The following is a 50,502-nucleotide window of genomic DNA, read 5'->3' on the forward strand; positions in this document are numbered from 1 at the left end:
TCTCCCGGTCCAGCCAGCGCGGTGCGCGGTCCCCGTCGCCGCTCCCCCACGGGGCGTCGTCGGGGCCGGCGGGGTACGCGGCCGGGGACGGCGTGCCGTACGGGCCGGGGCCCGCGTCGTACCCGGTGCGGTCCCGGTCGTCGTACCGGTCGCCGTCCCGGTCGTCGTACCGGTCGGCCTCGTGATCGCCGGTCCGGTCCGGGGTGTTGTCCCAGGCGTAGGCGGCGGCCCAGTCGCCGTCGTCCGCGCCCCCGTCGCCGGTGTCGGACTCCGGGGTCTCCAGCGCGGAGGGCGCGGAGAGCCAGTCGTCGTCCTCGTAGGGACCGGCACCGCCCGTCCCGGCCGGGGCCAGGGGCTCCGGCGCGGCCTGGGCGTCGGCGGCGGCAGCGGTCGCCCGCAGCATCCCGGCGACCGAACGCGCGGCGTCCGCGCAGTACAGCCGCTCCTCCGCCGCCCAGTGTTCACGGACTAGCTCCGCCAGCAGCCCGTCCAGCCCGTCCAGCGCGTCGCGCAGCGCCGTCGTGCCGCGCCCGGCGGCCCAGGAGTCGGCGGCGTCCCGCCACAGCCGGCGCACCGCCTCGGCCGTGAGCCCGAGCCCCACCAGCAGCCCGGTCCCGCCGAGCCAGAGCGGCGGATCGACGGCGTACGCGACCGCCGCCCCGACCGCCGCCCCGGCGACGGCGGCGACCCGGGGGCCCACCGGCCACCGGGCGGTACGCCGGTCCGTGCGCAGCCGGTTCGCGCCGAGCAGCGCGACGACCACGAACAGCACCGGCACCAGCAGCGCCGCCAGGACGGCGGGCCACTGCCACAGGCCGCCCAGCAGCCCCGCCGCGCCCGCCATCAGCAGCACCGTGCCCGGGGTGCGGGGCGGGGCGGCGTACTCGGTGGCGGAGCCGCGGGTCACCGACTCCTCGGAGTGGTCGGCGAGCCGGTGCAGCAGGGCGGTGCCCGGCACCGGCTCGACCCGCCCGGCCAGCGCGGTGAAGTGCTGCGCCACCGAACGCAGCGCGAGCCCGCTGCCGAGGAGCCTGCCCGCCAGCTCGCGGAGCCCCTCGCCGACGCGTTCTCCCGCACGGTCGGCCGGCGGCACCCGCAGCCCGAGCGCGCCGAGCCGGGCGGCGGTCTCCGCGGTGGGCGCCGCCGCGCCTCCGCCGCCCTGGAGGGCCCGTTCCACCAGGGCGCGGAACCCGCCCAGGTCCTCGCGGGCCTGGAGCAGATCCGCCTCCAGGGCGTCGCGCCTGGCCGGGTGCAGGAGGCCGGGGAAGGACCGCAGCGCGACGAGGTCCTCGTCGGCCCGGTCCAGGGACTCCGCGCACGTGCGGTGCGCGAGGTTCGCCGGGCCGTCCGGCCGCCGGTGCCCGGGGCCCCGGCCGTCCCGCCCCGTCAGGAGCGCGCGCAGGGGGTCGGGCAACTGGGCGTCCGGGACGGTGTCGACCGGGTCGCCCGCCCCGCTGTCCTCGCCCGCGAACCGGGTCAGCGCGTCCCGCCAGGCCCGGTCCCTGACCTCGGTCGGCAGGTCCTGCTCCAGCAGCCGGACCCCGGGGGCGGCGACGGAGTCGGGCAGCTTCCGCAGCCCCTCCAGGACCCGGACGAAGACGTCCGGGACCGACAGGAGGTCCACCAGGACGGCCAGCGCCGCGGGGTCGTCCGGCTCCGGCCGGTCCAGGGCGGTGCGGGCGGAACGCAGATCACCGGCCCACACCAGGCCGGTCGTGGCGGCCCGCAGCGTCGTGGGCCGCACCAGCCGCCGGTCGGGGAGGTACGCCTCCTCCCCGTCGGCGTACGAACCGGGGGAGCTGCCCACCAGCAGCACCAGGATCCGGACCTCGCCCACCGCCCGGTAGCCGGAGATCAGTTCGTACGGGAGCTGGTGGTCGGTCAGCCCGGCCGGGGTGTCGGTGACCAGGAACAACGGGTAGTCCGGTTCCGGCAGTCCGGCCCGGCCCAGCTGCTCGGCCACCCGGTCGCGCACTGCCTGCGGGGTCGCCAGGGCCGCGGCCCCGGCGCGCAGGTCGAGACGGACCACGGCGGTCGTGTCCTCGGGAGAGGTCACTGCGGGCCCCCGTTCCGGGAGCGCCCCGCGCCACCCTCGTCGGTGCCCCAGCCGTCGCCGTCCCGGCCGCCCGCGGCCGTACGGCGGACCGGAGGCCTGTCCTGCTCGCCGAACCCGTCGGGGCCGCCGCCGTCGTCCCTGGCACCGCCGCCCCTGCCGCCGACCGGCTCGTTCCCGCCGAACCGGTCGTCGTCGGGCCGGGCGTCGGTGTAGCGGTCGTCGTCGGGCCTGGAGTCGGTGTACCGGTTGTCGTACGTCCCGGTGCCGGTGTGGCGGTCGTCGTCGGATCGGGAGTCGGTGTACCGGTCGTCGTCCCGTGGCCGGTCGTTGGCGGTCCTGGAGCCGGTGCGCCGGCTGCCGTACGTCCCGGCTTCCGTCTGCCGGTCGCCGTAAGCCGCCGAGTCGGTGTGCCGGTCGCCGTCGGGACCGGGGCCGGCGTACCGGCCGTCCCCGGAGTACCGGCCGTTCGGGGACCGGGGATCGCCGTACCGGTCGTCGCCGGTGAACCGGCCGTCTCCGGCGAACCGGTCGTCGCCGGGCCTGGAGTCGGTGTACCGCTCGTCCTCCCCGGACCGGTCGGCTCCCGACCGGGTGCCCGCGAACCGGTCGTCCCCGCCGAACCGGTCGTCGCCGGGGGAGTCGCCGAACCGGGCGTCGGCGGCCCGCGACCCCGGGTACGCGTTACCGGACCGTTCGTCACCGGACCGTTCGTCGCGGGGCCGCTCGTCGCGGGGCCGCTCGTCCGCGTACCCGGCCTCCCCGCGCCCCTCGCCCCGGGGCGGCCGGTCGTCGCGCGAGGGAGCCGGCCCGTACCGCTCCTCCGCGTACCGGGCGGAGCCCGTGCGGCGGGCGTCCGTGTGCCGGTCCGCGCCGGCGTACCGCTCCTCGGCGTCGTACGGGGCCGAGCGCGGACCGGGCAGGGTGTCGTCCCGGAGCCGTTCGTCGGTGCTCGGGGCGGAGGTGCCCCAGTCCTCGTCGTCCGCCACGACGCGCCGGCGCTCCGGCGCGGGCCGGGACGGGGGCGGCTTCGGGACGCCGCCGCGCACGTGTTCCAGCAGGGTCCGCAGCGTCGGCTGGATCGCGCGCTGGTCGCCGAACTCCATGTCCAGGGCCGCGGGCAGGGTCTCCGCCCAGAACTCCCACAGCGGCCGGATCCAGCCGTCCACCCGCTGGCCGCCGAGCTCCCGGCGCTCCTCCAGGAGCTCCAGCTGACGCGGGGCGACGCGCTCGACGAGCTCGACGAACATCGGGTGCGGCTCGGTGCCCGCCCGGGCGAGGCCGAGAGGCTGCGCCCCCATCAGCTTGCTGCAGTAGTCCTCCACGGTCCGCTCGTCGTCCAGCACCGTCCAGCGTTCGTAGGAGCGCAGCAGCTCCGACCAGCTGGAGATGCCGCCGGGGAAGTCGCCGAGCCGCAGCCGTACGCCCGGAACGCTCGCCCCCTTCTCCGGGAACAGCCGCAGCCGCACCCGGGAGGGCGAGGCGGTCCCGCCGTCCAGGACGTCGACCTGGCCGTTCCACATGCAGCACAGCAGACGGTGCAGGATGGTGCGCCGGTCCTCCTCGCTGCTGACCATCCAGTCGTCCTCGAAGCCCAGGCGCTGGCGCCAGCGCAGCACGTCGTGGGCCTGCTCGTCGTCCTTGGCCCGGGCCCACTGGCGCAGCACCTTGCGGGCCTCGGGCACCTGGGTGAGGCTCATCTCGCTGCGGAAGAGGACCACGGTGATCGAGTCGCTCTCCACGCCCCGGTACTCGACGGAGTTCTTCGCGTCGGACGGCAGTCGCAGCGCCTTGGCGAGGTACTCCTGCACCTCGTCCCCCGCCTGGACCCGCGGGTGGGTGACCAGGACCCGCAGCGGTCCGGTGCCCTCCGGGGTGAAGCCGACCGGCAGCAGTCCGGTGAGCTTGCGGCTGAACAGGTCGAGCGCTTCCTTGCTGACCTGGTCGGTGGCGTCCGTGTCACCGGCGGCGGCTGCCAGCAGGGTGCTCATCGACGGCAGCAGCGGGTGCTCCTCCAACTGTGCGCCGCTCTCGGCGAAAAGCCGGGTGATCCGCCCCTCCAGCCGGGCCTTGACGGCACCGACCGCCCCGTCGGGGTCACGGTGGCTCCGGGCGTGCACCTCCCGCCACGTGTCCCCGTCGATGAGCCGCAGAAGCAGCGACGCCTCGTCGTCGCTCTCGCGGAGACCCTCGCCGCGGACGAGCCGGGCCACCACGTCCTCGTAGAAGTGGTTGAGGCTGCGCTGCGGCGGCAGGAGGTACGAGATGCCCGTGCGCTCCGCGTACAGCTCCAGCCCCTTCTGCTCGGCGGACTTGCGCTCCTGGTCGGCGTGTTTGCGGAAGGCGTTCACCAGCCGGACCAGGTCGGTGCCCGCCGTGTCCGCCTGCGACTGCCAGCGCTGCTGCTGCTCCCGCCAGGCCTCGTGCCACACGGCCCGGCACCGCCAGCGGTACCAGCTGTCCTGGGCCTGGAGGGCGGCCCGCACGTCGTCGTCGCCCCACCGGGCCGGGGACATCCCGGCGATGCGGCCCTTGATCCTGGGGGTCTTCGGGGGCTGGTCCGTGACGCCCGGGGGACGCTTCGGGGAGCGGGCGCGGGCGGAGAGCATGCCGAGGAAGCCGAGCCGGGTGATCTCGTCCTCGCTGTCCGGGACGCCCCTGACGAGACGTTCGGCGAGGAACGGGTCGACGCTCTGGAGGAGCTTCTCGATGGCCGGCCGGGGGCTGAACCGGGCCGCCATCGCGGCGGCCTGCCGGTCGGCGATGGACTGGAGCTCGGACAGCAGGCGCTGCATGTCCCCGATCCGGTTGCTGAGCGCCTCCTCGATCGCCTTGCCGCCGCGCGGCAGCGGCTGCGGGTCCTCCACCGGCAACTGCTTGCGCTCCCACAACTCCTCCAGCTGGGAGTCGGCGAACAGCTGGCGGACCAGCGGCACGGTGTCGTCCTTGGCCGGGTTGCGCGGCCGTTCCACCAGTTCGGTGACCGCGACCCGCAGCAGCCGTCCCGCCACCAGGTCGGCCAGCTGGTCCATGGGCGCGGTCATCGAGGCGACCAGGCTGGTCGACACCCCCTGCCGGCCGATGCCGGTGGGGGACAGGGCGCTGCGCTGCACGCCCCGGTTGATGAAGCTCGCGGCGAAGGTCTGGAAGTCGTCGTCGCCGGCCATCGCCCGGCCCTGGGCCCGGCTGTCGCCCAGCTCGGTGCCGATCAGCGACATCACCAGCGAGACGATGGAGCGCCGCAGGTCGTCCTGGCGGATGCCCGCGGTGGGGCTGAAGAGGAACGCGGTGGGCAGGATCCCGGTGCGCAGCCGGACCGGGGTGACGCCCGGGTAGCGGATGCCGAGGCCGGTCTCCTGGTCGAGGTCGCCGAGCTCCGCCCCGGCGGTCGGCGCGTTCTGCCCGTCGACCAGCCGGAACAGATCCACGAGCGAGCGGGCGGCGTTCAGTTCGGCCTCGCGCCCGCCGCCGGTCGCGGCGGGGAACGAGGACGGCATGACGACCAGCGGGTAGATCTTCACGCCGTTGAAGCGGCGCATCTTGAACGCCTGGTTGATCAGGTGCAGGTAGTCCAGGAAGATCCCGGCGCCGGTGCCGCCGGCCACGGAGAACGCCACGAAGACGTCGCAGCCGGTGACCCGGCCGCCGCCCAGCTCGCTCAGTTCCCCCGCCGACTTGGCGATGGCGTCGATCGCCTGGAGGAGGGGTTCGAGCACCGGCTGGAGGGAGTGCCGCAGCGTGGCGAAGAGCGCGGCGCGGCCCACCGTGGGGAGCTGGCCGGCGCCGTTGTGCAGCGGGGTGACGCGCGGCTCGCCGTCGCGCGAGGGCAGCCAGCCCGCGACCTCCTCGCGCAGGCTGGCGCGCAGCATCTGCGTCACCTCCGGCGAACTGTCGAAGTTCGGCAGGAGGTTGTGGGTGGCCCGCGAGGTGCGGGCGTACGCCGCGCGCAGCGAGGAGTCCACATTGAACTGGGGCAGTCGCTGGAGGTCGGACTCGCTGAAGTCCGCGTACACGAACTGCAGGCAGTCGGGCAGTTGGTAGGGGGCGAGGCCGCCGATGTGCTGGAGGGCGGTGCCGTCGGGGCCGCACAGGTCCACACGCAGCTTGCGTTCCAGTTCGGCGCCGACGAGGCCGCCGGTGCCGCCCAGGCCGACGAAGAGCATCGGCTGGAAGATCTTCATGGGTTCCTCCCGCTTCCGGCCGGGGTGGGGCCGGTTCGTCCATGGGCGTCACCGCACGGCCACGGGGCTCGCAGCCGTGCGGTGACGCCGGGTCCTGCGGCGCCGCCCGCCGGGTGGCGGACGGCGCGCGCGCCTCACAGGTAGTCGTCGCTCCCGCCGGTCGTGGTCACCGGGTCGGGCCGGTCGGGTGCGGTGGCGCGTACGGAGTCCTCGCCGAGGGCGAGGCTCAGCCGGTCGGTGAGACCGACCCGCCCGGTCGCCGTGAGCCGCTCCCGGGTGCGACCGCCGTTCTTGCGCAGCACCGCCCCGCCCTCGGGGCTGCGCTGCACGGCGTACCGGCCGCTGGTGCGCCGTTCGATGCGCGGGTTGCTGTGCGCCTCGGCGATGTCGAACGCGTACCACTGCTTGTGGCCGGGCCCGGCCGTGTGCACCCCGAGCACGTCGCCGTCCTCGGAGAGCAGGTGGAGCGTCAGCCCGCGCGGGTCGCGGCGGGCCCGCCGCTGCCGGAGCCAGGCCAGCGCCACCAGGACGCCGACGACGATCAGCGCGACCGCGCCGACCAGCACCCACCAGTACCGGTCCAACAGGCCGGGTTCGGGCGTGACCTGGACGGACAGCGGGGTGCGCACCAGGGTGCGGTCGCCGTCGGTGGCGTCCTGGACGGTGACGGTGCCGCCGATGCCGAGGGCGCCGTCGTCGAGCCGCCCGTCGAAGGACTCCTCCGGTCCGATCCGGAGCTTGATCTCGTGGGTGGAGGAGGCGCCGGGCTTCACCACGATCTCGGCGGGACTCACGGTGAGGAGCCCCGCCCGGACGTCCGCGAGGGACAGCTTCAGGGTGTGCGGGGCATCGGTGGTGTTGGTGACGGAGAGGTTCGCGGTGACCGTGCCCCCGGGGTGGCCGTCGCCGCGGACCGGGCCGAGCGCCGTGGTGACGGGCAGCGCCCCGGGGGCGACCTGGCCGCCCTCGCTGCGGGTGTCGGCGCTGAGTCCGGAGGCGGTGAGGGTGCCGCTGACCTTCAGGGCGCCGTCGGCACTCTTCGGGACGGTGACCGTCCCGCTGAAGGAGCCGTCGCTCCTGGTGGGGTCGGCGCCCTTGCCGTCGTCGGTGAGCCGCAGCGGCAGCGGGGCGAAGCCGTCGCCGGTGAGGCTGCTGCTGACCTTCAGACCGGCGTAGTCGGCCGGGTCCTTGATCTCGTAGCCCTCGCGGGTCTGGAGCCGCATGGTGACGGTCGCCTTCTGCCCGGCCTGCGGGGAGGGCGGGTCCATCGTGATGGAGCCGCGCAGCTCCCCCTGCCACAGGACGCTGACGCCGACGGGCAGGGAGCGGTGGCCCTCGGGTGCCTTCACGTCGACCTTCCACCGGCCGGGCACCGGGTCGACGATCTTCAGCGCCTCCACGGTGCCGCCGCCGCCCGCGAGTTCGAAGGTGGAGTCCTTGAACTTCCCGGTGGTGGGCACCTTGTTGCCGAGCGGGTCGGTGTAGGTGACGGTCACCTCGGGGGTGCCCTTGTCGACGACGATGCTGCCCACGGTCGCCAGCGGCGAGATGGTGATGGGCAGGGTGGCGGGCGGACGCTTGCTCGGTCCCGCCTCGTAGCGCAGGCAGTGCGCGGCGGCGAAGATCTTCTCCAGCACCGGCCCGACGTCCTTGGCCCCGGAGACCTTGCGGGCGGTGGGCCGGGCGGACGGCAGGTCCACGCAGCCCTTCTGGAAGCCGCCGGCGGCGATCCTGTCGAGCTGCTCCTTGTCCGGGTCGGGACCGAAGCCGAGTGGCCAGATCTGTACGTTCTTGGCGGCGGCGTTCTTCAGCTCCAGCTCCAGCTGCCGCTTCCCCTCGGCCTCGCGGTGCGCCGGGTCGCCGTACTGGGGGCTGCCGGTGACGTCCATCTCCCCGTCGGTGAGCAGGAACAGCACCCGGGGGACCGACGGGTCGGTGCCCGAGCTCAGTTCGTGCACGCCCTGGCGTATCGCGCTGGGGAAGTCCGTTCCCGTGCCCTCGTCCTTCTCGCGGCTGCGCAGCTTCTCCACACAGCCCCCGACCGACTCCCGTCCAGCGGCGTCCAGCCGGGTGCGGGGGCAGACGGGGTCCACCGCCCGCTGGTCGGCGGACTCGGCGGCGGCGAAGCCGAACACGCTGATGTGCGAGGTGGCCGAGACGTCGCCGAGCGCGATGCGGGCCGCGGCGGCCTTCTCCGCCTTGATGTCCGCGGGCGCGAGGCTCGCCGACTGGTCGACGGCCACCGCGTAGTTGACGGAGGCGAAGGCGGGCGCGGCGGCCGCGGCGGGCTCCGGGTCGGCGGCGGCCGGTGCCGTCAGGGAGGTGAGCAGGGCCGCACCGGCCAGGACGGCCAGCGCCGCCCGCCCGGCCCGGCCGCGGCCGGCCGGGCCTCTTCTTCGGTCATTTCGCACGACCGTCCCCTTTTACTGTCGTTGCCGTGTCTGCGTGGTGTCGTGGTCTGCGTGGTGCCGTGGGTCCGCGTGGTGCGGCGGCCCGCGTGGTGCCGTGGAGCGCTCGATCGGTCACTCTGGGTAGTCGTCGGTGGTGTGCCCTGGACGCGGCACACCCGTGCGGGCCGGTCAGCGCGCGGTCAGGCTCCAGGCGAGGGCCAGCGCGGCGGCCGGGGCGATCGTGGCGACCGCCCAGCGGATCGCCCGGTACTTGGCGGAGAGGATGGCGCTGACGTCCACGGCCTGGACGAGCAGCCAGCCGACCGGGTCCCGGCCGGCCTCGTTGATACGGGCGGTCAGCACGTCGTAGTCGAACGGGGCCAGCAGGTCCCCGAAGTAGGTCACCCCCTCCCGGTCGCGGACCGTGCCCGTACGCGGCAGGAGCGCGCGGACCAGGGCGGCGACCGCGACCACCCACAGCGCGCCCGCGGCGACCAGCGCCAGGTCACCCGGGCCCCGCCAGTCGGGCGAGCCGTGCCGCCCGATGAGGAAGGCGGGCAGGGCGAGCGCCCCCGAGAGCAGCACGGCCGCCTTGGAATCGGCCCTGCCGAGGTCCTCCCGGACGGTGACCAGGAGCCGTTCCGCGATGCGTTCCCCCGCCCTGTCCGGCCCGTGCTGACCCCCGTCCGGCACCGGCGCGGTCGGGGCGGGGGAAGTCCGTGTGGTTCCGTCGGCGCTCATCCGTCGCCCTCCGCCCAGCCCCAGCCGTCGTCGCGGTTGCGGTCGCGCGGCGCGGGCGGCTCCGGTTCGGCGTCCCGGACGTGCGGGCGGGACGGCCGCACGGGAGGCTCGTCCGCCACCCAGTCGGGAGTGAACGGCTCGTCGCGGGCGGGCGCCAGCTCCCGGGGGGCGCGGCGGGCGGGCCGGGTGCCGATGGCGCCCTGGACGCCGAGGTGCTGCCTGCTGAGGTCGTCGAGGACCCGGGTCTCGATCTCGTCGGAGTGGATCAGGCCGTCGGCGATCATGGAGAAAAGCCGGTCGACCCGCTCCTTCTCGTCCTGCCTGCCCTCCTGGCGGATCTTCTCCAGGAAGCTGTTGGCCGCCTGGGGGTCCGCGGCCAGCATGTGGCTGAGCTGCTCCAGCTCACCGCCCCGCAGCATCCGGAGGTAGTTCTCCTGCCGCATCCGCGCCAGTTCGGCCTCGCTCCGCTGGCTGCGGACCTTCTCCTCGTGGCCGATCGTCCGGTCGTCCACCCGCAGCCGCACGAACAGCCGCACCCGCAGCCCGAGGTCGGTGCCGAGGTCGTTCCACCGGCCGGAGACGCACGCGCGGGTGATGTCGGCGTTGGCCTGCTCCGCCTGGTGGACCGGGTACTGGGCGGAGATCTCCCACAGCCGCTCCAGGGTCGGCGCGGTGAGCCGCTCGGCGATGTCGGTGACCACCTGCACCGCCACCAGGTGCGGGTCCTCCACGGTCCACTGGATGTCCACCTCGGCCTTGAAGAACGTCGCGCCCCCGGACGCGGGCAGCTCCATCTTCAGGGTGGTGACGAAGGTGCCGGTGGCGATCTCGCAGATGGTGTGCGGCCGCCAGGCCAGCGGCGGCCTGTCGTAGTGCTCGATGCCGGAGACACCGGCCACGCTGTAGCCCTTCCGGTAGAACAGCACCGACGTGGTGCGGGCGCCGCCCTGCCGGAACGGGCCCGTCGGCGTGTACTCCCGCAGGAACGGGCCCGCGGGCCGCGAGGGGTCCACCGCCCCGTTCTCCGCCCCGCCGTTCTCCTCAGCCATGACTTTCCTCCTCTTCGGACCGCCGCTGCCGCGCGGGCACGGCGAGCCTCCACAGCGCGCGCGCCCGTTCCTCGGCGAGCGGACGGTCCTGATCCCTCATCATTCGGCGCAGCAGCCAGTCCAGCCGCCGCCGGTCCTGCTCCTCGGCGGTCAGGGCGGGCAGCAGCGCGGCCAGCCCCTCCCGCGTCCACGCGCGGCCGTCCTTGCGCGAGGCGGACCGCAACAGGGTCTCCAGGGCGTCCAGCGCGACGTCCCGGGACCGCGCGGTGTTGAGCGCCGTCCAGAACAGATCGGCCAGCTTCCCGGTCAGTTCGGGCCGGGTCGCGGCCAGCGCGAGCAGCAGCGGCCAGTCGCCCCGGTCGCCCAGCGGGGTGCCGGGCTCGTCGTCGAGGACCTCGTCCACATCGGTCAGCGCCAGCCGGACGATGCTCACCAGCGCGAGGTCCTGGTACTCCTCGCGGCGGTGCCCGGTCCACGCCGCCAGCCGGCGCAGCACGGTGGCGCACTCGGGGAGCGTCAGCAGCCGGACCACGTTCAGCGAGGCCACGGCCAACTGCTCCCCGTCGTCGCGGACCCCGATCTCGGCCAGCGTGTCCAGGGTGTCGTCCATCGAGTCGGCGCAGCGGCCGTAGCCCAGCGCCATGGCGGCCGTCCAGCGCTGGGCCGGTGTGCCGTGCAGCGACCAGTTGTCGACCACCTTGCGCACCGCCCGGCGGTGCGAGGCGTGGCCGGCCGCCTGGTCCAGCGCGGTGGCGGCGAAGATCCGGCGGCGGGGCGTGGGTGCTTCGGCGAGCGGCCGGATCAGCTCCGCGTACCCGTGCTCGAAGTCCCGTACGGACAGCTCCCCGGCGGCCACCGCGGCGCGCATCGACACCTGGGGCCGGGGGTCGTCGGCGAGCAGCCGCAGCCAGCGGACGACGGGGGCGCGGACGGGGAAGTGCCGGTCCCAGAGCTCGGCGAGCACGGCGGCGGGCAGGGCGGACCCCCGGTAGAAGATCAGCCGTCCCGTCACCTCGCTGCCCGCCACGTCGACGACCCCGTCGGCCGGGCGGGCGCGCGAGAGCGCCAGGTCGGCTTCCGGGTCGTCGCAGAACAGCGGGCGCGCGGGGGTGCTGTCCGGATCGCTCTGTACGGAGAGTTCCCAGGTCAGCAGGTGGGCGGCGGCGGAGACCGCGCTGTGCGAGGCACCGCCGAGGACCGCGAGCGCGATCCGGAACGCCACCGGGTGGAACAGGGCGGCGGTCCCGGAGCGCACGGGCGTCCGCCCGTCGCCGGGCGGCGGGGCGGCCAGGGCCCGGTCGACCCCGGCGAACCACTCGTAGGCCTGGACGGCCGCGAGACCGCGGCAGCCGGACAGCAGCTCCGCGCGGCTGACGGTGCCCCGGAGGTGCCCGGCCAGCAGCGAGGCGAACAGCTCGGCCTCGGCGGGCCGCAGGTCGTCGAGGCCCACGGCCTCGGTGACCTCGGGGTCCTCGCGGAGCTCCGCCGCACGCTCCAAGAGCAGGGAGAGCGAACCGTCCCCGTCCGGGCCGGCGCCCCGACCGGGACGGTCGCCGCTCCGGCCGCCGTCCCGGCCGGCGCGCCCGTCCCGCCCCCGGCCGCCGTCCCCGTCCCGGCGGCCGTCCCCGCCCCCGTCAGGACCGCCGTCCCGGTCGCGGCCTTCGCCGCCGTCCCGGTCGGCGTGCTCGTCGCGGCCCCGGTCGCGGTGGGCGCCCCCGTTCCGGTCCCGGCCGCCGCCCGCGTCCCGGCTGCCGTCGCCGTCGCGGGGGCCGCGCCCGTCCCCGCCCCCGGGGCCGCCCGCGCCCCCACCCCCTACCGGGTCGCCGTGTTCCTCCTCCAGCCGCTGACGCAGCCGGACGGCGACCAGTTCACGGGTGGGGGCGGGCGGGCAGATCGCCCCGTACCGCCCGGCCAGCAGCGGGTTGGCCGCCGAGCCGACGCTCACCACGACCACCGCGTACGAGCCCTGCTCGGCCAGCGCCGAGGCCAGTTGGTCCAGGTCCATCCCGTCGGGCGGCAGCGTGCCCGGCCGGTCCAGCGCGGGCTCCAGCAGATACCCGGTGCCGCGCGGATGGCCGCCCGTCCCGCCCGCCACCTGCGTGGCCAACTCGCGAACCCCTCGCGCCGGGTCGGCGCGGCGCACCCGCTCGCTGTTCTCCCGGCCCTCGCCGGCGCGGGTCACCTCCTCCAGGAGCGCCAGCGCGGTGCTGGCCCGGCCGGTGCCGGGGGCTCCGCCGAGCACCAGCAGCCGGCGTGCTTCCAGCGCCCGGCGCAGCCGTACGTACCCGTCCGGCTCGATGTGGGTCCGGCGGATCCGCAGCAACTCCTCGGCGGGGACCGGTCCGTCGCGCATCAGGAGGCCCGAACGCAGGGCGTCCAGCCTGACGTTGATGTCGCCGATGTGGACCTGGCCGATGTCGGACCGGTCGAAGCCGATCAGGTCCCGGTTGCTGGAGAGGAGCTTCTGTCCCTCACGCCGGGCGCGCGCGGCGGCGGCGGCGTCGGTCGGCCCTTCCTCCCCTTCCTCCTCGGTGAGCGGGTCCCGGGTCCGGTCCTTGAAGCGGTCCGCGGCGCGTTCGCGCTCCTTCTCCCGTTCGCCGGCCTCGTCGTCGGCGGAGTCGGAGGTGTCGGTGGGCTCGGGCGCGTCCGGGCGTTCCGGGGCGTCCTTGGCCCTGTCGTCCCCCCGCCCGCCACCGCGCGGCGGGGCTTCCGGGGAGCGGGCCTCCTTCGCCTTCGGGGCGGCGGGCTCGGCGGGCCGGGCGGCCACTGCTTCGTCGGCCATGGTCAGCCCTTCCCGTTGCCGGAGTCGGTGACGCGGCCGATGTGCACGGGCTGCTGGTAGACGTTGTCCCGGTGCACGGACAGGTCGCCCTGCGCCGTGTACCGGACGGACGCGTTCGCGTCCTCGTCGTCCTCGTCGCCCCGGGCGTTCCGCGCGCCCCGGTCGTCCGTCGCGCGTTGCGCGGCGCCGGCCGGAGCGGTGTCGGACCCGGCGGACGGCCCTGCGGACGCCCCGGACGGCGTCGGCCCCGGCTCCTGCGGGGCGATCGGTGCGATGCCCGGCGCGGGCCGCCCCGGCAGGTGGAACCAGGCGGAGACCTCTCCCTCCTTGAGGGCGAGCCGCGCCCGCGAGAAGCGCGCGGGCTCGATGAACTTGCCCCCGGCGGAGACCACGTCGACGTAGAGGGAGTCGGAGACGGCGAGCACCAGATCGGCCTGTTCGCGGTCCAGCAGCTGCCGGGCGACGGACGAGTCGGCGAGCCGGCAGGTCAGGTCGACCGCACGCCCGCTGATGCCCCGGCTGTCGTGGCGTACGGGACCGACGTGCATGGCCACCCGCAGCCCGAGCGGCACGAGCAGGGAGCGGTTCTCCTCGCGCAGGTTCTCGTGGACCTCCACCATCCACAGGCCGAGCAGCCGCGTCACCGCGATCCGGCCGGGGACCGACACCAGCACGCCGTCCCCGCGGTCCTCCATGTGCACGGCGTCGCGGCCCACCCCGGCCTGCGCGAACGCGGTCTCCAGGACCCGGTAGATCCGCTCCCGCATCCGCGGCTTGTCCGCGTCGCTGTACTGCCCGGAACGTCTGGCGTCCACGCTGATGACCAGTTCGTAGCGTGCCTCTCCGGCATCCAACGCGTCGTGCTCCACCGCGTTCCCCGTTCTCTCTGCGCTTGCCGTCCCGTACAGCTTCCGGCCCGGGACGAAGGCCGTCTGTAGCCGTTTACACACGGCGGGGCGGAGCTTTCAGTCCCGGTGTCCCTCCGCGAGGAGGGCGAGCAGCGCGGGGTCGAGGATCTCCACCATGCGCGTACCGGTGCGCACGATCTCCTGCGTGCGCAGCAGCCGCAGCGCCTTGGCGACCGCCTCACGGGTCGCCCCGACGGTGGCGGCCAGTTCGTCCTGGGCGAGGTGGACGACGGGGCCGGTGGCCCCCGGGCCGGGCGCGGACGGCGCGTAGGGACCGGTGGGGGCGGTCCGGGAGAGCTCGGTGAGCCGGCTCGCCAGGCGCTGGAGGACGGTCAGGGAGGCGAGGGCGGAGCGCTCCTGGTCGGCGCTGCGCAGCCGGAAGGTCAGCTGCCGGATCACCAGTCCGCTGACCCGGGGGTGGGTGGCGAGGAACCGGCGGAACGCGTCGCCGCCGATGACGGTCGCCTCGACGGTGCCCAGGGCCCGCACCGTGGCGCTGCGCGGGTGCTGGTCCAACGCGGCCATCTCTCCGAGGAGTTCGCCGGGGCCGCGTAACCCGAGTATGAGCCGGGTGGCGCCGCGGTCGGTGACGTGGGAGACGGTCACCCAGCCGCGCAGCACGATGACCACGTGGCCGGTGCGGTCGCCCTCGGTCAGGAGCGGAGTGTCGGCCGCGTACTCCTTGCGGTGTCCCAGGGCCATGACGCTCTCGTACTCCTGGGCGGTCAGAGCCCGCCCGAACGCCAGCTCATCGCCGAGCAGCCCCATGGCCACTCCCCCCGCGGCGGTATGTATGGCCCGATCTCGTTGGCGTAGATGTTTCCAGAACCACCCCTTGAGGGGAGTGAATTGCGCCACACCTACGCTACTCACGAGTAACCAGTGCGTTGCCTGGTCGGCGACGGTGTCCGCCGAAAGCGCCTTCCCCCCGCCCGCCCGGCGGAGCGGGGCCCTCCGTGGCCCACCCGCCACCGCGTGTGTGCCAGGTCACGTCCCTGACCGGCGGATCCGTGGCGGGGCGGCGGGCACGGCCGCGGCGAAGCCGCGCGGCGGGGGCGGGGTTACGGGTGCACGGGCGAGTTGGCGAGAACTCGGGTTTGGGTCCCGGCATGCCGCCGGCCCCGGGAACCGCTTCCCGGGGCCGGCGGAACGTACGGTACGGAGCGCGTCAACGCGCCTCGTATCAGGACTAGTTGGCGTTCACCAGCTCATGTGCGGGGACCTTCACGGTGCGGGCGCCCTTCTTGCCTCCGAGCACGACCTTGCGCAGCGCGCTGTTGTTCTTGTGGTTGGTCTCCTTGAGCCGGTTCTCCGGGTTGGCGAGGACCTGGATGTAGTACGTGCCGTTCGGCAGGTCCGTGATGTCGAAGGACTGGCCGGGCAGGTCCTGGGTGTAGGTGTCACCGGAACCGACGTCGAGCACCTCGCGGACGGAGATCGAGTTCTCCTGGCCGCACGCGGTGGACAGGTCGGTGTTGTCCGGGTGCCAGTTGGCGTTCTTCACCGTGTAGTCGACGGCGTCGGTGTTGGCCAGGCAGAACGCCTCCTTGCCGCTGCGCACCGACTCCTTCTTGTCGGCCTTCAGCAGCCGGTAGCTGGCGAAGTCGGTGAAGTGCCAGTGCTCGTGGCCGGGGCGCGGGTCCCACTCCATGGTGCCGGTCGGAGTGTAGCCGACCTGCTTGCCGTTGGCGTCGTAGAAGTACTGGTAGGCGTCCATCAGCTCCTTGCCCGGGGAGCGGAAGCCGTCCACGACGAGCTTGGCCGGGCCCGCGTTCCACACGTTGGCGCTGAAGGCCAGGTAGTCCTTGCCGGGCACCTCCTCGTAACCGTCGCTGACGGTGATGCCGTACGCGGGCAGCGAGCGCAGGTCCGGCTTCGGAACGTCGGGCACCGTCGCCTTGCCGGTGGGCCGCTTCGCGTTGGGCTTGGCCCCCGGCGCCTGGCGCGACCCGTCGGTCTGCCCGGCACGGTCGCCGACCTTGGCGGCCGAGAAGGCCTCCCGCTGGAGCGACTCCTTCTTCAGCGCCCACGGCAGGGCGGGCGGCGCGGGCGGGTAGGGCCCGTGTCCGACGTTGAAGGTGGGGGCGGCGCCGGTCGTCCGGGCGGCGGGGGCCTCGGGGCGGGCCGGGGCTCCGTGCGCGTGGGCGGAGGGCGCGGCGGGCGCGGCGGCCTTCCCGTGTCCTTCGTGTCCCTCGTGCCCGCCGCTGCCCCCGTGCCCCTGGTGCGCGGAGGCAGCGCTGCGGCTGCCGGCGGGAACCGGGGTCGGCTCCTCCCAACTGCGCTCCCGCACGGTGACCTTGACGGTGCGCGTCTGGTTGGCGATGCCGAAGAGGTCGCGGTACTTCTTGGTCACGTTGATCTTGGCGGTGTACGTACCGGCGGCCAGCTGGACCGGCTTGGAGTAGTAACCGGCGTAGGTGTTGGACGCCCAGCCGTTCTCCACGCCCCACACCGAGCCGAGGGTGAAGGGGTTCACCGGGCAGCTCTGCGGATACTTCGAGTTGGCGGGGGCGTCAGGCCGGACCCGCCCGGAGGCGTTGTTCGGGCAGAACGCCTCGGTCTGGCTCAGCACCGTCTTGCCCGCCGCGTCGGTGAGCTTGATCTGCGCGAAGCCCGGCAGCCCGGAGAAGTCCTTCACGAGCCCGGCGGGAAGCGCCTTGGTCGTGGTCTTCTTCCCGTTCCGGAAGACCTGCGAGGCGACGACCGGGTCCTTGTAGGACTTCCGGGTCACCTTGAGCTCGAAGGCCCCGTTCTCGGAGGTGAGGTACGTCCCGAGGTCCAGATAGACGCCCGGGTCCTCCTTCCAGGAGTCGAGCGTCACCGAGGTGGAGGCGGCGATCAGGCTCAGCTTCGGCGTCGCCGCCGCCGCCGTCTTGGCGTCGGGCGCGGCGGCGACGACGCCCGCGGTCACGGCGACGGCCGCGGCGACGGCGATCGAGGGGCGGGTCAGGCGGTTCGTGCGGCCCTGCGGGGATCTGGTCATCATTCCTCGTACTTCCGGCTTCCGGGTGCGTGACGGAACGTGGACGAGCAGCACGGCCCCGACTCACCTGTGGCGACGCTGTGTCCGGCCTGTGAGAGGCGGCACGGGGGTCCGCAGGTTGTCTGTACTCACCCGGGCGGCCCACAGTTGTCCGAAAAGTACCGTCCCGGTCTCCGCGCCGGAGCCGGGCGGGAAGCCCCGGCACGGTCACTGCGCAGCGGCTCCGCCGGACGGCGCCCCTGCTCACTTTTCGGCCATGGGCCCCGACGGCCGGCGGACGCGTCCCGTGCGGCGCGGGCCCGCGGCGTGAACGTACGAGGAGTTCGGCCCACGGAACGCGCGGAGGGGCGGCCTCCGGGCCCGCGGGCCCCGAAGCCGCCCCGGGGCTCACTGCCCGTACGCGACCAGCAGGTTGGTGGCCGGGACCACCACGAGGCCGCCGCCGGCCCCCAGACCGGTCAGCGGCTGGGAGACGTTGTGCTCGTCGGGCTCGTTGATCGGCGCGCCGACGTCGGTGGACCAGACGGGCTGGCCGGTGGCCCCGTTGAGCGCCCACAGCTGACCGCTCAGGGAGCCGACGTAGACGTAGCCGTTGACGACGATCGGCGCCGTGCTGATCCGGCCGTCCCCCTGGAACGTCCAGCGGCTGGCGAGGGTGCGGCTGTGCCGCTCCTGCATTACGCCGTCATCGACGAAGTAGCCCTGGCGGCCGTCGAAGGCGGGCGCCGGCGACCAGCCGTTGGCCGGATAGGTGCCGCGGACCTTCCCGTCGGCGACGTTGAGCACCGAAGGGGCGTCGCCGCTGCCGTCGCGGGTCCAGACACCGCCGTCGGCGACGACCGGGGTGCGGCCACCGCCGCCGGAGCAGTCGGTCCGGCGGTCCCAGACCGGACCGCCCGACGCCGGCTCGAAGGCGTAGGTCCGACTGCAGGCGTACGAGACGTAGACCCCGTTCGCCGTGACGGCGGGCGAGCTGTTGTCCCCGTTCTGGACGGGCCGCGTCCACCGCACCGTCCCGTCGGCGGCGTTCACCGCGTACAGGGTGCCGCCCGAACCGGCCCCTCCGGTGTACACGACACCGCCCAAGAAGGTGGGCGGCGAGGTGAAGGACCACTGGTCCGGCAGCGTGACGGTCCAGAGCACCGCCCCGGTGGCCGGATGGAAGGCCGTCAGCACACCGTCGGGGTTCTGGGCGTAGAGCCGCCCGCCCCCGTACGCGAGCGCGGACCACCAGTAGGTGCCGCCCAGGTCGACCGGCTCCCAGACGTTCTCGCCGGTGTCCGCGTCCAGGGCGTGCAGGACGGTGCCGTACCCGTCCTGCGAGGCGGCGGTCACGAAGACCCGACCGCCCGCCACGACGGGATAGGAGACGTCCCCACCCAGGTCACGGGACCACTTCCGGCTGAGCGGCGGAGCACCCACGCCGGCATCGACGAGGTTCCCGTCGTGCCGTGCGTTGATCTGGTACGTGGTCGACGAGCCGGTCTGCGCCGACTGCGCGCCGACCGGCGTCACGAAGGTGACGACCGCCAGCGCCGCACCGAACAGCACGGCAGCGGTTCTTCGAAGCTTCACTCGGATGTCCCCCATCGTCCGGCACCGCCACGGGCGATGCACAGGGCGGGCCGGACGCGGATCCGCCGACCCGTCTCCGGTCCCCATGGTCCACGAGTGAGCGGGTAACCGCCGCTGATTTAAGGCCAGTTGATCGACTCGGAGTGAGTGGTCGACCGCACGTCCGCAGGCGACGCCGGACCGGCGGTCACGCGGGACGGGGGCTGCCCTGGAAGACCTGGCCGGTGTGCCAGGAGCGGTGGTCGGCGGCGACGGGGCGGACACCGGGCTGGGGGCCGATCACCGGACGGCCGGCGAGCGCGACGACGTGCTCGCGGGCGGCGGCGCTGCGGCCCACGAAGCTCTGCGAGACCAGGATGCGGTGGCCCTCGCCGAGGCCGAGGACGCCTTTGTCGAACAGCTTGTGGTGGAGCGAGCAGAGGCACAGGCCGTTCTCGACGTCGTCCGGCCCGTCAAACGCCCACCAGCGCACATGGGCGGCCTCGAGACCGACCGGCACCGCTCCGATCCTCCCGTCGTAGCCGCAGAAGGCGCACTGGTACTCGTAGGCCGTCAGGACCAGCTCCCGCATACGCCGGTCCCGCTGCCTGCGCGCGGCCGAGACCGGTCCCGTCCCGTCCTCCTCCAGCGCCAGGCCGACGGCTTCGCACAGTTCGCCGTGGAGGGACGGCGGGAAATGGAGGTCGAGCAGCACCCGTGCCATGCGGCCGAGCAGGGACGGCTCCCGCCGCAGCGCCGCACGCAGCTCCGGCGCGAGCCGACCGGTGGCACCGGTCGCGCGCAGTTCCCCGACCCCGGTCCCGGGGCTCCCCGGGCCGCGCTCGGTGCGCACCTCCCACACCCCGTCGCTCACCAGATGGTGAAAGGGATAGGCGGGCGTCGTCCGGTTCCCGGGCCCGTACTCGGCGAGCAGCCGCCCCAGATCCTTCTCCACCAGGCTGTAGCGGAGAGCCCCGTCGGAGTCCTGCTGAAACCGGCTGAGCGCGTACAGGAGCAGCAAGGGCTTGTGCGGAGCCCGCAGCCCGCTCCTCGTCCACTGCCTCAACCGCGCGGCACGTTCGACCCAGTCCATGGTCCGCGAGCGTATCGCCGCACCGCGCCACCGCCCGAGGACGAAGACCAGGACGACGCCCGCTCGGCCAACGTCGAAGGGCCCCACCGCGAACGGTGGGGCCCTTCAACGTATTGCCCGGTGAGAGCAATGGCGGAGGATACGAGATTCGAACTCGTGAGGGGTTGCCGCCCAACACGCTTTCCAAATGTTCGTGTGGAGGTCCGGACGGGTTCGCAGGCGTTCTGACCTGGGGACCCGTCGTGTCGAGTCGCTCGGATGGACTCGCCTGAACCGCCATGAATGCAACCCGAAGTGCAACCCTCAGCGGGTGTGGGTGCCACCAAGAACGCTCCTCAGAGGAGGTCGCCCTTCCGGGCGGAACCTGCAGTCTCCCCGGTGCTGTGCGCAGCCCTCGATGACGTCTTGGCCGACGAACTTTCGAACTCCGGCGACCAGACACATGCTGGACGTCATACACCACACTGGAACCGCCCTGCTGGATGGCCGTCTATTCGTTAGAGTGACCCAACTGCGTTGCGGTATCGTCCGGTTTGCATAGCCCTCCTCCTCTAGAGAGCGGCACCAACTGCTCCTCCCAGTGCATCATTGAGGCCCTCGTGCGTATCTCCGAGATCGTGATAACCGACTTCAAGGCGATCCGTCACGCGAAGCTGACGGAGTTGGACAAACAGCCGTATACGCTAATTACCGGGCGGAACGCCAGTGGTAAGACTGCGATGCTCCAAGCCTTGCACTTGATCACGCGCACGCGAGGGCTGGAGCCGCGCCCAGAGCTGGTACGACTGGGCAAGGACAAGGCCGGAATTGAGCTGCACTTCACGCTTAGCGACGAAGAGTTCCATCGTGTAAACCTGCATCATCTATCGGTGTTTGGCAAGAATGCCGAGCGTAGGGACCGGTTCCGTCGGACTGCGGTAGTGGACAAAACAGGGAATGTTTCTTTCGCGGACTCCTCTGTGGTTGCCACGGTATTCGACCCCGTCTTCAGAGCCAGTAACAGCTTCCCGGACATCACTTTGCTCGGTGCTGCTGAAAACGGTCGGGTAGGAGCCAGTGCTCCGCTTAGTAGCGCCGATGTTCCGCCCTCCAGGCTTGCAGGTGGTCCACCTACTGCCGAGGGCTTGACGCTCCGTCTCACGACCCTGGACTACTGCTCGCTGGTAAAAGCCCGGGACAGCGGGTGGCGCGATGACGCCTACGAGCAATTGGGAGAGACATTCCGCGAGGCAACGGGCAAGAGGTTGCTACGCCCGCAACCGATCAGCGGCCTCGGAACTACTCTCATCGAAGTTGCAACGGCGGATGGCCGGCACCCCGTCAGCGAGTTGTCCAGTGGGGAGGCTGGCCTTCTGGGGCTGTTGTGCGCACTACATCAATCTGCGCACGACGGGAGCGTGCTGCTCCTCGATGAGCCCGAACTGCACCTGCATCCAGCCCTGCAGATGGCGTTTCTGCGTGCAGTTGGAGCCCTTGCCCACCGAACTCAGACGATGATTGTCACCCACTCGGTCAAGATCGTCGCTGCTGCACATCCGTCGCAGATCTACCAAATGGTCGGTGGCGAAGCCGCTGAACAGGCCCGACGAGTCGCAAGCGTCTCCTCATTGGCGGGTGTGGTCGCCGATATGGGCCTTGCCGAGGCAGACCTGCTCCTCAAGGGTGGACGCCTGGTCGTGGAGGGTGACAGGGACGAAAACTATCTGGGGCGTCTGTTCCCCGAGGAACTGGAGAACGTGCATGTGATCAAGGCAGGTAGCTCCGGACAGGTGCTTGCCCGTCACCGAATGCTTGCTGACGACCTGAGTTCACTGCCATGGGTGTGTCTCATCGACCGCGACCTGATGAGCGACACCCAAGTTCGGAATTACCAGCGCGACTATCCCAATCTCCATGTATGGCCCCGCCGGGCTCTGGAGAGCATGCTTCTGGATCCTGGCCTTGTCGCAGCGGTGCTTGGATCTCTCGGCCGCCCGACCTCGCTCGACGAGGCTGAAACTCTGCTCCGCGCCGCAGTAGATCCACTAGCGGACGATGTTGTCTCCGACATGCTCGCGGGCGAACTGGCCAACCGTTTCCCGATGCCGCGTGCGGACAAGAGGGACGGCATCCGAGGTCTCAAAGAGCAATATACGGCTGCGGCACACGCTATGAATGCGCGAAGCGATGCTGTAGATGCGATCCATCGGGAGGTGTCCGAGCGAGTACGCGAACGTTGGGAGCGCGACCGGTTCCTCCTGGTTGATCCTAAAAAGGCGCTAGGTGCCCTGGCAGGTGAACTCAACCTCTTCCGCAAGACACAGGATCTTACAAACGCGCTGCTCGCCAGTGCGGGCGCAGGGCCAGCGATAAGGCCGCGGCCTCTAGAAGAGTTTCGACTGAGACTAGTTGAGACCCTGCAAGGGCCCCCACCGCTAGATGTCTCACTGCCGACCTCGATGGCCAGTGAGACCAAAGGATAAGAGAGGCTGGCTGAGACAGCCGTCGTGACTAAAAAGAGATCTGTGGATATTCGGGATAAAGTAATCCATCAAGGCATAGCAAACGATGCAGCCTGGGTGGGGCGACTTGCTGCCGATTTCGAGAATAATGAGCTTGACGAGTGCATCGGCGTTGCTTCTTTCTGCGTAATGCCATATATTGCACTATTTGTTCATGAGTCGTATGCGAAGCTAGCCTCGATTGATCCCGCATTGGCGGGCCTTTTGTCGGGGGATTTCCAAGCGATCGTGGCTCGATCTCGTCACAGCCTGAAACTTTTCGAGGACACGAAACGTCGAATTCCTGGGCAGTTGGAGTATTTTCGCGACGAAATATTTACGGCCCATGCGAACTACTTTACCGGTAATGTCTCGTCAGATTTCCGGCATCTCGAGACCGATCTCGGCTTGTTCTTTTATGCTTCGCGACTAGTGTCCACAAGCCACGTCGCGAATTTTCACCTAGGGATCTCGCCGCGCGAGACTCTGGCGATGACCGGCCAAGAGATGATGAACTTTTCCGAGCAGTACGGTCGGTACTTTGGCTATTTGGGTGCTCAGGTCCCGGTCGAAGGCGGGGCGACTTTCTTTAGTCGAATGGACCCACGGAAAATGGGCGAGGTTGGAAATGATGTACATTCGACTGCCTATTATGCAAACGTTTTTGATTCGCCTGAAAATTTGGACCTCAATGCGCTTCTGACGGTATTTCGCTGTATGGTGAATTTCGCCAGCACGGCCCTTTCTTCTTCGGGCTCCGAGGGGGTGGTTGATTACACGGAATTTAAGATCAAGTTCTTGACTGTCTATCAGGTTCTCGCTAGTTTGGAAGTTCTGCGATCCGATTCCGAGTACTCGCTCACGTCTCGATCAGACCGAGCTCTACAGGGAATTCTCGACGCGCCCGCTGCGCGGGCGGTCATGGATCGAAGTGCCAGGCCGTTCCGCAATACCTTGATGCACTACAACCTTGATCGACGTCTTGATCTGTCAAAGGTGGATTTGGCTTCCCCTGTTTTCAATTTGGCATCAGCCTACTATCCGGATTGTCGTGACTTTGGCGATTTGGTTGATATGATCGAAATGGTTCTGGTGCAAACTTCGGCGGCCATCGATGATTGGGCTGAATCGTAGGTCGGCGTCTGAAGTATCGCTTTTGGGTTTCCGGCAGGTCAATTTCCGGGACTTCATGAAAGGGTTCTTTCCGGTCGTGGCGCGTGATGAATTGCATGCGCGGACGATCCATTGCGGTTTCGTTCTCTCGGGTTTTGTGGTGCGATAGGTGCGGCTTCTGCGAGGGCCCGTTTTTATCCATGGATATGCGATGTTTTCCTGGCGTCCCGCACCTCGGCTCTCCTTAGGGTTCTAGCCGTCCAGGATTGCCGCCCTGGCTGCCCAGGCCAGGATGCTCTGCCCGCGCACGGATAGTCCGAGCCGGTTCCAGTGGAAGATCACGTGGTAGCTGATCACCTGTCGCAGCCCGCGGTTGAGTGTTCCAGCTTGGACGCCGTCGGCGAGGGTCCGGCCGGCGCTGTGGAATGCTGCGACCCACTCGGCGACGGGTTCCAGCGGGCCCCCGGGGCGCAGCAGGGCGTCACTGTCGGCGAGAAGGAGGGGGCGGATCTCGCGGGCTCGGGCGTTGAGCCGTTCCGGCGGAACGTCACTGACGGCCGAGCGGTGCTCCGTCATGATGACGCGGTCCCAGACATCGCCCTGCTCATACCACTCCAACCGTGCGGCACGCATCATGATGGTGCACAGCAGGACGGACAACTCCCTCGGTCCGATGGCGAGATCGTCGCGCAGGCGCAACTGCTGGATTTCTCGGCTGTCGGTGACGAACAGGGCGTGCGCGGCCGTCATGCTGGTTTTTCCGCCGAACGCCGGCGTCTCCGGCTCGTAGATGCCGGGCCACCAGCGCTGAAGGTGTCCGTCGGCTACGAGGCGGTCGAAGCCTTCCTCGATGGTCAGCTTGGCGCCGCTCACGGGCTGGATCCGGAGACGCAGCCGCCAGCAGGGGTGCTTTCTGGTGTACCACCAGCCGTCGATCGCGTCGGAGGCTTCCGCCTCGCGCAGGATGGGCAGGACATGCGCGGCGAAGGTGCTGTCGGCGTTCGACCAGTCCGTGAAGTGAAGGTACGTCTGCCACCAGTCGGTGGTGGCCGCGTGGCGGACCAGGGCTTCCCGGCCGGCTTGGTCGTAGACCGCGACTGCGTCGGAGAGGACCACGAGGTCCATCCGGTACTGGCGCGCTGCGTCGCGGAGCGGCAGGCCGGTCAGGACGGCGAGGACGGCGTGCTGCGTCGGGCTCGGCTCATTTGCCTGAGTCAGTTGATCAAGAGACATGTGTCCCATCCAGTGCTCGGTGCCTGCTTCGAGGCGAACGTGGTGAGGGCGAGTGCGGTGCCGGCCGCGCCGTTGATCAGGCCGGGAGTCGAGGAGGTGCCGGGCTGGCCGTAGGCGGTGAGGGCGTGACCGAGACGGGCCGGGAGGATGCGCAGCCGTACGTCGAGCGCGTCTGCGGCTGCGCGGTGAGCGGTCTGGTAGATGCCCGCCCATCCATGGCAGAGACCGCTGTCGGTGACCAGGGCGAGTTGCGCGGGATCGGACAATGTCCGGTACAGAGCGTCCTCGTAGAACTTCTGGAGCGTGGGTGAGCGCAGGGCGATCCCCGCGAGCTGCCCTGCCCGTGCGATGCCTGTTGTGCCGTAGCACCAGCTCGGACGGGCGGGGGCGTCGTGATGAGGCTGACCGCGGTCGAGGTCGCGCCGGGAGATGTGCTCTGGCCACCACGGGCCGGAATCGCCGTGCTGACACCAGGCGTCGAGGTGGGCGCAGATGGTGAACATGGCGTCCTGGTGGCCATCGACGGTGACGCCTCGGCGCATGGCCTGGGCTAGGAGGAGGAGCGGGCCTGTGATGCCGTGGGCCGCGCCGAAGTTGCCGTGCCCGCCCGGGAAGTGGGGCGACTCGCCGCGCGCTGGGTCATGGCGGACCCACCAGCCGGGCAGCCCGCGCCCGTCAGCGGCGAGCGGCCGGGTAAGGGCGACGAGGTACTGCAAGATCCTCTCCAGGGCTGGGCCCTCGGGCTCGGTGCGCAGGAGGTAGGCGCCGATCCCGGTGAGGCCGTAGAAGAGGTCGTACTCCGCGAAGGTCGGCAGGTCTCCCCTGCCGATGCGGGCGAGCGCGGCGTCCACGCGGCGGTGGGCGAGATCGGTGATGTGCTGGTGCAGGGTCGTGCGCGCCGAGGCGTACAGATGCCGGTAGGCCGGAGGAACGGCGGTGAGGACGAAGCCGACGGCCGGGACGCCGAGGAACAGGCCCGTCTGGTCGGCCGCGCTGATGGGTCCGGAGGCTGCACTCGTGATCCACCGGTGCGCGGAACGCCAGGAGCCGCCGTACCCGCTGGCGATCTCGATGTGCAGCAGGCTGATTCCGGCAGCGCCGTCGGCGAGCGACTGCACCGCCCAGGGCTCCTCCGGGGGCGGGGGAGGAGGCTCAGCCAGATCAGCTGTGTACTGCTCCAAGATTGTTGCGGCGGTGGTTGCCAGCGTGGTCATCGGTCCGCCATCCGGTGCTGGAGGGCGGCTGTTCGCACGAGTCGGATCGTCGTCTCCTCGGTGCGCGGATCGACGCCAAGAGCTCGGACGTGGTGCTGGTGCAGCAGCGAGCGGGCGACGTCGAGCGGATGACGTTCACTGACCAATGCGGTCCGGTAGAAGTCCACTGCGGCGGCGCGGGCTCGCCACGCTTCGGCGACCTGCCTGCCCCCGGGGAGGGACGCGAGCGCAGAGGCACCGTTCGGCCCGGTGAGTTCGAGCACCTGGCCGCGCAGGGCCCGGTCCAACCGGCCGGTGCCCTGGGGGAGGTTGCCCACCAGCCACTCTTCGGCCGCCGCAGCGTTCGGTGCCAGGGGAGTGACGAGGTGCAGGGCGCTGGCGGCGGCGAGGGCCTGTGGGGCGAAGGCATCGGTGCGCTCGGCGAGTTGGATCTGCGCAAGGGCGGCGGCGGAGTCCGCGGCGAACACCTGGTGCGCGGCGTTCATGGCCGGCCCGTGGCCGAAGCGTCCGGTCTGCGGCTGGTACGGGGCCAGGGCGAGTCCGGACGCGAGCCCCATCGTGTGCAGGCTGTCGGCCCACGCGCGGACGTGCCGTGCGCCGACTTCGCACGAGTCCGGCGGCAGGAGCAGGGTGAGGCCGAGGTGCTGGTCGGCGTCCGGCCGGGCCATCTCCCGGTGCCGGGTGAACCACCAAGTCGGCGGGTCCTCCCCGAACGCGGCGAGCAGGCGGGGCAGGTGGTGACTCAGGATCTCGTCGTAGCGGCGCGGGTGGGCGTGGAGCTGTGCGTGAAGAACGTTGCCGCCGCCCGGCAGGTGCCGCTCGGTGCCCGGCGACGTAGTGGAGCTCAGCCGGGGCACGTACGGGGTGTCCGGCTCGGAACGGCCCAGCGAGAGCCAGATCTCGTGTGCCCGTCCGATCCAGCCGTGGGCGTCTGCGTCCGGTACCTCGCGCAGCTCCACGCGCCGGGCGTTGTCGAGGTGGGCGCGCAGGACCCGGAGGTGGACCGGGTGGGACAGGTCGAGCGGGAGGCGCTGGTCGTACTCGATGACGGCGACCTGCCTCGGGACCCGCAGCCGGTTCCGCCAGGCAGTGAAGGCGTCCTCCCACTCCTGCCTCGGGGCTTTCCGGGCGGGCAGGTCATGCGCCATCAGTAGCCATCGGGCCTGCGTGAGGATGGCGCGGCGGTAGCGGACCCGGGGGAGGTACGGGAGCCGAGAACCGGCGCCGAAGTCGAACGGCTTGTATGCGGCGTACCGTCCGTTGGCCACCTCTGCCAGGAACCGGGCCAGCGGCGGGGTCTGGGTTCCGCCTTCCAAGGCGTGCAGGACCCGCACGTCGATGGGCCGGCCGGTGGAGAGCTGCACGAGATGGAAACTGCGAGGGTCAGCGGTGACGGCGATGTCGGCGAGCCGGATCGTCGTCTCGTCGCGCTCCAGGTGGCCGGACAGCTCAATGATGTGCGGCAGCAGTCGCGATGTGCGGGTGACGTTCTCGTTGCGGTGCCGACGCGGTGGGAACACGAGCTGCGCCGCGAGGCGGTCCGGTGCCCCGCGATAGCTGGTGGCGAGGGCGTTTTGGTGCGCAGGCGGCAGGACGTGGGCGAACCGGCCCGCCATGCTGCTGCCGGGGCGGGGCACCGCCGTGAGCAGGAGGTCGAACGTGCCGCTGGACAGCGCCCGGGTGCTGGGGGCGTGGATCTCGAAGGCGGCCTCCACTCGGGGCACGAACAGCCGCTCGTCCGTTCCGGCGGCCTTCTCCAGGGCGTGGACCATGTCGTCTGTCAGCCGCAGTTCGTCGCGGCCGTCGAGGAGGACTTGCTGCATCAGCGAGAGCAGCAGCTCGTCGCGGTCGGTGCGCACTTTCAGGGAGGCTCCGCGTTCGGAGCCGACGTATCCGGCGGGCAGCCCGAGGCCGTTGTCGGCGACTAAGTCCATCACCGGCACCAGGGCGCCGACGCCATACCGGGCCCGGAACCGGCGGTGGTAGTCGCGCCAGTGCTGATAGCCGTAGGGCTGTGGGGTGGTGCGGTAGAGGGCTGACACGGCTGCCTGCGCTTCCGCGATCACGGTTTGCGGGAGCTGGGTCTCGCAGTCGAGGGCGGTGTCAATGAGCAACGGTGTCGGGGTGACGGCGGTGAGGGCGCGCATCCGCGTGGCGAGGGCGCTCACGCTGATGTCGGAGAGTGTCGGCTGGTGGGCGGATACCTCGTCGCGTAGTGCGTACAGCTCGTGGACCAGGTCCCGCACGTCAGGGATGTTGTCTGCGTCGTGCTGTTCCAGTTCGTGGCACAGGTGCTGGAGGGGGTCCACGGTGGTCATGGGTGCCCACAGGCTGGTGATGAGGAACTGCTGCTCGACCAGGCTGGTGAGAAGCGCGTCGATCTGCTCCGGTGTGGCCTGGGGGAAGCTGTCGCGCAGGTGGCCGTACAAGGCGCCGTAAGGGATGGGCGAGCGGGCGGCGTCCATGACGGCGGCCACCGGCCGGGCGTTGCGGACGGATATCTCGACCGGGGCCAGCAGGACGGCGTGCCCGTCGGAGGGTGGGCCCGGCGCCACGAGCCGATCGCCCCGCGTGCGGGCGGCGTTGTTGGCGACGAGCGGGAGCCGCGCCAGTAACGCGGGGATGCGCTGGAGCCGGAGGACCATATCGGTGACCCATTCGGAGTCCGGCCGGATCAGCACGCGGTGCTTGTCGCGCCACCGCGCGCTTGCCCTGGGCCCGACCGTCACCGGAGCGGTGCCAGCGAACAGGCCCAGCGGGGTCGGCCGGTGTTGCCACCGCAAGAGGTAGGAGACCGTCGATACCGCGGTGCGGCGGACGTGACGGGGCTCGGACTGCCGGCCTTGGACGACTGCTTCGATGGCGTCGGACAGGACGGGGGTGGCCAGCTCCAGCGCGTTGCGGAAGCCATCGCATTCCCAGACGCGGTTCAGCCACTCGCGAGTGACGGCCACGTTGTCCAGGTCGAGGGTACGGGGGATGTCTGCTGGCCCAGTGCTGGTGGTGGCGCGCAGCATGGCGGCGCCCTGCCATCGGTAGTCGGCGACTGCTCGGGTAACCATGGGGCCCTCCGTCTGGCGGGGCGGGTGAGGAGCCGGTGGGCCGAGCGGAGCGATTCGCTCGGCCCACCGGCAGGGAACGGCCTGGATCAGGCCGGGTCCTCCGTGAAGGAGCCGCAGGCGGAGGCGCCGGTCGCGCAGGTGGTGCCGCAGCCGTCGCCCGTGGAGCACATGAGCTTGCCGTACGCGTGCTCGGCGATGACGACCTTCACGTCCAGGGGTGCGAAGTCGTCGTCCAGGCCCGCCAGCGGGGCGGGAGGGGCCAGAGTGGCGCTCGTCATGTTCGTGCCTTTCTTCTTGGTGTCCGGATGGTGTGGAACAACCTGGCTTCCGGCGTTACGCCGAGGGCCAGGAGAGCGAGACCCGGCTGTGCACCTTGTCGATGACCCGGTCGGCCGGGATTTGGTCATCAGAGGTGTTGGCCGGATAGACCCGGATGACCGGACTGGGGCCCCCGCGCCGGCTGGCCTCCCAGTCGCGAAGCACGTCGGCGACCTGGTCGGCGAACTGCTCCGCGTTCGGGCCGAGGGCGTGCACGCCGTACTCGATGTGCTTGTTGTCCTCGGTGCGGCGGGTGACGAGGTAGGCGAAGGTGTCGTCCTCGACGGCGGCGAGGGCGAACCGCCTGTTCACGGGGGCGACCAGGCCCGTGTCCAGGTCCTCGTCGACGGCCATCGTGCAGAAGCCGGGCAGGCTGATGGCCATGGCCATCTGGAGGGTGTCGATGAGTTCCGAGAGGCCGATGACGACGCCTGTCCACAGCTCGTGGCGCGGGTACGTGACCACGTTGTCCAGACGGTGTGGGTCGGCCGGTAGTCCGTCGTCGAACTTCAGCCCGATCTCCGGTGTGCCGTTGACGAGAAGAAGTTCTTCCCGGTGGGCCGTCGAGCCCTGCATCGGGACGAAGCCGCAGATGAGCGCCGACACGCTCTCCAGGTAGGGACCGTGTTCGCCCGGGATCTGGGTGAAGGCGACCGACCGGGTCAGGCCACGCATCCGCAGCGGCACCACAAGCCGACCGCCCTGCTTGAGCTGCGCGGTCCACGCCGGAGCGATGTCCCAGGCTCCGGCGGTCACCATGACGACGTCGACCTCGCCGAGCTCCGGAATGGGCTCGGCGGCGTCGGCGGTAAGGACGCGTACCCGGTCGTAGCCGTGCTCGTTCAGGAGCCGGTGCGCCCGCTCGGTGACTACGGGATCGATGTCCACGGTGACGACCTCGCCGTGCTCGCCTACGAGCTCGGCGAGGTAGGCGGCGTTCAGCCCGCCCGAACCGATCTCCAACACGCGCATGCCGGGCTTCACCTGGGCCTGCTCCAGCATCATCGCCTGGATCTGCGGGGCGGAGACGGAGCTGAGCTGCACACCGTGCTCGTCCGTCTTGGTGATCACTGCCGCGTACGTGTCGTACGCCTTGTCCAGCGGGGTGTCGGGAATGAACGCGTGCCGAGGCACCTTGCGCATGACGGCTTCGATCTCCGAGGAGGAGATGTCGCCGCCTGCGCGCAGCTCGTCCACCACCTTGTTCCGGAGACGGGTCGCTTCGTCGGGCTCGACGGTCGTGTTCGTCATGGACTTCCTTCAGTCGTGCGTATGGGGGAGCAGGCCGGCGGTCGCGTGCCGGATGGGTCGGGTAACCCATGGGAGAGCGCGCTCGGTTCTCGTCGGCTGACCGACAGGGCCGCGCTGGACGGCGAGCTGGGAGGTCCACGCCTGCGGAGGGCTGCCCGGCGGGCCGGTTCGTTTCGACCAGCCCGCTGGGTGGCTCGCGTGTGGCAAGGGGCGTGCGTCACTCGATCTCCTTGACGTAGCGAGCCTCGATCAACACTTCGATCAGGTCAGCGGTCACGAAGGCGAGACGGCGGGCGAGTCCGACGGCCTGCCGATAGCCAGCCGGAGTGGGCTCCTCCAGCAGAGGAACTCCTCGCTCGACAAGGCGGGTCATCTCGGCACTGGGCGGGAAGCTGTCGTCAGCCACCGTGATGTCGCTGAGCTGCTTCAGGTGTCTGCGGAGGCGGCCGAGCAGGGCGACAGCCGATGCAACAGGTGGCGGCTGACTGCCGATCGCCGCGTCGAGGTCGTCGAAGACCTCCTCGATGTCGAGGGGTTCCCACGCCCGGAACCGCTCCAGCACGAGCCGTAAACCGTCCGCGTCGAGCGGTGGCGTCCACTCCTGGGCTGGAGGTTTCGGAGCCACTGCGGTGCTCACCGCTCTCTCCCCACCGGAGTCTCGACCACAGCCCAGGTGTCCTTGCCCCACGAGTGCATGTCGTAGCCCCACTGCGAACTCATCGCCGCGACCAGACTCAGACCCCGGCCGCTCTCAGCGTTCAGGTCGGCCGTTTTCAGATGAGGAGCGTCGTGCGAGCGGTCGGAGACTCCGATGCGGATGGCACCGTTGCTCGGTCGCTCGATGTGGATTCGCGACACCGGGGTCTCGGTGTGCTCGACGGCGTTGGCCAGCAGTTCAGTGACGATGATCTTTCCCCAGCCGGTCACGTCGTCGTCCATGCCCCAGACCGCCAGTACCTGGGAGATGAAAGCGCGGGCGAGGCCCACGGAGTCACGTACGCAGGGCACCTCTGCGGCGTAACCCGGGGAGCCGACCGCATTCGGTTGAGCGACGGTCATGGTCACGAGGTCTTTCCCTCCGGCTGGGGTTCCCGGTGCGGACAAGCAAGGCAGGACCGGGCTTTCCTCCGTGCCGCCGCACCGAACTCGGCTTGGCGACCGATGACCAGTCAACGAGCGACGAGCGCAGCGCAACAGGAAGAGTCCCGGATCCGTAAACGCCACCAACCGGAAGACTTTGCGTTTCCATTACCCGAGCTCTAGGTGTCAGCGTGACGGTGGAGCTACGTTCGGTGCATGGGAGGAAATCTCGTTCTTCAGGACCGACTTGATCAACTCGGTCTGACGCAGGAGGAGTTGGCGGCACGCCTGAACGCAGCGCTACAGGAGATCACCGGTCGGCCTGGCGATATCTCCTCCCGGACGGTGCGCAACCTGCTCAACGGATCAAGCCGACGCCCAATCGGACGCACTTGCGCCGCACTTGAGCGTGTGTTCGGCTGCCCCGTGGCGGACTTAGGGTTCAGCGCACCCAGCTCAATGCAACATCCCCCGGAGGGCCCCGTGCGGCGTCGCGACTTCATCGCTTCCACCACCGGGACGGCAGCCGCAGTCGTTCCCGTGGTCAAGCAACGTCGGTCGGTGGGCATGTCGGACGTGGCCCGAGCATCGGCCGGCATGAACCAGCTCGTGGAGGCCGACGACCGTCAAGGCGGGCACGCCTCCCTGGCGACCGCAGCCCTCGAAGCTCGCGCAAAAGTGCTGGAGCTTCAGCACCGGAACGCCAGTGAACGTGTACGCCGTGCCCTGTACGCGCTCGCGGCCGAGTTCACCACCGTCGCCGCCTGGTCGTGCATCGACCTACGTGACCTGGACAAGGCCCGGACGTACCTGCACGAGTCGTCCACGTTCGCCGGCCTCTCCCAGGACCCGCCCACGGCCATGCGCGTATGGGTCAACATGGCCATGCTCGCCTACCAGCGGAAGAACTGGCCAGAACAGCTCGCGGCAGCTCAGGCGGCCAACGCCTCCCCAGCCGCCCGCAGAGACCCGTTCTTCGGCTCCATGGGCCGCGTCCGTCTCGCGCTCGCCCACTCGTCGCTGGGAGACCTGCGAGCCGCTCGCCGGTCCCTGGGCGCAGCGCAGGAGAACTACCGGAAGGCGGCCGAGGACGAGCGTCCTCGGTGGACCGCGTTCTACGGGCCGGCGGAACTCAACCACCTCGCGGCGATCATCCTCAACCACAACGGGGAGCCCGCCGAAGCCGAGGCGATGGCTCACCGGTCCCTGGCCAAGATCCCGGCGGAGTTCCAGCGCAACCGCGCGCTGGCCACCTGCCAGCTCGCCCTGGCGCAACTCCGCCAGGGCGAGCCCGAGCAGGCTACGGCGACCGCGGCCACCGTCTTCACGATCATGGAGGGCGCTCCACTGCCGGGGCGCATGCGCACCCTGATCGGAGACTTCCACCGAGACCTGTTCCGGCTGGCGCCGTCCACGACGTACGCCCGCGACTGGGCAGACCGCATGCGAGATGAATGGAGCCGAACGTGACCAGGGTGATCGACCTGCGGCACTACGGACAGGAAAGCCTCCCCGAGGGCTTCAAGCAGATGCTGATCGACGTGCACGCTGACGCCTACGCCGATGCGATGGACAACGAGTTCAACCAGCGGTTCCCGTGGTTCGTCGATCACTGGTCAGGAATGGGCGGCTTCACCTGCGTCGTCGCCTTCGACGGCGACGAGCCGACCGGCTTCGCGTACGGCGCCCCGCTCCAGCCGGGCCGTGAGTGGTGGCGTTTCACTGCGTTCGCGCCGAACAACGGCTACACCGCGACCTACGCCGTCTCCGAAGTCATGGTGCGCCCGCAGTGGCGGGGGCAGGGGATCTCGGAGCGGCTCCACGAGGCCCTGCTGAAGGAACGCGGTGAAGACCTTGCGGTGCTCCTGGTCGACGTGACGCATCCGAGGGTTCAGGGTCTGTACGAGACGTGGGGCTACGAGAAGGCGGGCGAGCAGCAGCCCTTCGCCGACTCCCCGGTTTACGCGGTCATGGTGAAGCGGTTGCACCCGTGAGCAGTTCCGCTCCAGAGTCGCCCACGTACGACGTCGTTTTTTAACAGTTCGTGATCGCTGCGGGCAGGGGCGAGCATTGTCGGTGAGTTCGGATTGGCCGATGGAGAGGCGACCGTGTAGTGGCCGTATACGTAAGCCGGAACCGGACGGATGCATCGCCAAAGCGAGCTGCGGAGCCGGACAGTGAGTTCTTCGAGAGAATTGCCGGGCCTTTTTGGGATCAGGTAAGGGATGTGATCAATGAGTGGTGGTCGCATCTTCCGGCCCAGTCTCGCCCCGGCATGCGTAGTAGGCTGCTGGACCGTAACTCTGGCACGAACGTCTTCTCGGCGTTGTGGGAGCTCTACCTGCACGAAATGCTGATCGGCTCTGGCTGCAAGGTGGCGATCGAGCATAGTGTCGGAACTACAGGTAAGAACCCCGACTTCCTTGTTATTCGAGAGGGTGAACGATTCGTCGTCGAGGCGATTTGGTCGGCCCAGCGCCTGGCTGACATGGGTGAACAAATCCCACCCCCGTTGATCGACGCCATCGATAATGTGCCCAGTCCCAACTTCTTCCTGTCGTACTCCGTTCACGCGATGGGTGCGGCAGCGCCTTCGCAGAAGCGGTTGAAGAACGGCTTGGCGCAGTGGCTCAGCAGCCTGGACCCCGACCAAGTCATCGCAGACTGCGAGCGTAAAGTGCCACTACCAAGGCATACCTGGCAGGAAGCCGACTGGAGCCTGTCATTCGAGGCGATACCCCGAAGTCCTGGAAAGCGAGACGACCCGGCAGCCAGGGCAATTGGGGTTTACCCCTCGATTAGCTGGCTCGATGTCGGGTCGGATCGGGTGCTCGACGCGGTCAAGAAGAAGGGGGGCAGGTATGGTGACTTGGGGATGCCATTCATCGTGGCGGTGGGCCACGCGGCTTTCTTTCCTGAGAACCGAGATGTCGAGACAGCGCTATACGGGGCCTCGGTCGAGTATGTCCACACCGGCACTCCGGTCGTCGGTCGTCTATCCAACGGCTATTGGAACTCCACCTATGATCACGCCCACGGAAAAGTCAGCGGCGTTCTCACCGTCGACAACCCAGCACCGTGGACCTGGGCAAAGAACACCCCCGTTCTTTGGCACAGCTCGGATCCCGCCTCGCTTCCGGCCCCCGTCCTGCCCTCCTGGGCTACTGCACAGCTCGCCGACGCCCAGGTCGAAAGGCACATGCCAACCTGCCCCATCCAGGATGTCCTCGGCCTCCCTCAGCTTTGGCCAGTCGGTGATGCCTTTCCCTGACGGCTGCCGGGGCAGCACAGCAACCGGTCTCGCCAGCTCATCCGGCCGCCGGATCCCGAGTCCATCCGGCTGACGAGTAAAGGCGCTCGTGAAGATCCGCCTCACGAGCGCCTTTCGTAGTTCGGGACGGGGAAGTGCACGTCAGTGACCTGGACGCAGGCGTTTCACGTCCGTCGGCTGGAGTTGAACGGCCGGAACGGACGGTGCGCCCGTCTCCGTCATCAGACGGTTGTTGCGAGCACTACGGGTTGCCGCGCTCCGAGCTCGCTGGCTGACTCGCTCGGCGGTGGCCGTCCGCAAGCGCCAGACCAGGACTTCGGCCGGTCGGTCCGCGGTGTCGAGCTCCCGTTGCTCTGACAGGTCGGCCAAGGCCCGGCGCGGCGGATTGCCGGCGGACTCGGCTTGGGCGAGGGCAGTGGACAGCGCGGGCCAAGCCGGGTCGGCGAGGATGCGATGCGCGTGGTCGGGGATTGTGGCTCGGACGGCTGCGGCGAGCCGATCCTGTGCCTGGGGACTCGGGGCACGCGCGGCGAGCTGGGCGAGGGCCGGTGGGGCGGCATGCTGTTGGGCGGCGCACCCTGGACCGTGCGCACGGCTCTGAACGAAGCAGTGCGCCGAGGCCATCTCACCGTCAACCCCGCCTCCGTCGCCAAGGCGCCGCGACTGGAAGAGGAAGAGGTCGAGCCCTACACGGTCGACGAAGTGCACAAGCTTCTGGACCTGGCAAACAAGACTGGGCACCCGGCGCGCTGGGTCGTATCTCTTGCCCTGGGGCTGCGTCAGGGTGAGGTCCTCGGTCTCAAGTGGACGGACGTCGACTTCGAACTGCGGGTCATGACGGTCCACCGCAACCGTCTACGGCCCCGGTACGAGCACGGCTGCGGCAACCACTGCGGGCGCAAGCCCGGCTACTGCCCTCAGAAGGTCAACATTCGCCGTGAGACGAAGGACACCAAGTCCCGCGCCGGACGTCGGCCCATCGGCAACCCCGAGCCCTTGGTGCAGCTTCTGCTTCAGCACCGACGCGCACAGGAGCGAGACCGGCGAGCCCCTCAACCCGAACACCGACCACCACGAGTGGAAGACCTCCTCAAGGCGGCCGGTCTGCGCGCGGGCCGCCTCCACGACGCCCGCCACACGGCTGCGACCGTCCTGCTGATCCTTGGCGTTCCCGACACAGTCGTTGACGCGATCATGGGCTGGGAGCCCGGCAAGTCCGCCCGGATGCGCCGCCGCTACCAGCACCTCACCAACCGGGTACTCACGGACGCCGCCGACAAGATCGGCGGGCTCCTTTGGCCGCTGCCTGAGGAGCCGCCTGCTGCGGACCGGCCCTGGTCTCAGCCGGGCAAGAGGTTGGCCCGAACGCATCTGAGTCAGGCCGGCCTCTTCGAGCTGGCTGTAGACACCCCCCGGCGTCTTACCTTTCGGCGGGCTGATCTTCTCCTTGCTCGGTGGTGTAGGGCCGACCGGCCTGATCCGTGACGACGGCGACTGACGTGGGCAGAACCTCGACGCGGAGCATGGGCCATGCCAGGGGATCGCCACGACCATCAACATAGATCAGGTGACGTACGTAGGCACCCACGAGGAAATCCTGTTCGGCAAGCTCGCGGACGTAACCCTCAAGTGTCTTCTCCGCGTCTCGGTTGTCGCGCACACTGTGAAGCTCCGGGGCGATGTCGAGGTAGTCCCGGAGCAGGTCCAGGAACTCCACGATCAACGACTCTTCGTCGTCAGGGAGATCGTCCGGCAGGGCGTACTCGAACGCCAGACTCGCCTTGATCATGTTCCATAGAGGGTTGCCCCGCGTGATCAGCGCCAACGCCCTGGGCTGAGGGAACGCCGGGTCGGGAACGAGCCTCACGCCGCCTGAGGTGTTGTCGTCCAGTGAGCGCCGGACCCAAGCGGCATGCCGCTCCTTGATCTCCTGGAGTCGCTCAACCGTGAAATGGGTGGGTTGGTCATCTATCTGCTTGTGGTGCCTACTGCACAGCAGCAGCAGATTGGTATGGCTGTCTCTGGAGGCGTCGCCCAGGTCCTCCGCCCTCGGGCCGCCTTTGGAACGAGCCACGATGTGTGCCTCCTCGCCAAAGACCGACGGATCATCACAGTCCGTCCCCGGGGTGATCACCTCCCCACGGCAGATTGCACACCTCCCGCCGGCTTCAGCCCACACGATCTTGCGCGTCTTCTCGGAGACCCCCATGGGTGGCACCTTGTCCAGAAGAGCTCAGGTGGTCGCAGAGGAACCAGACCGGGCTCTTGCGCGTGCAGTGAGCCGTCGAGGCCTGGCCGAAGCAACTGCAACCCAAACTGCAACCCTCAACGTCGAAGGGCCCCACCGCGAACGGTGGGGCCCTTCAACGTATTGCCCGGTGAGAGCAATGGCGGAGGATACGAGATTCGAACTCGTGAGGGGTTGCCCCCAACACGCTTTCCAAGCGTGCGCCCTAGGCCACTAGGCGAATCCTCCGCCGCAAACAATACAAGACGTTGGAGGGTGCTCGCGAACACGTTCGCCGAAGATCGTCCCGGGAGGGGGTGAGGGGTGGTTCGGCCGTCGTTCGGTGGGGCGGGCGGGTGGACCGGAGGGGGTGGGGATCCGCTAAGGTGGGCGTCAGCCCCTCACGTGGCGCTATCTGACTGAACTCCCCCAGGGCCGGAAGGCAGCAAGGGTAGGTTGGCTCTGGCGGGTGCGTGGGGGGCCCTTTGTGTTGCCGGGAGGGTGCCGCCGGGGGCGGCCCCCGGACGGGGCCGGGGCGTGCGGCGTCGTCCGCGTGCGGAGAGCCCCGGGGCGAGGGCCCGGGCGGTGTGGGGCCGGTTGTCGGTCGGCCCCGATAACCTCGTAGGTGTGTCGTCCCTTGCGCTGTACCGCCGCTACCGCCCCGAGTCGTTCGCCGAGGTCATCGGTCAGGAGCATGTCACTGACCCGCTCCAGCAGGCCCTGCGGAACAACCGGGTCAATCACGCGTACCTGTTCAGCGGGCCGCGCGGCTGTGGGAAGACGACCAGCGCGCGCATCCTCGCCCGCTGTCTGAACTGCGAGCAGGGGCCCACGCCGACCCCGTGCGGAGAGTGCCAGTCCTGCCAGGACCTCGCGCGCAACGGGCCGGGGTCCATCGATGTGATCGAGATCGACGCCGCCTCGCACGGTGGTGTGGACGACGCCCGTGATCTGCGGGAGAAGGCCTTCTTCGGGCCCGCCTCCAGCCGCTACAAGATCTACATCATCGACGAGGCGCACATGGTCACCCCGGCGGGCTTCAACGCCCTGCTGAAGGTGGTCGAGGAGCCGCCGGAGCACCTCAAGTTCATCTTCGCGACGACCGAGCCCGAGAAGGTCATCGGGACGATCCGGTCGCGTACGCACCACTACCCGTTCCGGCTGGTGCCCCCGGGGACCTTGCGCAGCTATCTCGCCGATGTATGCGGGCGGGAGAACAGCCCCGTCGAGGACGGCGTCCTTCCGCTCGTCGTGCGCGCCGGGGCCGGGTCCGTGCGTGACTCGATGTCCGTCATGGACCAGTTGCTGGCCGGTGCGGGCGACGACGGTGTGACATACGCCATGGCCACCTCGCTCCTCGGGTACACCGACGGCTCGCTGCTCGACTCGATCGTCGACGCCTTCGCCGCCGGCGACGGGGCCGCCGCCTTCGAGGTCGTCGACCGGGTCATCGAGGGCGGCAACGATCCACGCCGGTTCGTGGCGGATCTCCTGGAGCGGCTGCGCGATCTGGTGATCCTCGCCGCCGTGCCCGACGCCGGGGAGAAGGGGCTCATCGACGCGCCCGCCGATGTCGTCGAGCGCATGCAGGCCCAGGCCTCCGTCTTCGGCGCCGCCGAGCTCAGCCGCGCCGCCGACCTGGTCAACGACGGGCTCACCGAGATGCGCGGCGCCACCTCGCCCCGCCTCCAGGTGGAGCTGATCTGCGCCCGGGTCCTGCTGCCCGCCGCCTACGACGACGAGCGGTCGCTGCAGGCCCGCCTCGACCGGCTGGAGCGCGGGGCCTCGGCCGCCGCTGCCGCCGGGTTCGCCGCCCCGCCCCCCGCCGCCCCGATGGGGTACGCACCGGGCCCCGACGCGCACGCCCCCCAGACCCACGCCCCCCAGGCCCACGCCCCCCAGGCCGCGGGCCCGGACACGGCCCGCCCCGCCGTACGGGGCGAGGCGCCGCCCGCCGCTCCCGCCTACGCGCCGCCCGCCCCGCAGCCCGCTCCCGCCGAGGCCCACCCGCCTGCCCCGCAGGCCCCCGAGCCCGCCCAGCGGCCCGGGTCCTGGCCCGCCGCGGCCGGCACGGAACAGGCCCGTCGCCCCGGCGGCTGGCCCACCGCGTCCGTCCCCGGCAGCGGCCCGGCCCCCGCCGCCCCGCGCCCCGTCGCCGCCGCCCAGGCGGCCCCGGCGGCCCCCGCCGCTCCGGCCGCGCCCGAGGGCGGGCAGAGCATGGCCCAGGGCGCCGCCCAGGTGCGGAACATGTGGCCGGACATCCTGGAGGCGGTCAAGAACCGCCGGCGCTTCACCTGGATCCTGCTCAGCCAGAACGCCCAGGTCGCCGGGTTCGACGGGACGACGCTCCGGATCGGCTTCCTCAACGCCGGCGCCCGCGACAACTTCGCCGGCAGCGGCAGCGAGGAGGTCCTGAAGCAGGCCCTCCTCGAACGGTTCAACGCCCAGTGGCGCATCGAAGCGGTCATCGACACCACCGGCGGCGGGACGCCCCCGGGGCCCGGCGCGGGTGCCGCCCGCCCCGCCCCGCAGTACCAGCCCGCCCCGGCGGCCCCCGCCGCCCCGGTCGCGTACGAGCCCCGGCCCCAGCACGCGGCCCCGCAGCAGTCGGCGCCCTCGCCGCAGTACCAGCCCGCGCCGGCGCCCCAGCAGCCGCCGCCCTCCTCCGCACCGTCGCAGGACCGCGAGGGCCGGCCCGCGCCCGAGGCCTCCCACAGCTCCTACGGGGCCGAGCCGCCGCGCAACGTCGCGCCCGAGGACGACACCCCCGAGGCCGACGATCCGGATCTCGTCGACTCCGCCCTCTCCGGCCACGAGCTGATCGTCCGCGAGCTGGGCGCCACGGTCGTCGAGGAGTTCACCAACGAGCAGTGACCAGGACCGGCGAGCGGTGGCGCGGAGCGACGAGGCGCGACCAGGAGCGCCGCGGTGACGCGTAGCACGGGAGGCCGCCCGTCCACGGACCGGCGGCCGTCGGGGCTCCCCGCGCCCGGCGGTTAGGCTGCACCCCGTGAAGGTCCTCGTCATCGGCGGCGGCGCCCGCGAACACGCCCTGTGCCGCTCTCTGTCCCTCGACCCCGAGGTCACCGCTCTGTACTGCGCCCCCGGCAACGCCGGCATCGCAGAGGTGGCCGAACTGCACCCGGTCGACGCGCTCGACGGTGACGCCGTCGCGCGCCTCGCGACCGAGCTGGGCGCCGGGCTGGTGGTCGTCGGCCCGGAGGCGCCGCTCGTCGCCGGGGTCGCCGACGCCGTGCGCGCGGCCGGCATCCCCTGCTTCGGCCCCTCCGGCGAGGCGGCGCGGCTGGAAGGCTCCAAGGCGTTCGCCAAGGACGTCATGGCCGGGGCCGGAGTCCCCACCGCCCGCAGTTACGTCTGCACCACCCCCGCGGAGATCGACGAGGCCCTCGACGCCTTCGGCGCCCCGTACGTGGTCAAGGACGACGGCCTCGCGGCCGGCAAGGGCGTCGTCGTCACCGAGGACGTGGCCGTGGCCCGGGCCCACGCGCTCTCCTGCGACCGCGTGGTCATCGAGGAGTTCCTCGACGGCCCCGAGGTCAGCCTCTTCGCGATCACCGACGGCACCACCGTCGTGCCGCTCCAGCCCGCCCAGGACTTCAAGCGGGCCCTGGACGGCGACGAGGGCCCGAACACCGGCGGCATGGGCGCCTACTCCCCGCTTCCGTGGGCGGATCCCAAGCTGGTCGACGAGGTCCTCGAAACCGTGCTCCAGCCGACCGTCGACGAGCTGCGCCGGCGGGGCACGCCCTTCTCCGGGCTGCTCTACGCGGGCCTCGCGATCACCTCGCGCGGCGTGCGGGTCATCGAGTTCAACGCCCGGTTCGGCGACCCCGAGACCCAGGTCGTCCTGGCCCGGCTGAAGACCCCGCTGGCCGGTGTCCTGCTCGCCTCCGCCAACGGCACCCTCGACGCCCTCCCGCCGCTGAACTGGCGCGACGACGCCGCCGTCACCGTGGTCATCGCCTCGCACAACTACCCGGACACCCCGCGCACCGGCGACCCGATCGACGGGCTCGCGGACGTCGCGGCGCAGGATGCCCCGGAGGCGTACGTCCTGCACGCCGGGACCCGCGCCGAGGGCGACGCGGTGCTCAGCGCGGGCGGCCGGGTCCTCTCGGTGACCGCGACCGGCAAGGACCTCACGGCGGCCCGGGAGCGCGCCTACACCGCGCTCGGCCGGATCCGCCTGGACGGCTCCCAGCACCGTACGGACATCGCCCTGAAGGCTTCGCGGGACTGAGACCCACCCACGTGCCCGTCCGTCCGCCCCGGCCGACAGGCCGGGGCCCCGGGCCACGAGCACCGGCCTCGCGGACCAACGGCCTCGCGGTCCCGGACCAACGGCCTCGCGGCCCCGGACCCCGGCCCCCGCGGTCCCAGGCCAAGCAGCCCCTCCGCCCGCCCCCGTACGCCACCGGCGTACGCGGCAGCGCGAGGGGCTGCTTCCTGTCCGGGGCGCGGTGTCGGGCGCGGGCGGCCGGGGCACTTGCCCATGGACGCGAACACGTCAGCAGCTTTGCCCAAAGCCATTCCATCGGGTGACGACTGGGCCATCCGGATGACGGCTGCCGGAGCCCCAACTAGGGTGCGGCGCAAGCGTTCGGGCACTTGGCCCACCGGCATTGCGATGTCGGCGACGGGTGCCACAGTGGGGGAGTGAGCAACACCGTCGCGTGGCAGAGGGGGTGACGTCCGGCCGTGTCCGGTATCGATGTGGGTGAGGAGCTGGGGGCGCGGGCCGCACAGGCCCGAGCGCTCTCCCTGCTGCGGATCCGCGGCAGGGCCCTGGCCGTGGCGATCCTGCCCGCGGCCGTCGCCGTCGTGCTGTTCGCGGCGGGCGCACAGGGGCATCTGGCCGGTCCGGCCTGGGACGCCGTGCGCTGGACCGTCCTCGCCGTCGCGGTCCTCGTGCTGCTGGTGACCGTCCTGGTCGCCGTCTCGGTGGCCCGCGCGCGGCCCGCCGTGAGCCCGACCGTGCCCGTGCCGGAGGAAGGGGCCCCCGACCTCTACCGCCTGGTCCGGGACCTGGCCGACCGGCTCGACGTGCCCGCGCCCTCGGCCATAGCGCTCACCCCGGACTGCGACAGCTGGCTGGAGGACCGGACGCACCGTGCGCTCCGCAGGGGCACCGGGGCCGGGGCGGAGGCCGCGGACGCCGCACCCGTCCTGGTCATCGGCTCGCCGTTCCTGTGGTGGATGCGGGTCGCCGAGCTCCGCGCCGTCCTCGCCCCCGTGGTGGCGGGCACCGGCCCGTCCGCGCACCCCGACATAGCCGCCGCCCGCCGCTTCGTCCGGGGCCTCGACGCCTCGATCGCCGATGCCGCCGCCCCCGGCCGGGGCGCGGTGCGCGGGGCGCCGCTCGCCTTCGCCGGCTGGGTCTCCCGGCTGCTGCTGCGGGCCTGCCGGGGCCATGCCGCCGAGATGGAGCGCTGTGTGGCGGCCGCCGCGTCCATGCGGGCCCAGACGGTCGACCACGGGCTGCGGATCTCCGCCCAGGAACAGGTCGGCCTCGCCTATGCCGGCTGGGACCGGCTGCTGACCCGGGTGGCGCTGCCCGCCTGGCGGATGGGCCGCTGGCCCTCCCGGCTGGACGCCGGGGTCGTCGCCGCGCTCACCGAGCTGTCCCGCCGGGACCGGCTGGCCGACGACTTCGCCCTGCGTCTGGGCGAGCGGCCCGCCTGCGACCTGCTGGAGGAGCCCGGGGTGGCCGACGAGGCGGCGTCCCTGCTCGCGGCCCGGCTCTTTCACGGCGGACCCGCCGAGAGCGGTCCGGGCTGGGCGCCGGTGGACTGGCAGCAGTATCCCGACGAGGTCGTCGACCGCAAATGGCGTACGGAAGCGGCCCGGCTGCACCGGGTCCTGGACACCCTGGGTGTTCCCCGGGCCACCGCCGCCGACCCGGCCGTTCCCACACTGGCCCGGGTCATGGAGCATCTGTCCGGTTCCGGCGGACCCGGCTGTCCGGGCGAGGAGCTCGCTGCGGGCATCGGCGCGGCCGTCGCCCGTGAGGAGGCCGAGGCCCCGGGGCGCGGCGGCCCGCAGCACGGCGTTCCCGGGGCCGGTGCGGCCGACGACCCCCTCGACCTCTGGGGGCCGGGACCGCTGCCCCTCTTCCCGCTCCAGCCGCCGCGTACGGGCACCGAGCTGCTCGCCGACCACGTCGCGGCCATGGTCTGCTGCGCCGCCGTCGACACGGCGGGCGCGGCCCCCGGACTCGACTGGCTGGACGGTCCCGCCCTGCTCGTCGGCGGCGAACGCCGGGCGGACCTCACGACCCCGGTCCTCAGCCTCGTCGAGGACGGCGATCCGGATCCGCTGCTGTCCTGGCTCGCCGAGGTGGGCGTGCGCTCCGACAAGCCGGTCCGGCTGGTCTGAACCCGAGGCCGCCGTCCGCTCGCCCGAGAGGCCGACCGGGCCGGGCCGCGCTCTCGCTCCCCCGGGAGGTCGACCGGGCCGCTGTCCCGCCCGCCGCACGAGGCCGCCCGGTCCGACGACGAGCAGCGGCCCGCCCGGTCCGACGACGAGCCACCGGTCCGTCCAGCCCGATGACGAGTTCCGACCGGCCCGACCGGTCCGACAAACAGGTTTCCCGGAGCTCACCGGGCCTTCCCGGGTCCCGTCGACCGGAAACCGACGGGAATCGGACAGCCTCGGTCCCGTCAATTAGCGACGAAGGGTGACGAACCGCGTGCGTTATGTGATGTGCTGGGGATCGGCGCTGACATTCGGCGCACCAGAGTTGTCCGGGGGATCCTCCAGAGCTGTCCGGGGGATCCGAGGGAGGGGCGCGGCATGGGGGCGGAGCAGATTCGCCGGTGGGAGTCGGGCGCCCTCGCGCACGCGGTGAGCGATCCCTTCGGGCAGGGCCCGCTGCCCTGGTTGCGCGGCAGCGAGAACTACTTCGACGACACCGGCCAGGTGGTCCCCTGGTACGCCGACCTCGCCCGCTCCACCGGCGGTGGCACCCGCACGGCCGACGACGTGCACCGTCAGATCAAGGGCTTCGTCTCGCCCGGCGCGGCGGCCCCCGGCGAGGCCATCGACTTCCACATCACGGTGGACCCGCCCCAGCAGTTCTCCGTCGACGTCTACCGGATCGGTCACTACGGCGGCGACGGCGCGGCCAAGATCACCACGAGCCCCCGGCTCTCCGGCATCGTCCAGCCCCCGCCGCTCGCCGCCGACCGGACCGTCTCCTGCCACCACTGGTGGATGTCCTGGCGGCTCCAGATCCCGAGCTACTGGTCGGTCGGCGCGTATGTGGCCGTCCTGACCACCGCCGACGGCTACCGCTCGCACATCCCCTTCACCGTCCGCCACGACCACCCCGCCGACCTGCTGCTCCTGCTGCCCGACATCACCTGGCAGGCGTACAACCTCTATCCGGAGGACGGGCGCACCGGCGCCAGCCTCTACCACGCGTGGGACGAGCGGGGGCGGCTGCTCGGCGAGGAGGACGCCGCCGTCACGATCTCCTTCGACCGCCCGTACGCCGGGGCCGGGCTGCCGCTGCACGTCGGGCACGCGTACGACTTCATCCGCTGGGCCGAGCGGTACGGCTACGACCTCGCCTACGCCGACGCCCGCGACCTGCACGCGGGCCGCGTCGACCCCAGCCGCTACCGGGGCCTGGTCTTCCCCGGCCACGACGAGTACTGGACGCTGCCGATGCGCCGGGCCGCCGAGCGCGCGCGGGACTCCGGCACCTCGCTCGTCTTCCTCTCGGCCAACACCATGTACTGGCAGGTGGGCCTCGCCCCGTCGGCCTCCGGCGAGGCGGACCGGCTGCTGACCTGCCGCAAGCGCCGGGGGCCCGGCAAGTCCGCCCTGTGGCGCGAGGTGGACCGGGCCGAGCAGCAGCTCCTGGGCATCCAGTACGCGGGCCGGGTGCCCGATCCCCGCCCGCTCGTCGTGCGCAACGCCGAGCACTGGCTCTGGGACTCGACGGGGGCGGTCGAGGGCGACGAGATCCCGGGCCTGGTCGCCGGCGAGGCCGACCGCTACTTCCCGCGCACCAGCCTGCCCGAGCACGACAACAGGATCCTGCTCGCCCACTCCCCGTACGAGGACTCCGAGGGCGCCACCCGGCACCAGGAGACCTCGCTCTACCAAGCACCCTCCGGCGCGCTCGTCTTCGCCTCCGGCACCTTCGCCTGGTCCCCGGCCCTGGACAGACCCGGGCACACGGACCCGCGGATCCAGCGGGCCACGGCCAACCTCCTCGACCGGATCTGCAAGCGGGACTGACCGGGTTCCCGGCCGGGCCGGTGAGGGGGGCCGCCTCGATCCCCGGCCGGATCCGCGAGCGGGACCGGGACAGGTCCCCGGAACCCGCTGCGCCCGTTCGCCGGGCCCCGGGCGCGGACCGGGCCGTGGATACGGGACAATCGGAACCGCTCCTGGATCAATCTACGCGGAGGCACCGTGTCCGGTTTTGTAGAAAAGCCCGAGCCCGTACAGGTTCCGGGCCTCACCCACCTGCACACCGGCAAGGTGCGTGACCTGTACCGGAACGAGGCGGGCGACCTCGTCATGGTCGCCAGCGACCGTATCTCCGCGTACGACTGGGTCCTGCCCACCGAGATCCCCGACAAGGGCCGGGTCCTCACCCGGCTCTCGCTCTGGTGGTTCGACCAGCTCGCCGACCTCGTGCCCAACCACGTCATCTCGACCGAGCTGCCCCCGGGCGCCCCGGCCGACTGGGCGGGACGCACCCTCATCTGCAAGAGCCTGCGCATGGTCGAGGTCGAGTGCGTGGCCCGCGGCTATCTCACCGGCTCCGGGCTCGTCGAGTACGACGCCACCCGTACGGTCTGCGGCATCGGTCTCCCCGAGGGGCTGGTCAACGGGTCCGAGCTGCCCGGCCCGATCTTCACCCCGGCCACCAAGGCGGCCGTCGGCGACCACGACGAGAACGTCAGCTACGAGGACATCGCCCGCGAGGTCGGTCCGGAGACGGCGGCCGAGCTGCGGCGCACCACGCTCGACGTCTACCGCCGGGCCCGCGACATCGCGCACGGGCGCGGGATCATCCTCGCCGACACCAAGTTCGAGTTCGGCTTCGAGACCGCCGAGGACGGGACCGAGCGGCTGATCATCGCCGACGAGGTGCTGACCCCGGACTCCTCGCGCTTCTGGCCCGCCGCCACCTGGGAGCCCGGCCGGGCTCAGCCCAGCTACGACAAGCAGTTCGTGCGCGACTGGCTGACCTCGCCGGCCTCCGGCTGGGACCGCGCGAGCGAGCAGCCGCCCCCGGCGCTGCCCCCGGAGATCGTGGCGGCGACCCGCGCCAAGTACATCGAGGCGTACGAGGTGCTGACCGGCACCAACTGGGCGTAGCCACAGGCCGGTACGCGGCCGGCGGGAACGCCGTGAGCCGGTACCGGCCCGGCGGAAACGCGGGAAGCCCCGATCCGAAAGGACCGGGGCTTCCTCCATCTGGAGCGGACGACCAGGTTCGAACTGGCGACCTCAACCTTGGCAAGGTTGCGCTCTACCAACTGAGCTACGTCCGCAGTGCGCCGCAGCGCGATGCCTACTATACCCAACCCCGCTCGCGTGCGAGACGCACCGCCGTGTGCCGGTTCTCCGCGCCGATCTTGGTGGCGGCCGAGGAGAGGTAGTTGCGGACCGTCCCCTGCGAGAGCGAGGCCCGCTCCGCGATCTCCGCGACCGGGGCCCCGTCCGCCGCGAGTTCGAGGACCTCGGCCTCCCGGGCGGTCAGCGGGGAGTCCCCGGCGGAGATCGCGTCGGCCGCCAACTCGGGGTCCACGTAACGGTTTCCGGCGTGGACGGTGCGGATGATCTCCGCCAGCCGACGGGCGCTGACCGTCTTCGGCACGAAGCCCCTCACACCGGCGGCCAGGGCCCGCTTGAGGTGCCCGGGGCGGCCGTGGCTGGTCACGATCATGGTGCGGCAGTGGGGCAGTTCCGTACGCAGCGATGTGGCGACCTTCACACCGTCCGCGCCCGGCATCTGGAGGTCCAGGACGGCGACGTCGGGCCGGTGCGCCAGGGCCATCGCCAGCGCCTCGGGGCCGCTCGCCGCCTCCGCGACCACGACGAGGTCCTCCTCCAGGGCGAGCAGTGCGGCCAGCGCGCCCCGGATCAGGTGCTCGTCGTCGGCCAGCAGGACCCGCAGGGGCTGCGCGGTGGTCATCGTTCCTCCGGGAGGGCGGAAGGGGCGGGGGAGGGGCCGGGGGGCGGTGCGGGGCGGCCGTCGGCGGCCGGGCGGGGGGCCGTGAGCGGCACCGTCGCCGTCACCCGGAAGAGGTCGTCGTCGTTTCCGACGGCTCCGGCGGTGAGCGATCCGCCGAGCGCGCCGAGCCGCACCCGCAGCCCGGCCAGCCCCGAACCGCCGCCGCCGTCGTCCGTGCCGCCGAGCGGGCGGGTGGCGCCGGCCCCGTCGTTCTCGACCTCCAGGACCACCGCGTCCCGCGTCCGCGCGAGCCGGATCCAGCAGTGGCGCGGGTCGCCGTGGCGCAGGACGTTCGTCGCGGTCTCGCGGACCACCCAGCCGAGCGCGGCCTGCACGGCGGCGGGGGCCCCGATGCCGGCCGGGCCGTCCGCGCCCTCGACGGTGCAGGTGATTCCGGCGGCCCGCAACACGCCCTGTGCGCCCATCAGTTCGGTGGGCAGGTCGGCCTCCCGGTAGCCGCGCACGACATCGCGGACCTCCTGCTGGGAGGCGCGCGCGATCCGCTGCACCTCGACCATCTGATCCATCGCCGCGGGGTTCCCGCGCTGCGCCAGCTCCACGGCCAGCTCACTCTTGAGGGCGATCACCGAGAGGTTCCGGCCCAGCACGTCGTGCATGTCGCGGCCGAACCGCAGCCGCTCCTCCGCCACCGCCAGCCGGGCCTGCATGTCCCGCGCCTCCTCCGCCTGCCACATCACGGACAGGCTCCAGACGCTCGGCCGGGCCGAGACGAGCACCAGCAGGACCACGACGACCAGCGAGACGAACGCCCCGAACAGCAGCCCGCCCGGCACGCCCACGGCCGCCAGGAGCCCCACCACGGTGGCCGCGAAGACGGCGGACCGGAGCAGGAAGGTCCGGACCGGGACGAGCAGGACGTACGGGATGCCGAACGCCACCGGCAGGTCCAGGACCAGCAGGACGAGCCCCTCGTCCCGCACGCCGCCCACCGCCGCGAGGGCCACCAGGAGGCCGGTCATCACCACCTGGAGCGCCACGGGCAGGCGCAGCCTCCCCGGCGGGAACGGCGCGGTCCCCCGGTAGTCGTCGAAGGCGGGCCCCACGTTCCGGTTGCTCAGCACGGACTGGGCGACGTTGGCGGCGAGGAACGCTCCGGCGAGGGTGATCGCCGTCGGCCCCTCGTCCAGGGCGTCGCCGAGCGGCAGCAGCCCCCAGGACACCGCGAAGAACCAGGTGATCGAGCAGAGCGTCACCCGGGTGTAGAGGTCGATGCGCTGGAGTTTGCTGCGCTCGTGCCAGCCGCGCCGCCAGCCCGTCACCCGACCGATCACACCCCTCAGCCCCTTCATGTCAGCCGCGCGGGTCCCAGCGGAACCACCGTCGCACAGCAAACACGCCGAAAGCGGTCCAGGCCAGCGCGGTCACCCCGGCCGTGAACAGGTCGCCGCTCTCCACGCCGCCGAGCCAGCCGTGCCGGATCAGCGTCATCACGCCCGTCATCGGCAGCAGTTCCAGGACGGCCGCCAGCTTGTCCGGGAAGATCGCCAGCGGGATGAACAGCCCGGAGCCGAACATCGAGACGAAGAACAGCGGCAACGTGGTGAGCTGCGAGGTCTGCACCGTCCGGGTGATCACGGTGGTCGCCGCCGCGAGGCCGGACATCAGGACGAAGCCCAGCAGCAGTCCGGCCAGCAGCAGGTCGGGGCGGTGCGGGGCGCTCAGATCGAAGGCGATCGCGCCGGCCACCACCAGCAGCACGCACTGGGCGAGCGCCAGCGCGACGGACGGCAGCGCGGTCCCGACGAGGATCTCGCGGTCGGAGATCTCGCCGGTGCGCAGCCGCTTCAGGACGAGTTCCTCCCGCCGGGCGACGTAGGCGGAGACGAGGTTCATGTAGACGACCTGGACGAGCACCATGCCGATGCCGCCGGTCAGGGTGGCGCCCGCGACGGTGAGCCCGGTGCCGCCGAGGTCGATCTGTTCGAGCGAGGACCGCATCGCGAAGATCATCGTGACGGGCAGCAGCAGGGCCACCACGATCGCGGTCCGGTTGCGCACCAGGAGGATCAGCTCGGCGCGGCCGAGGGCGGTCAGCCGCCGGGCCACGGCCGCCGCGCCCGTGGGGGAGCCGGCGGTCGTCCGGTCGCGGGCGGGGGTCGTGGTGGTCGTCATGCCGTCACCTTCTTCGAGTTCTTCGCGGTCTTCGTGCCGCCGGAGCGGCCGGAGCGGTCGTGGACCTGGCGCGGGTCCTGGTCCCGGGGCGCGTGCTGGGTCTTCGCGATGTCGAGGAAGGCCTCTTCCAGGGAGGCGGAGCGGGCGTCGAGACCGTGCAGCCGTACGCCGGACTCCCGGGCCCACTCCAGGAGTTCGTGCAGCGACTCCTGGAGGGCGGGGGTGCGGATCTCGACCCGGGAACCTTCCGCCGCCGCCCGCAGGGAGAGCGGGAGGCGCGACGCCGGCACGGCCTCGGGCAGCACGAACCGGATCCTGGCGGGCTGCCGCGCGGTCACCTCGGCGATGGTCCCGGTCGTCACGATCCTCCCCTGATGCATGATCGCCAGCCGGTCCGCGAGCGCCTCGGCCTCCTCCAGGTAGTGCGTGGTCAGCAGCACGGTCGTGCCGTTGTCCCGCAGCGCCCGGACGAGCTCCCAGGTCTCCTGCCGGCCCTCGGCGTCCAGACCGGTCGTCGGCTCGTCGAGGAAGAGCACCTCGGGCCGGGAGGTCAGGGCGAGCGCCAGGTCGAGGCGGCGCTTCTCGCCGCCGGACAGCTGCTTGACCCGTACGCCGGCCCGGTGGGTCAGGCCGACCATCTCCAGGGCCTCGCCGGCCGGGCGTGCGCCGGTGGTGCAGGCCGACCACATGCGTACGGTCTCCATGACCGTGAGGTCGGAGGGGAAGCCGCCTTCCTGGAGCATCACCCCGGTACGGGGGCGGACGGCGGCGCGTTCGCGGTACGGGTCGTGGCCGAGGACCCGCACCGTCCCGTCGGTGGGCGGCGCCAGTCCTTCGAGGAGTTCCACGGTGGAGGTCTTGCCCGCGCCGTTCGTCCCGAGCAGCGCGAACAGTTCACCGCGGGCCACGGAGAAGGAGATCCCGGACACGGCCTCGAAGCCGCCGGCGTAGCGTCGGCGTACCTCGTTCGCCTCGATCACGGGACCGTCCACGCGGTCGCTGAGAATGTCGTCGCTGGTCATGCTCCAAGGTTTCCGCCGGAACCGGCCCGCGAGCAGTGCGCGCTGTCACCGCTGTTCATGACATACGTCATGAGGGCGGCGGGGGAGGAGAGGGGCGGGGGCACGACAAAGGCCCTGACCGATAAGGTCAGGGCCTTTGATGCTG

At 71.4% G+C, this 50,502-nt stretch carries 34 protein-coding genes, 2 tRNA genes and 1 other RNA gene (1 of these 37 cut by a window edge); 12 read left to right on the forward strand and 25 right to left on the reverse strand.

From position 1 onward, the window contains the following. From DTB53_RS00470 to DTB53_RS00520, 11 genes are all read right to left on the reverse strand, one after another. Positions 1–2,056, reverse strand: the 5' portion of a protein-coding gene (locus tag DTB53_RS00470) for a hypothetical protein (protein ID WP_012380173.1). Its footprint begins 626 nt before the window's first position; only the first 2,056 of its 2,682 coding nucleotides appear in the window; the start codon lies at positions 2,054–2,056; its stop codon lies off the left edge, out of view. After that, positions 2,053–6,234 (reverse strand): tubulin-like doman-containing protein, encoded by a 4,182-nt coding sequence (locus DTB53_RS00475; RefSeq protein ID WP_012380174.1) that lies wholly within the window; start codon positions 6,232–6,234, stop codon positions 2,053–2,055. Before DTB53_RS00475 ends, DTB53_RS00470 begins: the two co-directional genes overlap by 4 nt. Before the next feature lie 134 nt (positions 6,235–6,368). Then, a complete protein-coding gene (locus DTB53_RS00480) occupies positions 6,369–8,645 on the reverse strand; it encodes a VWA domain-containing protein (protein WP_012380175.1) in 2,277 nt (758 codons plus the stop codon). Between the two features lie 168 nt (positions 8,646–8,813). Further along, on the reverse strand, positions 8,814–9,365 hold the full coding sequence (locus DTB53_RS00485; RefSeq protein WP_003968015.1) for a Pycsar system effector family protein: 552 nt from the start codon (positions 9,363–9,365) through the stop codon (positions 8,814–8,816). Next, entirely contained in the window at positions 9,362–10,414 is a 1,053-nt protein-coding gene (locus DTB53_RS00490; protein WP_012380176.1) for a hypothetical protein, read from the reverse strand. The genes DTB53_RS00485 and DTB53_RS00490 overlap by 4 nt, the downstream gene beginning before the upstream one ends. Next, positions 10,407–13,196: a hypothetical protein gene (locus tag DTB53_RS37175; RefSeq protein ID WP_012380177.1), complete on the reverse strand. Its 2,790-nt coding sequence runs from the start codon at positions 13,194–13,196 to the stop codon at positions 10,407–10,409. The genes DTB53_RS00490 and DTB53_RS37175 overlap by 8 nt, the downstream gene beginning before the upstream one ends. 2 nt (positions 13,197–13,198) lie before the next feature. After that, positions 13,199–14,065: a hypothetical protein gene (locus tag DTB53_RS00500; protein ID WP_003968018.1), complete on the reverse strand. Its 867-nt coding sequence runs from the start codon at positions 14,063–14,065 to the stop codon at positions 13,199–13,201. A 96-nt stretch (positions 14,066–14,161) separates the two neighbouring features. Beyond that, entirely contained in the window at positions 14,162–14,872 is a 711-nt protein-coding gene (locus DTB53_RS00505; protein WP_003968019.1) for a Crp/Fnr family transcriptional regulator, read from the reverse strand. Between the two features lie 421 nt (positions 14,873–15,293). Then, on the reverse strand, positions 15,294–17,090 hold the full coding sequence (locus tag DTB53_RS00510; RefSeq protein WP_003968020.1) for a lysyl oxidase family protein: 1,797 nt from the start codon (positions 17,088–17,090) through the stop codon (positions 15,294–15,296). Between the two features lie 384 nt (positions 17,091–17,474). Beyond that, complete coding sequence (locus DTB53_RS00515; RefSeq protein ID WP_236586236.1) at positions 17,475–18,662, reverse strand: outer membrane protein assembly factor BamB family protein; 1,188 nt, start codon at positions 18,660–18,662, stop codon at positions 17,475–17,477. A 187-nt stretch (positions 18,663–18,849) separates the two neighbouring features. Further along, positions 18,850–19,734, reverse strand: a complete 885-nt coding sequence (locus DTB53_RS00520) for a phosphorothioated DNA-binding restriction endonuclease (RefSeq protein WP_012380181.1) — start codon at positions 19,732–19,734, stop codon at positions 18,850–18,852. Positions 19,735–20,333: 599 nt separating this feature from the next. On the opposite strand from DTB53_RS00520, the gene DTB53_RS00525 reads away from it, so the two are divergent. Both DTB53_RS00525 and DTB53_RS36655 read left to right on the forward strand, forming a co-directional pair. Then, a complete protein-coding gene (locus tag DTB53_RS00525; RefSeq protein WP_078562759.1) occupies positions 20,334–22,196 on the forward strand; it encodes an ATP-dependent nuclease in 1,863 nt (620 codons plus the stop codon). A 42-nt stretch (positions 22,197–22,238) separates the two neighbouring features. Further along, positions 22,239–23,348 carry a hypothetical protein gene (locus DTB53_RS36655; RefSeq protein WP_141727120.1) on the forward strand — a complete coding sequence of 370 codons (1,110 nt, stop codon included), beginning with the start codon at positions 22,239–22,241 and terminating at the stop codon, positions 23,346–23,348. Between the two features lie 231 nt (positions 23,349–23,579). Here the strand turns inward: DTB53_RS36655 and DTB53_RS00530 are convergent, their stop codons facing one another. From DTB53_RS00530 to DTB53_RS00560, 7 genes are all read right to left on the reverse strand, one after another. Further along, the gene (locus DTB53_RS00530; RefSeq protein ID WP_042496772.1) at positions 23,580–24,560 is read right to left on the reverse strand and encodes a thiopeptide-type bacteriocin biosynthesis protein; all 981 of its coding nucleotides are present in this window, start codon (positions 24,558–24,560) and stop codon (positions 23,580–23,582) included. After that, positions 24,542–25,774, reverse strand: coding sequence for a lanthionine synthetase C family protein (locus DTB53_RS00535; protein ID WP_012380185.1), 1,233 nt, complete (start codon positions 25,772–25,774; stop codon positions 24,542–24,544). The genes DTB53_RS00530 and DTB53_RS00535 overlap by 19 nt, the downstream gene beginning before the upstream one ends. Further along, entirely contained in the window at positions 25,771–28,836 is a 3,066-nt protein-coding gene (locus DTB53_RS00540) for a lantibiotic dehydratase (protein ID WP_012380186.1), read from the reverse strand. Before DTB53_RS00540 ends, DTB53_RS00535 begins: the two co-directional genes overlap by 4 nt. Before the next feature lie 86 nt (positions 28,837–28,922). Further along, positions 28,923–29,114, reverse strand: coding sequence for an FxLD family lanthipeptide (locus DTB53_RS00545; RefSeq protein ID WP_012380187.1), 192 nt, complete (start codon positions 29,112–29,114; stop codon positions 28,923–28,925). 55 nt (positions 29,115–29,169) lie between these two features. After that, on the reverse strand, positions 29,170–30,405 hold the full coding sequence (gene fxlM / locus DTB53_RS00550; protein ID WP_012380188.1) for a methyltransferase, FxLD system: 1,236 nt from the start codon (positions 30,403–30,405) through the stop codon (positions 29,170–29,172). A gap of 217 nt (positions 30,406–30,622) precedes the next feature. Continuing rightward, a complete protein-coding gene (locus DTB53_RS00555; protein WP_012380189.1) occupies positions 30,623–31,042 on the reverse strand; it encodes a DUF6415 family natural product biosynthesis protein in 420 nt (139 codons plus the stop codon). Beyond that, positions 31,039–31,464 (reverse strand): ATP-binding protein, encoded by a 426-nt coding sequence (locus DTB53_RS00560; RefSeq protein WP_012380190.1) that lies wholly within the window; start codon positions 31,462–31,464, stop codon positions 31,039–31,041. Before DTB53_RS00560 ends, DTB53_RS00555 begins: the two co-directional genes overlap by 4 nt. A 237-nt stretch (positions 31,465–31,701) precedes the next feature. Between DTB53_RS00560 and DTB53_RS00565 the strand changes: the two genes are divergently transcribed. The 4 genes from DTB53_RS00565 (at position 31,702) to DTB53_RS00580 (ending at position 36,241) form a co-directional block, all read left to right on the forward strand. Beyond that, on the forward strand, positions 31,702–32,955 hold the full coding sequence (locus DTB53_RS00565) for a helix-turn-helix domain-containing protein (RefSeq protein ID WP_012380191.1): 1,254 nt from the start codon (positions 31,702–31,704) through the stop codon (positions 32,953–32,955). After that, positions 32,952–33,479, forward strand: coding sequence for a GNAT family N-acetyltransferase (locus DTB53_RS00570; RefSeq protein ID WP_012380192.1), 528 nt, complete (start codon positions 32,952–32,954; stop codon positions 33,477–33,479). Before DTB53_RS00565 ends, DTB53_RS00570 begins: the two co-directional genes overlap by 4 nt. A 119-nt stretch (positions 33,480–33,598) precedes the next feature. Continuing rightward, entirely contained in the window at positions 33,599–34,756 is a 1,158-nt protein-coding gene (locus DTB53_RS00575; protein WP_012380193.1) for a hypothetical protein, read from the forward strand. 453 nt (positions 34,757–35,209) lie between these two features. Beyond that, positions 35,210–36,241, forward strand: a complete 1,032-nt coding sequence (locus DTB53_RS00580) for a site-specific integrase (protein ID WP_012380195.1) — start codon at positions 35,210–35,212, stop codon at positions 36,239–36,241. Here DTB53_RS00580 and DTB53_RS00585 read toward each other — a convergent pair. Continuing rightward, the gene (locus DTB53_RS00585) at positions 36,177–36,965 is read right to left on the reverse strand and encodes an HNH endonuclease (RefSeq protein ID WP_042496778.1); all 789 of its coding nucleotides are present in this window, start codon (positions 36,963–36,965) and stop codon (positions 36,177–36,179) included. The genes DTB53_RS00580 and DTB53_RS00585 overlap by 65 nt on opposite strands. Before the next feature lie 179 nt (positions 36,966–37,144). Next, positions 37,145–37,232, reverse strand: a tRNA-Ser gene (locus DTB53_RS00590). Positions 37,233–37,375: 143 nt separating this feature from the next. Here DTB53_RS00590 and ffs point away from each other — a divergent pair. The 6 genes from ffs (at position 37,376) to DTB53_RS00620 (ending at position 46,343) form a co-directional block, all read left to right on the forward strand. Further along, an RNA gene (ffs, locus tag DTB53_RS00595) (signal recognition particle sRNA small type) lies at positions 37,376–37,472 on the forward strand. A 138-nt stretch (positions 37,473–37,610) separates the two neighbouring features. Beyond that, positions 37,611–39,857 carry a DNA polymerase III subunit gamma and tau gene (locus DTB53_RS00600; protein WP_012380197.1) on the forward strand — a complete coding sequence of 749 codons (2,247 nt, stop codon included), beginning with the start codon at positions 37,611–37,613 and terminating at the stop codon, positions 39,855–39,857. 136 nt (positions 39,858–39,993) lie between these two features. Beyond that, a complete protein-coding gene (gene purD, locus DTB53_RS00605) occupies positions 39,994–41,244 on the forward strand; it encodes a phosphoribosylamine--glycine ligase (protein ID WP_012380198.1) in 1,251 nt (416 codons plus the stop codon). Positions 41,245–41,702: 458 nt separating this feature from the next. Beyond that, positions 41,703–43,379, forward strand: coding sequence for a M48 family metalloprotease (locus DTB53_RS00610; protein ID WP_012380199.1), 1,677 nt, complete (start codon positions 41,703–41,705; stop codon positions 43,377–43,379). A gap of 417 nt (positions 43,380–43,796) precedes the next feature. Continuing rightward, positions 43,797–45,251, forward strand: a complete 1,455-nt coding sequence (locus tag DTB53_RS00615; RefSeq protein ID WP_003968026.1) for a N,N-dimethylformamidase beta subunit family domain-containing protein — start codon at positions 43,797–43,799, stop codon at positions 45,249–45,251. A gap of 177 nt (positions 45,252–45,428) precedes the next feature. After that, positions 45,429–46,343 (forward strand): phosphoribosylaminoimidazolesuccinocarboxamide synthase, encoded by a 915-nt coding sequence (locus DTB53_RS00620; protein WP_003968027.1) that lies wholly within the window; start codon positions 45,429–45,431, stop codon positions 46,341–46,343. Positions 46,344–46,443: 100 nt separating this feature from the next. Here the strand turns inward: DTB53_RS00620 and DTB53_RS00625 are convergent. From DTB53_RS00625 to DTB53_RS00645, 5 genes are all read right to left on the reverse strand, one after another. Further along, positions 46,444–46,519: transfer RNA gene (locus DTB53_RS00625), tRNA-Gly, on the reverse strand. Between the two features lie 23 nt (positions 46,520–46,542). Further along, positions 46,543–47,163 (reverse strand): response regulator transcription factor, encoded by a 621-nt coding sequence (locus DTB53_RS00630; RefSeq protein ID WP_003968028.1) that lies wholly within the window; start codon positions 47,161–47,163, stop codon positions 46,543–46,545. After that, positions 47,160–48,512 carry a sensor histidine kinase gene (locus tag DTB53_RS00635; protein ID WP_012380200.1) on the reverse strand — a complete coding sequence of 451 codons (1,353 nt, stop codon included), beginning with the start codon at positions 48,510–48,512 and terminating at the stop codon, positions 47,160–47,162. The genes DTB53_RS00630 and DTB53_RS00635 overlap by 4 nt, the downstream gene beginning before the upstream one ends. A gap of 1 nt (position 48,513) precedes the next feature. Continuing rightward, a complete protein-coding gene (locus DTB53_RS00640) occupies positions 48,514–49,335 on the reverse strand; it encodes an ABC transporter permease (protein ID WP_003968030.1) in 822 nt (273 codons plus the stop codon). After that, on the reverse strand, positions 49,332–50,357 hold the full coding sequence (locus tag DTB53_RS00645) for an ABC transporter ATP-binding protein (protein WP_012380201.1): 1,026 nt from the start codon (positions 50,355–50,357) through the stop codon (positions 49,332–49,334). Before DTB53_RS00645 ends, DTB53_RS00640 begins: the two co-directional genes overlap by 4 nt. Between the last annotated feature and the right edge of the window lie 145 nt (positions 50,358–50,502).

It is taken from the genome of Streptomyces griseus (genome assembly GCF_900460065.1).
Taxonomy (GTDB): domain Bacteria; phylum Actinomycetota; class Actinomycetes; order Streptomycetales; family Streptomycetaceae; genus Streptomyces; species Streptomyces griseus.

What these genes read in the sequence shown, in the direction of transcription:
- DTB53_RS00485 (WP_003968015.1), bottom strand. Translation starts at nt 9,365, where the DNA reads ATGAGCGCCGACGGAACCACACGGACTTCCCCCGCCCCGACCGCGCCG.
- DTB53_RS00630 (WP_003968028.1), bottom strand. Translation starts at nt 47,163, where the DNA reads ATGACCACCGCGCAGCCCCTGCGGGTCCTGCTGGCCGACGACGAGCAC.
- DTB53_RS00545 (WP_012380187.1), bottom strand. Translation starts at nt 29,114, where the DNA reads ATGACGAGCGCCACTCTGGCCCCTCCCGCCCCGCTGGCGGGCCTGGAC.
- DTB53_RS00635 (WP_012380200.1), bottom strand. Translation starts at nt 48,512, where the DNA reads ATGAAGGGGCTGAGGGGTGTGATCGGTCGGGTGACGGGCTGGCGGCGC.
- DTB53_RS00535 (WP_012380185.1), bottom strand. Translation starts at nt 25,774, where the DNA reads ATGACCACGCTGGCAACCACCGCCGCAACAATCTTGGAGCAGTACACA.
- DTB53_RS00520 (WP_012380181.1), bottom strand. Translation starts at nt 19,734, where the DNA reads ATGGACTGGGTCGAACGTGCCGCGCGGTTGAGGCAGTGGACGAGGAGC.
- DTB53_RS00580 (WP_012380195.1), top strand. Translation starts at nt 35,210, where the DNA reads ATGCGCGTGGTCGGGGATTGTGGCTCGGACGGCTGCGGCGAGCCGATC.
- DTB53_RS00585 (WP_042496778.1), bottom strand. Translation starts at nt 36,965, where the DNA reads ATGGGGGTCTCCGAGAAGACGCGCAAGATCGTGTGGGCTGAAGCCGGC.
- DTB53_RS00565 (WP_012380191.1), top strand. Translation starts at nt 31,702, where the DNA reads ATGGGAGGAAATCTCGTTCTTCAGGACCGACTTGATCAACTCGGTCTG.
- DTB53_RS00560 (WP_012380190.1), bottom strand. Translation starts at nt 31,464, where the DNA reads ATGACCGTCGCTCAACCGAATGCGGTCGGCTCCCCGGGTTACGCCGCA.
- DTB53_RS00510 (WP_003968020.1), bottom strand. Translation starts at nt 17,090, where the DNA reads ATGATGACCAGATCCCCGCAGGGCCGCACGAACCGCCTGACCCGCCCC.
- DTB53_RS00530 (WP_042496772.1), bottom strand. Translation starts at nt 24,560, where the DNA reads ATGTCTCTTGATCAACTGACTCAGGCAAATGAGCCGAGCCCGACGCAG.
- DTB53_RS00540 (WP_012380186.1), bottom strand. Translation starts at nt 28,836, where the DNA reads ATGGTTACCCGAGCAGTCGCCGACTACCGATGGCAGGGCGCCGCCATG.
- DTB53_RS00475 (WP_012380174.1), bottom strand. Translation starts at nt 6,234, where the DNA reads ATGAAGATCTTCCAGCCGATGCTCTTCGTCGGCCTGGGCGGCACCGGC.
- DTB53_RS00645 (WP_012380201.1), bottom strand. Translation starts at nt 50,357, where the DNA reads ATGACCAGCGACGACATTCTCAGCGACCGCGTGGACGGTCCCGTGATC.
- DTB53_RS00505 (WP_003968019.1), bottom strand. Translation starts at nt 14,872, where the DNA reads ATGGGGCTGCTCGGCGATGAGCTGGCGTTCGGGCGGGCTCTGACCGCC.
- DTB53_RS00490 (WP_012380176.1), bottom strand. Translation starts at nt 10,414, where the DNA reads ATGGCTGAGGAGAACGGCGGGGCGGAGAACGGGGCGGTGGACCCCTCG.
- DTB53_RS00640 (WP_003968030.1), bottom strand. Translation starts at nt 49,335, where the DNA reads ATGACGACCACCACGACCCCCGCCCGCGACCGGACGACCGCCGGCTCC.
- DTB53_RS00615 (WP_003968026.1), top strand. Translation starts at nt 43,797, where the DNA reads ATGGGGGCGGAGCAGATTCGCCGGTGGGAGTCGGGCGCCCTCGCGCAC.
- fxlM (WP_012380188.1), bottom strand. Translation starts at nt 30,405, where the DNA reads ATGACGAACACGACCGTCGAGCCCGACGAAGCGACCCGTCTCCGGAAC.
- DTB53_RS37175 (WP_012380177.1), bottom strand. Translation starts at nt 13,196, where the DNA reads ATGGCCGACGAAGCAGTGGCCGCCCGGCCCGCCGAGCCCGCCGCCCCG.